We start from the raw sequence: 56,002 nt of genomic DNA on the forward strand, positions 1-56,002 counted from the left end.
CCGACAGGACGATCGACGCCTGCGTGACGGAGTTGCCGACCAGGTAGCTGCCGAGCGCGACCAGCGCCAGCTCGTACACCAGCCCGCACGCCGCGCACGTGAACACCGCCGCGAGGACGAGGGTGCGGGCCAGCCGTGCGGATACGCGCGACCGCCCCGGCCCGTCCGCCGGAGCGGGCGCCGGGGCGGCTTCCTCCAGGTCGGCTCGCTCCAGATCGGACTGGTCAGGGGCTGCCTGGCCCAGGTCGCGGGACGTCAGGAGACCGCCCCGGCCACGATCGCGGCGACGCCGAGGTCCGCGGCGGCGACGACCCAGCCCGCCGGGTGGATGGCGGTGCCGCCGCTGTCGGCGTTCACCAGGGTCGCGCCGAGCTTGCCCGGCGTGGTCACGTCCAGCAGGAAGTACGCGACGATCATCAGCACGATGCCGCACGCGCCGAACACGGCCGTGTCGATCAGGCCCTCGGACAGGTCGCTGTCGCTGGTGACGATCGCGGTGGTGACGATCGCGCCGATGCCGAGGAGCTTGGCCGCCAGCAGCAGCGCGGCGCCGCGGTTGCCCTCGGTCCAGATCTGCTTGCCGAGCCGGCCGGGCGTCGTCACCTCCACCACCAGGTAGCCGAGCGCCATCAGCGCGATGCCGACCGCGCCGTAGGCGAACGTGGCGCCGATCTCCTGAAGGATGTCGTCGTTCATCTGTCGCTCCTCATTTGCCCGACCCTGGGCCGCCGCCCCGGAACGACGCGGCGCCTCTGCTGTTCCATCCGTTGCTGCCGGGACTCGCCCAGTGCCCGCCGACATGGGAGTAGTAGCGGTTGTAGCCGCGGCGGGGCTTGTCGACCGTGATCCGGCTGCCCGCGCCGTTCGGCAGGACGCCGACGACGAGCTTCGGGTACCGCAGGAAGATCCCGCCCGCGGCGCCCTTGACCACCGTGTCGTCCACCCGGTCGATCGGCTTGAACTTCCGGCTGATCTCCCCGGCGACCGACTGCGGGGCCTTCGGGGACCGGTAGGTGTCGGCGCTGACGCGGGAGTACTTGTCGCCGATCCACGACGACTGCGACTGGCCGCAGCCGGTGAGCGCCGCGGCGGCCACGGCGGCGGCGGCCACCGCGCCCGCCGTCCGGTATCTGCTGTTCACGAGGGTCTCACCAACCGGCTGCGCGTCATCACGATCTCCCGGGTCTGGGGGTAGGCGTGCCAGGTCCGCCAGCCGAAGCCGGGTTCCTGCGTCTCTTCCATGGCCAGTGCGGTGACGGCGTGCGGGGAGCCGGGGAAGGCCCCGGTCAGCGCGTCACCGCGGTCCGCGAGCCGCGCGCACACGGCCTCGACGGCGCGGGCGAACGCCGTCCCGTCGCTGTGCGCGGCGGTCGTCGCGGCGAAGTCGTAGGCCCAGCCGGGCACGCTGGTGGCGGCGCGCCCCGGCAGCGGCTCGGTGCGGTCCGGCAGGCACGCCACCGTCTCGCTCAGCGGCCCCGCGATGACCTGGTGGGACGCGCCGAGCAGGCGCATCTCCACGGCGAGGCCCGCCCGTTCCAGCGGCAGCACGGCGAGCGCCGTGAGCGGGGGCAGCCCGAGCACGAACGAGAGCCCGTCCGCGCGCGCGTCCGCGTAGGGGGTGTCGAGGGTCGCGCGCAACTCAGCTACCGCCACCCGGGTAGATCGTCATCGATCCGGTCGGGACGCGCTCGCCGAGGCCCGCCTCCCACTGGCCGCCGCCGTACTGCTCGAACGACAGGTACTTGCCGCGCGGGCCCTCGTAGTCGACGTACTCCACCCGGCCCTGGACGCCGACGCCGGTCGTGCCCTCGCTGGTGTAGTCGGCGGTGCCGTGCTCGTCGCGGCGGTACTCGACGCCGTCCACGACGACGGTCTTCTCGCCGGGGGTCAGGTCGCCGGCGTCGTACTCCGTCCACCAGACGACCTCGAGGTCGGGGTCCTCCTCGACGGAGACCCACACCTTGGTGCCCTCGATGGTGTCGGCGTCCAGGAGGTGCTCGCTCCAGGTGAAGCCGCCCTCCTTCAGCCGCAGCGAGCCGCGCACGAAGTAGCGGGTGCCGAGGTACTCGACCATGTCGCCGGCCTTGAGGGTCCGCGGGTCGCCGGCCACCTGGTCCTCGGCGGCGAACGGGTCGCGCGGCGCGGCCGGGGCCGGGGCGGGGGCCGGGGAACCCGAACGACGTCGCAGCAGGACGACGATGAGCACGATCAAAGCGATCAGGATCAGCGCCAGAAGAACAACCATCGCCGTTCCGCCCACGGACACCTCCGTCATTTCGTCGACATGCCGGACGCAGACCAGCGGATCCTACCGACTGGGGCTCCGCTAGCCCATACCGCGATGAGACGTATCAAATGATCCGGCGGTTTCATACGGAAACGCCGGATCCGATGCAAGGCCGGAACCGCCCCGACACCGTCCGTGACGGGGCGTCCTCAAAGCGGGCGGTGTCGGACGGGCCGGCGTCAGAGGCGGTCGGCGGCCGCGGCGACGCGGTCGTCGGTCGCGGTGAAGGCGATCCGGATGTGCCGGGCGCCGCCCGCGCCGTAGAACTCGCCGGGGCCGACGAGGATGCCGAGGGAGGCCAGGTGGGCGACGGTGTCCCAGCACGGCTCGTCCCGCGTCGCCCACAGGTACAGCGACGCCTCGGAGTGGTCGATGCGGAACCCGTGCCGCTCGAACGCGGCCCGCAGGACGGCGCGGCGGCGCGCGTAGCGCTCGCGCTGCTCGTCCACGTGCGCGTCGTCGGCGAACGCGACCGCCATCGCGGCCTGCACCGGCGCCGGGACGATCATGCCGGCGTGCTTGCGGACCTCCAGCAGCCGCTTCACGATCGCCAGGTCGCCGGTGACGAACCCGGCCCGGTAGCCGGCCATGTTGGAGCGCTTGGAGAGGGAGTTGACGGCGAGCAGGCCCTCGTGGGAGCCGCCGCACACGTCCGGGTGCAGGATCGAGATCGGCGGGTTCGCCTCGTCCCAGCCGAACTCCAGGTAGCACTCGTCGCTGACCACGACCGCGCCGCGGTCGCGCGCCCACGCCACGACCTTGCGCAGGTGCTCGGCGGGCAGCACCTTGCCGGTCGGGTTGGACGGCGAGTTCACCCACACGATCTTCGGGTTCACCGGGCCGAGCGCGAGCAGCCCGTCCGCCGGGACGGGCGTCGCCCCGGCGAGCCGCGTCCCCACGTCGTAGGTCGGGTAGGCCAGCTCGGGGAAGACGACCTTGTCGCCGGGGCCGGCGCCGAGCAGCGTCGGCAGCCACGCGACGAGCTCCTTGGTGCCGATGACGGGCAGCACCGCGTCCGGGTCGGCGCCGGACACGCCGGCGCGGCGGCGCAGCCAGCCCGCGACCGACTCGCGCAGCGCGGGCGTCCCGTAGGTCTGCGGGTAGCCGGGCGCGTCGGCGGCCGCGGCGAGCGCCTCCCGGATCGGCGCGGGCGTCGGGTCGACGGGCGTCCCGACGGACAGGTCGACGATGCCGTCCGCGTGCGCCAGCGCCCGCTCCTTGTAGGGCGCGAGCCGATCCCACGGGAAGTCCGGCAACGTGAACACTGACCTGCTCCTTCACTCAAGATCCTGCCCGGCCGCACAGGGCCCGACACGGCCGACGGGCCGCGGCCCTCCCGCACCCGGGGAGGCCGCGGCCCGGAGAAATCGACGCGGGGAGACCTCGGGAACGCGCCCGCGCCGGGCGCGCCCTCCGGTCCCCCGGCTCAGTCGTCGTGGCTCTGCGGAGGCAGGGCGGCGACGATCGGGTGGTCCTTGTCGATCTTTCCGACCTTGGAGGCGCCGCCCGGCGACCCGAGGTCGTCGAAGAACTCCACGTTCACCTTGTAGAAGTCCTTCCACTGGTCGGGGACGTCGTCCTCGTAGTAGATGGCCTCAACCGGGCAAACCGGCTCGCACGCACCGCAGTCGACGCACTCGTCCGGGTGGATGTAGAGCTGACGCTTCCCTTCGTAGATGCAGTCGACCGGGCACTCCTCGATGCATGCCTTGTCGAGCAGGTCCACGCAGGGCTGCGCAATGACGTAGGTCACGTCAGTGACTCCTCTCGGATTTCCGGCCCCGCCGCACGTCACGGCTCACCGCAAGCTCGCTGTGAATAGTATGGCCACGACGGCTCAGTCGATTCGACATGGGGGTCCTCACATGTCCGCCCGCTTCGCCGCGCGGCTGGTGGTGTCCATCAGTGGCGCGGACGTGGGCCAGCGGATCTCGCTGCGCCGCCGTCTGCCTACGGGAGAGTACAGCGACGTCGTCGGCGTCCTCGAATCGTGGTCCGGCAAGACCCTCATGGTGCGCCGCCGCACCGGCGAGCTGGTCGAGGTCCCCGAGGAGATCATGGTCGCGGCGAAGGTCGTCCCGCCGCAGCCGCCGCCGCGCCGCCGCCCCCGCCGAGAGGAGCCGGAGGACGGCTGACGCGGCCGGCCGCGCCGTTGCCCGTACCTGTTGCCGGTGCTCGTGCCCGCGCCCGTCAGCCGGTGCTGGACGGCGCCGGAGACGCCGGGTTCCCCGGGCGTGTCGGCCCAGGGCTCGCAGGCCCGGCCGACGATCCGGCCGGCGGCGGGCTCGCCGTGACCGGCGCGGGCTTCAGCCGCTCGGTGTAGGTCACGCCCGGCGTGAGCTTCTGCCCCTGGAACAGCTCCGACACGGTGACGAACGTGAACCCGCGCTTCTTCAGGCCGTCCACCACCTTCGGGATGGACTCCACGCTCGCCTTGTGGATGTCGTGGTACAGGACGATGCCGCCGGGTTGCGGCTCCTTGATCCCGACCCGGGTGTCGCGGGCGACGTCGCGGTAGCGCCAGTCGAGCGTGTCGACGCTCCACAGGATCAGCGGCATCCCGATGTCGTGCCCGACGCGCTTGTTCGTCGCCCCGTACGGCGGGCGCATCAGCGTCGGCCGCACCCCGCCGGACGCCTGCGCGATGGCCTGCTGCGTCCGCTGGATCTGCGACCGCACCCCGGCGGGCGACAGCCCGGTGAGCTGCGGATGGGACCAGCTGTGGTTGGCCAGCTCGTGCCCTTCGAGCGCCATCCGGCGCACCACGGCGGCGTGCGCGCCGACGTTCTCGCCGAGCATGAAGAACGTGGCGCGCGCCCCGTTCTTCTTCAGCGTGTCGAGCAGGCCCGCGGTGTAGGGACCGGGGCCGTCGTCGAACGTGAGCGCGACGCACTTGACCTGGTCGCAGTCGATCTTCCGCGGCGGTGGCGGAGTCGGCTGCCTGGACGCCTGCGCCTTGCTCCCCAGCTCGGCGTGCTGCCCCGCCGTCCTGGCCTGCCGCTTGTCCGCGTGGCTGCATCCCGCGAGGAGCAGCAGTCCGGCGCCGATGGCGGCGTATTTACTGATCTGCACCACGCACCCCCGAACATGTCGCTTTCGGGCGGCTAATACCCTCCGTCACTCATACGACACACACCGCCAGCACCATAAGAACGTGAACTCTGTCCCGGGTTGCGGGTGATGACGGGTGATGACGGGTGACGACGCCGAGCGTGCGGCCTCCCGCACGGGCGATCGAGGACGGAGCCGTATGACCATCAGCTCACGGGACTCACCGGTGGCGCCCCCGGGCGACGACGCGGCCCTGATCGAGCGCTCCCTGCGCGAACCCGAGGTCTTCGCCGCGCTGTACGACCGGCACGCGCCGGCCGTCCACCGCTACGTCCGGCGGCGCCTCGGCGGCCAGGCCGCCGACGACGTGGTGGCCGAGACGTTCCTGGCGGCGTTCCGGCGGCGGGGCCGCTACGACCCGGACCGGCCGGACGCCCTGCCCTGGCTGTACGGGATCGCCGCCAACCTGATCGGCAAGCACCGCAGGTCCGAGACGCGGATGCTGCGCGCCCTGGCCCGCACCGGGGCCGACCCGGTCACCGACCCCATGGAGGGGGCGGACGCCCGGGTGAGCGCGTCCGCGTCGTCCCGGGCGCTGGCGGGCGCGCTGGCCGGGCTGTCCGCCCGGGACCGGGACGTGCTCCTGCTCGTCGCCTGGGCCGACCTCTCCTACCAGCAGGTCGCCGAGGCGCTGTCCATCCCGCTGGGGACGGTGCGCTCCCGGTTGAACCGCGCCCGGCGCAAGGTCCGCGAGGCGCTCGGCGGATCCGACCCGACGCTCGTCCACGAGGAGGCCTGATGAACGACATCGAGGAGCGGGTCCGCGCGTTCCGCGACGAGATCGCGGAGCCCGACGCGGAGCGGCTGGCGCCCGGCCGCGCCCGGCTGGTGGCGGCGGCGTCCGGGAGGCGGTCCGGGAGGCGGGCCGGGAGGCGGGCCGGGCCGCGCGTTCCGGCCTGGCGGCTCGCGGCGGCCGGGACCGCCGTCGCCGTGCTGGGCGTGCCGGCGGCGATCGCCGTCCTGGACGACGGACCGGCGCGAAACGGCGGCGGAAGGCCATCGGTCTCCGCGACCCCCGTGGGCGCCGCCGCGTTCCTGGAGGGCGCCGCGCGGGAGATCGAGCAGCGGTTCGACTACCGTCCGGGAAACCACCAGTGGGTCTACACGAAGGTCTTCCACGCCGGGGCCGATCCGAGGGTGCCCGAGTACGAGGTGCAGCGGGAGACCTGGGTTCGCTTCGACGGCCTGAAGAGCGCCGGCTACACCATGGGGGCGGACGGTAAGCGGAAGCTGGAGATCGAGGACGAGGGCTGGGTCAAGACCGAACCGGACGGGGAGGAGCGGACCCCCGCCCAGTGGTACGACTACCTCCGCACACTGTCGAAGACTCCGGAAGAGCAGCTGTCGGAGTTGCGGAAGCAGGCCGACGCGTACGCGGCCCAGAGGGGGATGGGCAAGGCGGGGTTCCGGCAGGGCCGCGACCAATGGGTCTTCGCGCGGCTCGGACATTACCTGAGTCTTGAGCAGTCCATGCCGGAGCCCGCGCGCGGCGCCATCTTCCGCACCAACGCGCTGATCCCCGGCGTCGAGATCCGGCAGGGCGTGCGGGACGCGCTCGGACGCCCCGGCGTGGGCCTCGCCAGGACCGGCGGGGACGGCGTCCGCACCGAGTTCGTCCTCGATCCCGGCTCCTACGCCTACCTGGGCATGCGCCTCGTGAACGTGAAGGCGCAGACGCTCCCGTACTCGCTGGGCAAGAGCACGCCGACGTCGAGGCCGCTTTTGAAGCCCAAGCACGTCCCGGCCGGAAAGGTTCTGGTGGACACGGCGCTGGAGGCGACGGGCATGGTCCAGCGCCCCGGGCAGCGGCCCTGACGGCCGCCCTCGCGGACGGCCGCCGGGCGGCGGTCAGCGGACGGGCCAGTCGGGCACTTCGGCCGGGAGGTCCTTGCTGACGCGCATCGGGAAGGCGGCGTCGCGCTTCTCCAGGAAGGACGAGACGCCCTCGACCGCGTCGGCGCCGCCGCCGAGCGCGGCCATCAGCCGGGAGTCGGCGGCGTGCGCGTCCCACGGGGACGGGGCGGACAGGCCCGACCACATCAGGCGGCGGATCGCGGCGACCGACACCGCCGAGGTGTTGTCGGCGATCTCGCGGGCGAGGGCGTAGGCGGCGGGGAGCAGCTCGTCCGGCGCGTAGACGCGGGAGACCAGGCGGCCCGCGAGGGCCTCCTGCGCGTCGAACACGCGGCCCGTCGCGGCCCACTCCATGGCCTGCGCGATCCCGACGAGGCGCGGCAGGAACCAACTGGACGCGGCCTCGGTGACGATGCCGCGCCGCGCGAACACGAAGCCGAACTTGGCCTTCTCGCTGGCGAGCCGGACGTCCATCGGGAGGGTCATGGTGACGCCGACGCCGACCGCGGCGCCGTTGAACGCGCCGATGACGGGCTTGAGGCAGCGGGCGATGCGCAGCGCCACCGTGCCGCCGCCGTCGCGCGGGGTGCCGTCCTCCAGGACGTCGTCCTCGCCGGCGAACATGTCCTTCGACTTCTCCTTGTCGAAGGTGTCGCCGCCGCCGCTCAGGTCGGCGCCCGCGCAGAACGCGCGGCCCGCGCCGGTCACCACGACGGCGCGCACGTCGTCGTCGGCGTCGATGCGGTCGAAGGCGTCGAGCATCTCGTTGCGCATGGTGAACGTGTAGGCGTTCATCTTCTGCGGGCGGTTCAGCGTGACGGTGGCGATCCCGTCGCGAACCTCGTACTCGATCTCCCGGTACGACACCTGCTCCTGGTACGGCACCTGCGAGCCCCTCTCACGCTGGACAGAACTCGATTCTAGAACGAGCCTTCAGCTTCGGGCCTCGGGGAACAGCCGGAGCAGCACGTCCCGGCGCCACTCGGCGGCGTCGCGCCCCGGCGGCGGGACGGCGACGAGCGCCCCGTCCCCGGCGGGCTCGAACCGGATCTCGACGCCGGGGGCGAGCTCGTCGGGCGGCTCGCCGGTCGCCGCGAGCCGCTGCGCCGCGAGACCGAGGACGCGCGCCCAGCCGTCCCCCAGATAGGGCGGCAGGCCCTCGGCGCGCAGCTCCGGCAGGCCCCGCGCGGCCAGGCCGGCGGTGCGCAGCGTCAGGCCGTCCGGACGCTCGGCTCCGGTGATCCGGACCTCGGACGTGACGTCCGCCATTCCCAACGCCGCCTCCTCGCAGGACTTTCTCCGATAAATTATGACAGTGAATTGGGCCGTGACGACGTACGACTCCGTCTTCGGGTACGTCTCCGCGCACGGCGCGCCCCTGGTCGATCTGCTCGATCCGCAGCCCGGCGAACGGATCATCGACCTCGGGTGCGGCACCGGGGCGTTCAGCGCGGAGATCGCCGAGCGGGGCGCCGAGGTGCTGGGCATCGACGGCAGCCCCGAGATGGTCGCGCAGGCGATCGCCATGCAACCCGGGCTGTCCTTCATCGTCGGCGACGCCCACGACTTCGCCGTCGGGGAGTCCTTCGACGCGGTCGCCTCCAACGCGGCGCTGCACTGGATGACCCGCGACCCCGACGCCGTGATCGCGCGGGTGCACGCGGCGCTGCGCCCCGGCGGCCGGTTCGTCGGCGAGATGGGCGGCGCCGGGAACTGCGCCGAGCTGATCGTCGCGATGCAGACGGCCTGGCGGGTGTTCGGCCTGGGCGAGCCGGAGCTGCCCTGGTACTTCCCCTCGCCGGCCGAGTACGCGGCGAAGCTGGAGGACGGCGGGTTCACGCTGCGGCTGCTGGAGCACGCCGAGCGCCCGACCCGGATGACCGAGGGCCCGAACGGCGCCGCCGACTGGGTCCGCGCCTACGCCGGGCGCGCGCTCGCGGACGTCCCGCCGGAGATGGTCGACCCGCTGCTCGACCGCGTCAACGACCTCGCCGCGCCCGCGCTGCGCCGCGAGTCCGGCTGGGTCGCCGACTACGTGCGGCTGCGGTTCGCCGCCGTCCGCCGCACGGACGGGGCCGCGCCGCTGCCGTTCGGCCCCCTGGCGTCCGACCGCCCGCTCTGAGCCTCGCGCAGAGGCCCGCCTAGGGTGGGGGTCATGCTGCGCTTGTACGACCACCGGACGGGACGCACGGAGCCGCTACCGGCCGGGCCGGGACTGCGCGTCCAGGCCCTGCCCGGTGCGGGGTACCGCACGCTGGTGGTCGCGGACCTGCTGCGCCGGGTGGCGCAGCGGGGCGGGCGCCGCGTCCGCCTGGTGAGCACCCTTGATGGCGGCGCCTCCGCTGACTACGGCGTCGCCCCGTTCGAGGTGCTCGACGCGCCCCTCCCCGACGCCGACGTGTACGTCTCCGCGGACACCGCTGTGGACGCCCTGTGCCTAACGGTGCCCACCGAGACGGGCCCGCGACCCACGGACGCGGTGGCGGCCCGCCTGGCGATGCTGGAAGTCCCCTACCGGGAGCCTGCCGACCTCACCGACGCACGTCTCTCCGCTGCGGCCGAACGACTGAACGGCTGGCGCGGCAAGGTCGCCGAATGGGCGACGGCTCCGGGCCGTCCCATGAACCGGGAGTACGCAACCCGGGCGGAGGCCGCGCTCGCCGACGACCTGGACACCCCGGGCGCGTTCGCCGTCCTCGACCGGCTCGCCGCCGACCCCGACGTGCCGCCGGGCGCGAAGCTGGAGACGTTCATCCACCTGGACCTGGTGCTCGCGCTGGGCCTGGTGTCCGCCATCGGCACCGCCTGAGGGGTACACCGGGGGTTCCCTTGATGGCACCTGACCGGCAGATGATCCGCACCACGGGGTGACCCGGGCTTTCGCGGCGCCCGGGAGAAGCTAACTTCGTATGTCGTGTCGACCGAAGCCCCAGAATCCCCGGCACCGGCGCCGCCCGAACCGCCGGTCCGCCCGCGGCGCCGCCGCCTCGTCCGCCCGCTGATGGCGACGTTCGTCGCGCTCGCCGTGCTGCTGTCCGCGGCGGTCGGCGGGGTGGGCTGGTACTTCGCGGGCGTCGCGATCGAGGTCGACCACACCGCCGAGTACCCGCTCACCATCGTGGACGCGGCGGACGGCACCGTCACCCTCCCCCGCGTCCCGGTGACCGAGCGCCCCGGGACGTGGTCGCTCGTCTGGAAGGACGGCCGCGCCGTGCTCGGGCCGGTCGTCGGGGGCGATGACGGGCATGTCGTCCGGAAGGTCTCGTCCGTCCTGTCGGGCTCCCTGGTGAAGGGCGTGCCCGCCGCCATCGACCACTGGATGTACGACGGCGACCCCAAGACGGCCGTGGGGCTGCCCTTCGAGGACGTCACGTATCCGTCCAAGGCGGGGCCCATGCCGGCGTGGCTGGTGCCTGGAGCGTCCTCTAAGGGGACATGGGTCATCGCCGTCCACGGACGGAACGCCGACAAGGCGGAGACCTTCCGCGTCATGAAGTCGGTGCACGAGATGGGCATGCCGCTGATGGCCATCGCGTACCGCAACGACGTGGGCGCGCCTTCATCCGGCGACCGCAAGAACCATCTCGGCGACACCGAGTGGCAGGACGTCATCTCCGCGATGGGCTATGCGCGCGCACACGGCGCGACCGGCGTCGTCCTGTACGGATGGTCGATGGGCGGCGCGATGGTGATGACGGCCCTGCGCAAGGACCCGTCGTTCGTGCGGGGCGTCGTCCTGGACTCTCCCGTGCTCGACTGGAGCGCCACCCTGGACAAGCAGGGCGCCGCCCGCAACCTGCCGGGCTTCATGACGGACGTGGCCAAGCAAGTCCTGGAATGGCGCATCGGCATCGACCTGGCCGACTACGACCAGCGCCGCTTCGCACCCCGCCTGCGCACCCCCGTACTCCTCTTCACCACCAGGGACGACGCCACAGTCGATAACGGCCCCGCCTACACCTTCGCCCGCACGGCACCGCCCGGAATTGTGACGCACATCCCCACACCGGGCGACCACACCGAATCGTGGAACGTCGACCCGTCGGCCTATGAAGCCAACCTCCAGACGTTCTTGAAGAAGGTCGCCTAGCCCGGCCGGACCTCCAGCAGCGTCTTACCGACGGTCGACCGCGACTCGATCGCCCGGTGCGCGTCGGCCGCCCCCTCAAGCGGGAACCGCCGACCGATGACCGGACGAAGCCGCCCCTGGGCCGCCTCCTCAAGCGCGCTCACGGTGAACTCCCGGAGCTGCTCAGGCGTGGCCTGCGGCCGGACGAGCGTCACCCCCCGTCCCGCGGCGTCCTCCTCCGGGATGCTCGCCCACTCACCGGACGCCAGCCCGAAACTGACCATGCGGCCACCGCTCCGCAGCAGCGTGAACGCCTCCCGCGCCACATCACCGCCGACACCGTCGAACACGACGTCCACCGGACCGACCTTCCCGGCCCAGCCGGGCTCGCGGTAGTCGACCGCCTCGTCCGCGCCGAGACCCATCGCGACCTCGGCCTTGCTCGCACCCCCGGCCGCCGCGACGACCGCCGCACCCCGCGCCTTCGCCAACTGGACGAGCAGCGTCCCGACCCCACCGGCCGCCGCCTCCACCAGCACCCGCTCCCCCGCACGCACACCGGCCGCGCCGACCATCATCGTCGCCGTCCGGCCGTCGGCGAGCAGCGCCACGGCGTCATCGAGCGCGAGACCGTCCGGCACCTCGAACAGGCCCTCGGCGTCGACGGCCACCTTCTCCGCGTAGGCGCCACTGCCCCCGGTACTGCTCACGACGCGCCGCCCGACGAGCCCCGCGTCCACACCCTCGCCGACCGCCGCGACCACACCCCCGACCCCGTTCCCGGGGATCACGGGCGGCTCCAGCTTCACCGGCGCCGGCCCCGTCCCGGACCGCATCTGCGTCTCCACGAACGTGATGTTGACGAACTCGACGTCGATGAGCGCCTGCCCCTCGTCGGGCGCCGGATCGGGCGCCTCCCCGGGGACGAGCACCTCAGGTCCGCCGAACTCCTTCAACCACACCGCACGCATCAGAACCCCTCCTGTCAGTGGTGGCACCGCCAGCGTGCTACCTCAACCAAGGTCGAGGTCAAACTGTTTCGCAACGAATCCCTTTTCCCGCCCCACGCTCCTCTGTAAGCTTTCCGCGTATTCCGCCCCGTTGTCGGCTGCCGCTCAAGGAAGACGATGCGCGCCCGGTTGGTACGTTCCTCCCCGCTCCGGTCAAGCCGCGCCGCCTCCCTGCTCGCCGTCGCGTCCCTCCTCGCCGTCGCCGGGTGCGGATCGTCCGGCCCGTCCTCCAACGGCCGGCTCGACCCGAACGGCTCCCTGGACAACGGCGCCGCCACCCCCTCGCAGGTCGCCGACGCCCCCTCGGCCGTCCCGACGGAGGAGCTGTTCAAGACCGTCCTCAAGCGCTACCGCGCCTACCAGGACGCCTACAAGAAGGCGTACGACACCAACGACCCGTCCGGCCTGGCCGACGTCGCCATGGACCCCCTCCTGACCGAGGTCACGAAGGAAGTGGAGACGGTCAAGGCCAAGGGCGAGATCTGGCGCTTCAGCAGCACCTTCAATCCGCGCGTCTACGCCAGGTCCAAGGACAGCACGAAGGTCTACGTCATCGACTGCATCCGCACCCTTCTCAGCTACCGGTACTCGGCCAGGACCGGTAAGCGCATCGACGGAGGGCCGGGCGACGCCCGGGTCTTCCGGACGACCCTCCAGTACGACTCCGGCGTCTGGAAGGCCGCCGCCTTCGTCCGGGACGACAAATGCTGACCGCCGGCAGGCAAGGACACACGATGCCTCGCACCCTCCGAGCCCACCGCGCCGTGAGCTCCGCCGCCATCCTCGTGGTCGCCCTCGCAACACCCCTGCTGAGCGCCACCGCCGCTCAGGCCGACGACTGCAAGAAGGGGAATCCGTTCGGCTGCCACTGGAGCGACGGAGGGACCGGGTCCGGCGGCTCCGGCGGGCAGGGCTCCCCCTCCGGGGGCGGAGCCTCCGGTCCCGTGGAACCGCCCGACCCCGAAGGTCTGACGGACGGCGAGGCCCCGGGATTCATTCCGGTCGAAGGGGGCGGGCCAACAGCGCCGGCGGCGCCCACCACCCTCGACTGGGTGAGAGCGGCGCAGAGCGCGGCGGAGCTGCCGACGCCCACGGTCCACACCGCGCCGTCCGACAAGACCTATGTCCGCGTCCGGACCGCCCTGTGGGTGGAGGGCTTCGACGTGGTGAAGACCCAGCCGATCGGCGGCGGCGGGCAGATGATCCAGGCCACGGCCACACCCGTTTCCGTCACCTGGAACCTCGGTGAGACGCAGAAGACCTGCAAGGACGCCGGCCGCAAGGACGGAAGTACCTGCAGCTACACCTACCGGCGGTCGTCCGCCGGGGAACCCGGCGGCACCTACAAGATCACCGCGACCGTCACCTGGGAACTCACCTGGACCTGTGCGGGGCCCGCGTGCGATCCGCAAGGGGGCACCCTGGGCAACGAGTCCATGCCCTCGCCCGCTACACCGCTGGTGGTCAGCGAGATCCAGACGAACACGGGCCAGTGACAGAGCAACGACGTCGACTGCCGGGGTTCGTCGAGATCGCGCAGCTGGGAACAGGCGCGCAGGGTGAGGTCGTCCTCGCCCGGCACGAGTCCGGCGGGCCGCCGGTCGCGATCAAGTACCTTGCCGCCGACCTGCTCGGCGACACGGCCGCCAGGAGCGTCTTCCGCGACGAGGCGCAGATGCTCAAGCGGGTGAACGACCCGCATGTGGCGCGATTACTCGACTACCTGGAATCCCCTTGGGGAGCGGCGCTCATTCTGGAGGCGGTGCCGGGCCGTCCGCTCCGGAAGGTATTGGACGAGCACAATGGGCCACTGGCGCCCGAAGCCGCATTAGCGACGTTGAAGGGCTCGCTGCTCGGCTTGGGGGCCGCGCACGGGGCCGGGGTCGTCCACCGCGACTACAAGCCCGGGAACGTCCTCGTCCAGGACGACGGTCAGAGTAAACTCATCGACTTCGGGATCGCCGTCCTCACCGGGCAGGGCGGCCGGTCGGGGACACCCGCCTACATGGCTCCCGAACAATGGGCGGGCGACCCCGCGACTCCCGCGACCGACATGTACGCGGCGACGTGCGTCTTCGTTGAGTGCGTCACCGGCACGAAGTCCTTCAGCGGCGCCACCCTCGCCGAACTGAGGGCCGCGCACGACGAAGGCTTCACATCGTTCGAGAGTGTGCCCGAGCCTCTGCACCCACTCGTGCAGCGAGGCTTGGCGAGAAGCCCCGGCGACCGAGTCTGGAACGCCTACGAATTCGTGAGCGAGCTGGAAACCGTCGCCGTCCGGACCTACGGGCCCGACTGGGAACGCCGCGGAATCCTCGCGCTGGGCGCGATCGCCGCGACGGTGGTGACGGCCGTCCCGCTGGCGATGCTCGGCGGTGCTCTCCTGGCCCCCGGCGCTACCGCGACCGGCGCGGCGGCGTCCACGGCGGCAGGACATCTGTCGGCGGGTCTCGCGCAAGGCGCCACGTCGATGGACGTGATGGCGAAGACGGGCACCTCCGTCTCGAAGGGCGTCCTGAGCAAGGTCGGCGGAGCGAAGGGCATCGCGGGCATCGGTGTCGGCGGGGTGGGCGCGGTGATCGCCGCCTACGTCCTCTGGCCTTCCGGCCCCGGCGTGGGCGGTGAGAGCCACGGCGGGATCCACGCCCACTGGACCCGGCCGGGGATTCTCGTGGGACAGCCGAACATGCCCGCGTCCGATACGCCCACCATGGACGTGACCATGACGGTCACCCCGGCAAGAGTGAAGCGCGGCTCGTCACTGCGGCTCGTCCAACTGTTCCGGGCCCGCTCACCACTGGGCGGAAAATACCTGCCCGGCGGACGTCGCCAGTGTTTCGGCGAACACCCGAACCGCGACGACGTCGCCGGCAACTACAAGTTCGGCTGGCTCGACAGCGACTCGCCCAACCAGTCCTCGTACGACCTGGCCTTCTACCGCGTACCTCCGGCGAAGCCGAAGCAGTTGCCCACCGGAACCGGCGCCGTATTCGTCCGGGCGACTCACAAGCTGACCGGCAAAACAGAGCCTTACGTCAAGGCCGACTGCGCCTACCACAGCAAGTGGACCCAAACGTACACGCTTCGAATTCCGGGTCCCAGGACTCTCGCCCCCGGCACCTACCTCGTGACATCGATCTCCCCCATGCGGATCACAGGCGAACGCGACGGGGTGTCACAGGAGGCGATGGGGACGGTCAACCAGGGTTCGGCCCCGCTGATCGAGGTTTTGGAAGACTGAGCCGTCCGTGCACGGCCGCCCATACGACCGCCCGGACTTCTGGGAGGTCACCGGCGGCCTGATCACATCCGTCATCGCCGCCGCGGTCGGCGCCGGACGCTGACCCTTTCCAGGTAGGGCCCGCTTTCACGAGCGGTGCCCTTTCGAGGTCCCAGCCAAACTGTCCATTGGCGGGACCGATGCCTGTGCGGGGCGCGCGGATGTGCGGCGGCGGTAGTAGGACAGTGTCGCTACTCCGAGGAGCGGCCCCCAGGCCAGCAAGGGCGCGTACGAGGCGACGCCGAGCGGGCCGATGTCTTCGGAGCTCGCCGGACGATCCGGGCCCTCCTTGCCGATGAGCACCGGTGCCGAATCCACGAACCCGAACACCGCGTTCAGCCCGCCGTAGGCGGACAGCAGGGTGATCAGCACCGCGGCCGTGGCGAACGGGACCACCACCATGCGCGTTGGGATCGTCCGTCCGGCTGCGAATGGGACCCAGCGGGGGACGGTCTCGCCCCAGGGCCGCACCAGCCCGAGCGCAAGCAGAGCGAAAGCGAAGGACACGGCACTGAGCGCCGGGATGTAAATCGCCTCACCGAGAGTCGCGTCGTCCGGCGTCAGCGTAAGCCGGAAGACCGAGGACGGCAGCACGCACAGGGGGACGGCGTAGGCGATCCAGCGGGCCCGGCGCGGAATCACAGGGTCAGTGTGCACATCGGCTGCTTCGTGACGTCGCATGCCTCTACGCTCGCCGCAACGCCCGCCGCCCAACTCCCCCGCACGACCGGAGCCGATCCCCCGCGCGAGGGAATCCTGAGAGAGGCCGCGCCTCACCAAAGCGCCGGTGCGCCCAATTCTCACCCTGCGCGCTGAGAGGTCGTCGGAGAACGGCGGTTCGCCGCGCATCGCCGCCTCCAGCAGGTCCGGCGACGACGCCGAGATGCGCCGCATTCCCGAGGCCCGCCACATGCCGCGCTCCACCGACACGGCCCAGCCGGGAAAGCGCGTCCGCAGCCGAGCCAGCGCGTCGGCCTCGTTCACGCCGTCCCGTCGGGCAGAAGCGCCCACACTGCCTTCCCGCCGCCTCCGAGCGGCTGCGCGCCCCACTCCTTGACGAGTGCGCCGAGCATGGCCAGTCCGCGTCCGTCCTCGCTCAGCAGATCCGCCGAGCCCGCGGCCGGCAGGACGTCGGAGGAGTCGCACACCTCCACGACGATGCCCCTGTCCGCCTGGATGAGCCGCACTGTCGCCGAGGCACAACCGGTGTGCTGCAGGACGTTGGTGAGGAGCTCCGACACCACGACCTGCGCCACGTAGGCGTCCAGCCCCCACCTTTCCAGGACGTCCCCCGTCCAGTCCCGAGCCGTTTTGACCGACTCCGCCCGAACCGGGACGACGATCTCCGCGCGCCCCTGCATAAACGATCACCTCCGGATTTCCATGACTCTGCGAACAGAGTCCACTCCGGGGCGTAACTTGACTATGCAAGCTCGGAGACGCACACCAAGGACTTACAACCACTCAAGGACACTTCAAAAGTGCTGGAGGCCCCCCGCCATGGCCAAGCGCAAGCCATCCCCCGCCCTTAAGGCCTTCGGCGTGGAAGTCCGACGCCTGCGTGAAGACGCGAGCATCACCCGCACGGAACTCGCCAAGCGAGTGGCAGTGACCCCCTCGTACATCTCACAGGTGGAGAGCGGCAATACGCGCTGCCGCAAGGAGTTCGCCCAGCGCATGGACCAGGCCCTGGACACGGGCGAGCAGCTCACCGCGGCCTGGACCAAGCACCTCCGCTCGGCGACCTACCCGAAGTTCTTCGCCGACTACTCGGAGGCTGAAGCTTCAGCCGAGCTCCTACGCGCCTACGAGGCGACCTTCGTCTACGGCTTGTTCCAGCTCGAGTCATACGCTCGGGCCTTGCTGCTAACCGATGCCTCGGTCGCGGCTCGGATGAGGCGGCAAGAAGCCGTCTTTCAGGTGAGAACCCCTCCCACTATCGGTGTGGTACTCAGCGAGAGCGTTCTGCGCCGCCGCGTCGGAGACTCGACGGTGATGCGGCAGCAACTCGAATACCTGCTCGAGGTTTCCCATCGCGAGAACATCAGTCTGCAGGTGGCGCCCACGGCCTACTATCGCGGGGTAAGCGGGTCGTTCAACATCGCGACGCAGGCGACCGGCGAGGAGTTGCTCTACATGGAGACGGCAACGGGCGGCGTCACGTCAGTCGAGCCGAAGGAGATCCTCTTCGTCGTAGGCTCGTTCACTATGTTGCAGGCTAAGGCGCTGTGCGTCGACGACTCACGGACGTACATCAAGAAGGTGATGGACGAGTGGACTCGAGCGTGACCCCGAGCTGGCACAAGTCTCGCCACAGTGACGACAAAGGTGGCGCCTGCGTCGAGTTGGCGGAACTTGGCGGCAGGGCGGCAATCCGGGATTCCCGAGACCCGGACGGACCAAAAATACTTCTCACCTCGGCCGCATTCCGCGCACTCCTGAGCGACCTCAAGCAGCGGTAGCTCCTCAACAGGTCAGGTGGCCAGCCCCGGTCGCACGACCGGGGCCATGGCACATCTGGACGGCTCCCGCGCCGCGCACCAACGCTAGAGCCAGGGCCGACTCCCAAACTCCTCCTCCGTCCAACCGCATTCCGCGCACTCCTGAGCGACCTCAAGCAGCGATAACCCCGACGAGCCACATCGCGCAGGTTGCTCGGTTAGGACCATCCCGCGTCAAGACGCGATGCACGCTTAGCTTCATGCACTCCCGCAGGAGGAGTGGTCGCTGTGAAGCAAGTGAAGTGGCGTAAAGTGCAGCAAAGCAACGATCACGGCGGCTCGGGCGTCGAGTTGGTCGTCCTAACCGAGGCTGTGGCCGTCTGGGACTCCAAGGATCTGGACGGGCCCAGGCTGCTCCTCGATCCGGTTGCGTTTCGGGTGCTTTTGGGTGAGTTGAAGCGGTGGTTGTAGCGGGTCGTCGGTTGGGCTTCGCGGGCTTCGTTGGTGCGGGTTCTGTGGTGCTGCGGTCGGTGCTGGTGCCCTGGGTGGGCACCAGCACCGGGGGGGTTACTTGGTGGGGCGGTAGCAGAGGCGGACTACGCCTGAGGGGAAGGTCGTGGTGTTGACGAGTTGCAGGCGGACGGGGCCGATCTCGTCGAAGATGCGGGGGCCCGTCGCCCACAGGTAGGGGCTGACGTTGAACCAGAACTCGTCGACGAGGTCGGTGGCGATGAGGGCGCGGGTGAGTTCGCCGGCGCTGGGGGCGATCAGGTTGCCGGCGTGCTCTTCCTTGAGGCGGTTCATGCTTTCGGCTAGGTCGCCTTCGAGCAGGGTGGCGTTCCAGTCCAGGGGTCCGGTCAGCGACCTGGACGCGACGTACTTGGGCATGCCGTTCATGCGGGCCGCGTACGCCTCGAAGCCGGGCACCTCGGCGAGCTGGGGCCAGACGACGGACAGTCCCTCGTAGGTCTTGCGGCCGAGCACCATGGCGTCGGCCGCCTCCCACATCTCGCGGCCGGACTGCATGCTGTCGGGGTCGGTGACGAGCCATCCCTGCGGCTCGGCCGCGGGGGCCTCGAAGGCGCCGTTGACGGTCATGGCAACGTTGATGATCAGTCGTCCCATGGGAAGCTCCTTGTGTTCTAGGCGGCCAGGAGGGCCGCGAGCTTGTCGAGGCTCTGGCCGAAGCCGATCTCGATGCCGGCGATGGAGTCGGCGGACTGGACGGTGCTGTCGGTGAGCCGCCAGTGGGCGTCCAGGTGCGTGCCGGTGTCGGTGGGCCGCAGTTCGAAGGCGATGTGGGCGGTGAAGGCGAGGCCGCCGTCGGGAAGCAGCGGGGACAGCCGGTAGGAGAGGCGTTCGCCGGGGAGGACGTCCTCGACGGCTCCTTCCGCACGGCCGACGACGTCGTCCGAGTCGGTGGTGTCCTCGGCGTCGCGGTAGGCGAGGACGATCCGGCCTCCGGGGATCGTCTGGAAGACGAGTTCGGAGATGCGCAAGCCTTCGGGCGCCCACCAGCGGCTCAGCAGGGTCTCCTCGGTCAGGTGCCGCCAGACCAGTTCGCTGCGGGCCGGCAGGGAGCGGGCGAACCGGAACGAGCGGCCGTCGGCCCACCTCTCGGTCTCGGCGGCGCGTCGCTCGGCGTCGAGGTTCGCGCCGTAGCGGTCGAAGGTCTCGTAGGGGCCGCCGGTCCGGTCCGCGGTGTCGGCGAGCCGGTTCAGCGCCGCCGCCAGGTCTCGCAGCGGGCCGGGCCGGAGCGCGTAGATGCGGCGCTGGCCGGAGCGCTGGGAGGTGACGAGGCCGGCGCGTTCGAGGGTCTGCAGGTGCTTGGTCGTCTGCGGCTGGCGCGCCTCGGCGAGTTGCGCCAGGACGCCGACCGAGCGGGGGCGCTCGGCCAACAGGCTCACGAGCCGCCAGCGGGCCGGGTCGGCCAGTGCGGTGAGGAGTGCTGCGTCCATGCCCCAAAGTATTCCTCGCAGAGAATATTCTTGTCAAGGAATACTTGTGGGACGTCTCAGGTGGCGCGGGCGAGTCTTTCGATGGTTCGGAGCTCCTTGTCGATCTTCGCGAGGGCGGGGTCGTGCGGTTGGGGCGCGGTGCGTCGGTGTTCCAGGTGGGCCAGCAGGGTCTCGTCGCCTTCTGGGCGGGCGGCGAAGGCGACTACGACCGTGGGTGACTGCATCAGGCACCAGCCCGGACGGAGTCTGGCTTCCATCGAGTCCTCGTGGCCGGTGGTGTGGTGCACCTGTAGGCGGAGGAATTCGCCGTGCCGTTCGGTGATGTGGACGTGGGCTAGGCCCGGTTCGTAGCGGGGAAGGTTTTCCTCCAGGGCTTCGATGACCTGCCATACGTCGTCGAAAGGGACGGCGAGGCGGCGTTGGCCGATGGCGGCGCCTGGTAGCGCGGCCGCGAGGATGGTGAGGCGGTCGATCGGGTCGATGGCGGTCACGATTCCCATACCTCCCGGAACGCGGCCCTGGCCCGATGCAGCCGGGACTTCACGGTGCCCTTCGCGATGCCCAGAGTGGCGGCGATCTCGTCCTCGCTGAGGCCCTCGCGCGTGCGCAGGACCAGTACGGCGCGCTGGGAGACGGGAAGGCGCGCCAGGGCGTCGTCGATGTCCACCAGTCCTTCGAGGGAGGACGCGCCGCGGTCGATGACCGTCTCCTCCGCGGCGATCTCCGTGTCGTGGCGGCGGGCCAGGCGGATGGCCGTGCGGACGGCGATCGACCGCGTCCAAGTCATGATCGCTTCGGGGGCGTCCAGGGAAGGGAGCCCCCGGAAGACGGCGAGGAGGGCCTCCTGCATCGCGTCGTCGGCCGCCGCCGGGGCGATCCGCGCGCACAGGCGGCGGACGTACGGGGCCAGCTCGTCGAGCAGCCGGTCCAGCGCGAGCGCGTCCCCTCGCTGAGCGGCCGCGACGATCTCCGGATCCACGTTGGGAAGGTACTTCGGAACCTTCCCAAGGTTCCCCGCCACCTTCGAGAGGAGGAAACACCGCAGAGAAGGGCTCCCTCGTGGCACCAGAACTGACGATCATCGGGGCGGGGCTGACAGGGCTGACCGCGGCGATCGAGGCGGCCGAGCTCGGCCGGCGGGTGACCGTCGCCGAGGCACATTCCGAGCCGGGCGGACGGGCGCGCACGCTGGACGGCCCCTACCGGGCCAACGCCGGTCCCCACGCGCTCTACGTGGACGGGCCATGGTGGACGTGGCTGGAGCACCGCGGCCTCACGCCGCCCGTCGTGGCGGCTCCGCGCGGTGCCGGTCTCGTCCGGGTGGGCGGCCGGCTCGGGCCCTGGCCGTCCGAACTCAGCGAGGCCATCGGCGGGCTGCCCGAGGAGGCACCGGTGGACGAGTCGTTCCGGGGGTGGCTGCTCCGCCATGTCGATGCGAGGACGGCCGAGGCGATCATCGGGGTCGCCTTCATCTTCACCTTCGATCATGATCCGGGACGGCTCTCGGCCGCCTTCGTCCGGCAGGGGCTTCGCCGGGCGCTCGCCGGTGGCGCGCGGTATGTGGTCGGCGGGTGGTCCGTCCTGGTTTCGTTGCTCGCCGAGCGGGCCGCCGGTCTCGGCGTGGAGATATGTACTCGGACGAGGGTGTCCGCGCTGCCCGCAGGCCCGACGATCCTGGCGACCAGCCTCGCCTCGGCGCGGCAGATCACCGGCGACGGATCGCTCGCCTGGCCCGGCGCCCGCGTGGCAACGTTCGACCTGGGCATGCGGGTTGGCGGTGGCCCCGACTGGTTCCGGATCATGGACCTGGACGAGCGGATCTACGTCGCCCGCTACAGCATGGCCGACCCGACGTTGGCGCCTCCTGGCCACGAGCTCGTCCAGATCTCGGCTGCGTGCACCCCCGACGAGCGCAAGACCGATGTCGAGCGGCGAGTGCAGCGTCTCCTCGACCAGGCTTGGCCAGGCTGGCGCGCTGCGGTGTCGTGGCGGCGCGGCGCGCTGCGCACGCAGTGCAGTGGAGCCCTGGATCTGCCGGGGACGACCTGGCGCGACCGTCCGGCCGTCGAGCGCGGCGGCGGGCTCGCCGTGGCCACCGATCAGTCCGCCGCGCCGGGGCTGCTGGGTGAGGTCGGGATCGCCGCCGCGCGGCTCGCCGTCCAGAAAGATCTGCGGGTGGGCAGCCATCACCGATGATCTTGGCGTCGTAGGGTGCGGTCGGCGGGTGTTCTGGCTGCGTGGAGAGGGGCTTGCGGCGGTGGAGGGGTTCGTTGTGGTCACCGGAGGGCCCGGGTCCGGGAAGAGCACCTTGATCGACCGCTTGGAGGAGACGGGTTTCGCTCGGTCCCAGGAGGCCGGGCGGGGTGTCATCCAGGATCAGGTGGCCATCGGGGGCCGTGCGCTGCCCTGGCAGGACGTCGAATTGTTCGCCGAGATGATGCTCTGCTGGGAGATGCGCTCCTACCGCAGCATGGAGGCGCAGGCGGGCCCGGTCTTCTTCGATCGCGGAATCCCCGACATCGTCGGCTATCTCCGCCTTGAGGGACGGCCCGTCCCGCCGCATGTCCACACCGCGGCGCGCACCTTCCGCTATCGGCGGCGCGTGTTCATCGCCCCGCCCTGGCCCGAGATCTATGAGCAGGACACCGAGCGCAAGCAGTCCTTGGCCGAGGCGGAACGAACCTACGAGTCGATGGTGACGACCTACGCCGAATACGGCTATGAGCTGGTGGAACTGCCCCGGGCGCCCGTCGAGGAGCGCGTCCGGTTCGTCACCGACCAACTGCACTGAGCGCGCGCTGAGCGCGCGAAAAAGGAGTAGGTCACGCACGGGACGGTTGATAGGTTGCCGTCGGCCGTGTTCTGACGCTTGGAGGTGAGACCCATGAACGCTGTATCGATGTGGGTGCTCCCCTCGTCGTCACGGTCGGGCGATTGACGTAGGGGTCGCCGGGAGCGCCTCGACAGTCAGGCACTCCCGAAAGGCATCACCTGTGCATTCCTTGCGTTTCACTGCGGAGACGTCGTCCGGCGGCGTCATCGAACGCGACTTCACCGTGGACGGCGTCCCCGGCGTGCTCTGGTCGGCCGGTACCGGCCGCGCGCCGCTCGTGCTGATGGGCCACGGCGGCGGCAACCACAAGAAGTCCCCGGCGATGTCGGGGCGCGCGCGTCTCCTCGTGGAGGGCTGCGGCTTCCACGTCGCCGTCCTCGACGCCCCCGGGCACGGCGACCGGCCGCGCACGGCGCACGACGAGGAGGAGATCGCCGCGCTGTACCGGGCGCGGGCGGCGGGCGAGCCGGAGGGTCCGATCGTCGTCCGCTACAACGCCCACCTGGCGGAACGCGCCGTGCCGGAGTACCGGGCGGCCCTGGACGCCCTCCAGCGGCTCCCCGAGATCGGCGCCGGCGGGCCGGTCGGCTACTTCGGGCTGAACATGGGCACCGCGGTGGGCGTGCCGCTGGCGGCGGCCGACTCCCGGATCACCGCCGCGGTGTTCGGTCTGCACTGGCCCGACCGGCTGGCCGAGGCGGCGAAGCAGATCACCGTCCCGGTGGAGTTCGTCCTCCAGTGGGACGACGAGCACATCCCGCGCCCGGCCGGTCTCGCGCTGTTCGACGCCTTCGCCTCGGCGGAGAAGACGCTGCACGCCAACACGGGCGGGCACAAGGACCTGCCCAGATTCGAGGCCGGCAGCGCGGTCCGGTTCTTCGCGCGGCACCTCGGCCGAGGGTGACGTGAGCCGTGTCGGCGCCCGGTCCGGCGGGGCCGGGCGCCGGTGCGGCCGATGTCCGGCACCGGGCGGTATTTACGCCTGCGGGCGCTCCGCCCACCGGGATAGTGTTTCGCGATGATCACGTCCGTGGGATTCGATAGCGCCGTCGAGGTGGGGATCGCCGCGTTCTGCGCGGGGGCGGAGCCGCCGAGCGACGACGAGGTGCGGGAGCGGCTGACCGGGGCCGGGGTCGAGCCGTGGCTGGCCGAGCGGCTGCTGGTCTTCCTGCCGATGGCGTTCACGCGGCGGCTGCTGCCGGACGTCTCCTACACGGACGCGGTGACCGCGCCGGGCGGCCAGATCCGGTTGGCGGACGAGCCGGTGTTCACCGCCGCGTTCGCCCGCGCCCAGCAGGCCGACCGCGGCGAGATCGAACGGGTGGCGCTGCGCAGCGCCGAGTTCAACGTGATCAACCAGGCGCTGAACGACGGGTCCCAGATGTCGGACCTGGCGCTCGGCGAAGTCAGGTTGATGGACGACCTGGCCCCGCCCGTGCCGGGCGACGGCGGCGTGCCCTCGCCGCGCGTCGTGTTCGAGGAGTTGCTGCGGGGCCACGGTGTGGTGCCCGGCGACGGGACGGCGGTCGACGCGCGGCTGTTCGTCCATCCCGCGCCGGCGGGGCTGGTGATGGGGCAGATCGACTTCGCGGTGTCGCATCCGGCGCTCGCCGGGCCGCGGCTGGTGGAGAGCTTCGCCGGGCCCGGCGCCACCTGGCGCGAGGCGATCAGCGAGGCGGTGCACAAGTTCGAGCGCGGCGCGCTGCATCCGATCGTCGAGGGGCTGCTGCGGCCCGGATCCGCGCCCGGCCAGGTCGAGCGGGAGCGGTACGAGCATCCGGGCGGCGCGTTCGAGCTGGTCCTGGGCGCTCAGCTCAACATGTTCGCCGACCGGCCGGTGCCGCCGGCCGCGCCGCTCCTCGACGGGCTGCTCGACGCCCTGCGCTCGCAGCCGCTCACCCGGCAGGTGCACTGGATCCGCTTCTTCGTCGCCCACCACAACGGCCAGTTGCAGTCCAACGAGGTGCTGCTGGACGGTGCGGCGTGGCCCGCGGGCGAGGCGGTCGCCGCGCGCAGCCCGGCGCCGCTGCCGGACGGGAGGGTCGCGGTGCGGCTGTTCGGCCTGCTCGTGCCCGCCGACGTGTAAGAACCCGGTAATGGTCCGCGGCCTATCGCCGGGCGCATGCGGTCAGCAAGATCGTTTACATGTCCATCAGCACACTCTTGCGCCGTTCCGCCACGGCCGCCGCCGCGACCGCCCTGGCCGCCGCCGCGGTCACCGTGCCCGCCCACGCCGCCGAGCAGGCGACCACCTACACCTACGTCGACCTCGGGTCCGTGCCCGGCTACGCCTCCAGCGTCGCCAACGACGTGAACACCGGCGGCGTGGTGGTCGGCTCGGCAGACAAAGCCGTGGTCTGGCAGGACGGTGAGATCGGCAGGCTGCCCATGAACACCGCACTGGGCGTCAACGACGCCGGGCGCATCGTGGGCAGCGCTTACACGGGGGCGTCGAACGAGCCCGCGCACGCCGTGGTGTACCGCGACGGCGAACTCGTCGACCTCGGCGCCCCCTACGGCGGCGCCAACGGCAGCACCGCGCTCGCCATCAACGAGTCCGACACCGTGGCCGGAACGTTCAGCGAGTCCGGGCAGCCGACCCGCGCCGCGGTCTGGGACGCCGACGGCACCATGCGCCGCCTGCCCGGCCTCGGCGGCGTCTCCTACGGCACCGAGAGCCAGGCGGCGGCGATCAACGAGGGCGGCCAGGTCGTCGGCACCGCGGTGACGAAGTCGGGGGCGAACCGCGCCGTCATCTGGGAGAACGGCACGGTGCGGGACCTCGGCACCCTCGGTGGCGGCGGGTACCCCGGCACCCGCGCCCTCGACGTCAACGACCAGGGCACGGTCGTCGGCGACTCGCAGAAGCTCACGGGCTACATGCACGCCGTCAGCTGGAGCGACGGGAAGATCACCGACCTCGGCACCCTCGGCGGGCCCGCCAGCTTCGCGGGCGGGATCAACAACCGGGGCCAGATCGTCGGCATCTCCGACACCGACTCCAGCGGGGGCGCCGGCCGCCGGGCCTTCATCTGGGAGAACGGGAAGATGACCGACCTGAACAAGGTCACCGTGAACCTGCCCAAGGGGACCGTCCTCTACAACGCCGCGGCGATCAACGACGACGGCGTCATCGTCGGCACGGCCTCGCCTCGCGCCTTCATGCTCGTCCCGAACGACTGACCCGCCGACGCAGGTCAGAGGGGCACGCCCGGTCTCCGGGCGCGCCCCGGCCGTCGTCTCCCAGGGGAACGGACGACCGGGAAGCGGCCGGGGGCGCTGGTAGGATCGCGGCCGATGCGTGGGCGGTTGCGGTGACGCAGCCTGGAGGCCCGCCCCGGCGTGAACACGGCCGATAATCGCTCGGCGCGGGATTCGTCCGCCCGCACGTCCACAGTAAAGGTTCCCCCTGTGCCGCTCTTCCCTCTTGCCGACCGTCGCGCGAAGGCTGGTGCCGTGGTCAGCGCGGTGAGGGGCCATTGGCTGTTCGCGGTGGTGCTCGTCGCCGGTGTGGCGCTGCGGGTGGTCACCATGCTGGGGTTCCGGGGCGTGCTGTGGTTCAACGACAGCTACGACTTCCTGCGGATCGCCGACGATCCGTTCCCGCATCCGCTGCGGCCGTCCGGTTACGGGCTGTTCCTGTGGGCCTTGAAGCCGTTCCACAGCCTGGCACTGATCACGGCGTTGCACCATGCGGCGATCGTCGGGCTCGCGGTGGTCGGCTACCGGATGCTCGTCCGAGACTTCGAGGTGCGGCGGACGTGGGCGGCGCTGGCCGTCGCACCGATTCTGCTGGACTCGTTCCAGATCACCCTTGAGCATCTGCTCCTGTCGGACACCCTGTTCACCGTTCTGGTGTTCGGCGCGATGCTGCTGCTGGCCAAGCCCGGGGCGACCGGGTGGCGGCGTGCGGCGGCGGTGGGCGCACTGCTGGGCGTGGCGGCCGTTACGCGGACCGTAGGGGTGCCGCTGTTCCTGATCGTCGTCCTGTACCTGGTGGTGCGGCGGACGCGGTGGCCCGTGTACGCGGCGCTCGCGGTGGCGTTCGTGCTGCCGGTCGGCGCGTACGGGATGTGGTTCCAGCAGGAGCACGGCCGCTTCGCGATGTCCGGGGTGGACGGCATCTTCCTGTGGGGGCGGACGGCCGCGTTCGCCGACTGCGACGCGCACACGCCGCCCGCGGACCTGGCCAGCCTGTGCCCGTACGGGCAGAAGGGCGACCGGCCCGCGTCGTCCCACCAGATCTGGGAGGCCAACTCGCCGACCGGGTGGTCCAACGGGAAGCCGTTCGACGAGGAGACGAACGCGCGGGCGCAGCGGTTCGCGCTCTGGGCGATCCAGAACCAGCCCCTGGACTACGCGCGGGTCGTCTCGTACGACTTCTTCGTCCGGACGTTCTCGTGGCACCGGTCCCAGTACCCGACGGTCGGCACGGAGGCCCGGTACCACTTCCCCACGAAGCCCACCGCGCGCAAGCCCGACCTCCCGGTGCTCGGCGGCGGGGACCGGCGGACGGTCGTCTACGAGTACTCGCACGGCACCGGCCGGACGCACATCGTCGAACCGTACGCGGGCTTCATGCGCGGCTACCAGGAGCGGGTGAGCGTGCCCGGGACGGTGCTCGGGGTCGTGCTGCTCGCGGGCGCGGCGGGCATCGTGTGGCGGCGGGCGCGCGCGCGGACGGCGCTGTTCTGGGTGACCGGGGTGGCTCTGCTGGCCGTCCCGCCGATCACGGTCGACTTCGACTACCGCTACATGCTGCCCGCGCTGCCGTTCGCGTGCTTCGCGGCGGCGATGGCGTGGGGGCGGAGGCCGGCGGAAACGGCGGAGGAGCCGCAGCCGGTCGAGGCCCCCGAGGCGCAGCCCGCCGACGCCTGAGCGCAGCCCGCCGACGCCTGAACACCCCACGCCTGAACACCCCACGCCTGAACACCCCACGCCTGAACACCCCACGCCTGAGCGCAGCCCGCCGACGCCTGGGCACTCTGCGCCTCTTGCGCTCCCGAACCCGGATACGTGAGACTTTCTCGCATTCTGAGCGGGAGGGCCTGTATGTCGCGGATCCGGTGGGACGTCCTGCTCGGCGTCGTCGTGCTGGCGGACGTGGTGCACGTCTTCCTGCCGTCGCTGATCACCCTGGTCGGCAGCGCGGGCTCGACCCCGGCCGAGGTCATGGGCGCGTACGCGGTGTCGTGGTTCGTGGCCGCGTTCCTCACCGTCCCGCTGGCGCGGCTGGTCCCGGCGGGCCGGCTGGCGGCCGGCGGCGGGGCGCTGATGGTGGCCGCGCGGGTCGTCCTCCAGGCCGCGGACGGCGGTGACCTCCAGCTCTACGCGGCCAGTGCGGGCCTGCTCGGCGGGCTGGTGTGGCTGACCGCGACCGCCATGACCGTCCGCGACACGGCGCCGGCGATGACCGGGTTCGCGGGCGGGCTCGCGGCGGCCACGGCGCTGCACGCGGCCGTCGAAGGCATCGACCTGGTGTGGCGGACGGGCGTCGTCCCCTGGCTACCGCTCGTCGCCTACCTGGGGCTGTTCGCGTTCGCGCTGACCCGGCAGCCCAGTGAGGGTGAAAGCGTCGCCGCGCCGCGGATCTGGCTGGCGGCCGGGCCCGCGTTCCTCCTGTGGGGCATGTGGACGGGCAACGCGGCGCACGCGCAGGCCAGCGCGGGATGGCCGGGCGGTGTCGCGGCGGCGGTCGTGGCGGCGGCCGCCGTGCTGTCCGTGGCGGTCGCGGCGCGGCCCCGGTTCTGGACGCGGCATCCGCTGGTCCCGGCGGCCGGGCTCGTGCTGTCGGTGCTCGGGTTCGCCGCCGGGCGCGCCACGGTCGACGGCGTCCACGGCGTCTCCCCCGCCTGGACGGTGGCCGCCCAGGTCCTCGGGCAGGTCGCGCTGGCCGGGTGCCTCGGCTGGGCCGCGTCCGTCCCCGGTCCCGACCGGGCGGGACGGCGCGGGACGGCGATGGCGGGCGGCTGGCTGCTGTTCGTCGTGCTGATGTTCGCCTACTACTCCGCCTACGACCTCGGCACCCCGAACCGGTGGGTGCCGGTGGTGACCGCGCTCGGCGTGGCGGCGCTCGTCGTCCGCGCCCCGAGCCCGGCACGGGAGCTCGGGCTCGAACGGTGGGCGGCGGGCGCGGCGATCGTCACCGTCCTCGCGGTGGCGGCCGTCCCGCTGTGGCGCGACACCGGGCCGCGCTGGCGGCCGGTCGACGACGGCGGGCTGCGGATCGCCGCGTACAACGTGCGCATGGGTTACGGCATGGACGGCACCATGACCGTCACCCGGCAGGCGGACGCGCTGCGCGCGCTGCGCCCGCACGTCGTCGTCCTCAGCGAGGTCGACCGGGCCTGGCTGCTGAACGGCGGACGCGACTCGCTGCGGCTGCTGTCCGAGCGGCTGGGGCTGCGAGCGGTCTGGGCGCCGGCGGCGGACGAGGTGTGGGGCGACGCGCTGCTCACCGATCTGCCGGTGACGTCCGTCCGGAACATGCCGCTGGCCGAGGGCGGTCCGACGGGCGCGCAGGCGCTCGCCGTCGGGCTGCGCTGGCAGGGCCGCGACATCACGGTGATCGCCACGCACACGCAGCCGCCCTCGGACTGGTCCGACCTGCGGCAGGCCGAACAGCTCGGCGGCCTGGTCCGGGACGTCGCGCGGGACGGCCGGCAGGTCGTCCTCGCCGGGGACCTCAACCTGGAGCCCGGCTCCCGCCCCTGGGACGTGCTGATGCGCGCCGGGCTGACCGACGCGCTCGCGCCGTCCCGCCCGTTCCCGACCACACCGGACTCGGCGGAGCAGATCGACCATGTGCTCGTCACGTCCGGCCTGGTCGGACGGAACGCCGCCAACCCGGACGTCCGCCACTCCGATCACCGGCCGATCGCCGTCACACTCACCACCGGATGAGTACATGTACGGATGCGGCACGGCGCCGCGCACCGCGAACATGAGCGGATGCGCCGACTCACGATCTTCCTGCCCGCCGTGCTGCTGAGCGCCGGCTGCGCCGCCGCCGGCGGGACGGCCGAGCAACGGGCCACCGAGGACGCGCGCAAGACCGCCGAACTGGTCGGCGACGAGCTCTACACGGCCCGCGTGTGGCCCGCGCGGGACCTGGCGCACCGCGCGGCGGACATGGACGACGTCGAGGTCATGCGGGTGTCGGGGACCTCGACGGCCGGGGCGGGCGTGACCCTCGTCATCCGGGTCCCCGGCACGGGCGCGGAGGCCGGGTTCGTGCCCGACGAGCCGATCACGGTGAAGCGGTGCTTCCGGATGCGGTTCTCGACGTCCGGGGACTTCCGCGACTACGGCACCCGGCACGTCGACTGCCCGGCCGGGGAGCCGGTGAGGTTCGGGCCGTGGCCGGCGACGCCGAAGATCCCCCACGAGCGGCTGTCCAAGGCGCTGCCGCGCGTCCCGGCCGGTGGGCGGGCGGACGAGGCGAAGGTCCGCGCGGCGGTCGCGTCGCTTCGCCTCGACCCGAAGATCAGCAGGGAGTTCCAGGCGGAGGGCGACTCGGTCGGCCTCGTCCTCAAGGTGAGGCCGTACCTGTCGGACGTGTTCGACTGCGTCCTCGCCCGGGTCGCGCCGGGCCGGACGAGCGTGTGGACGCCGCCCCGCATCCAGCGGACGCTGGGCGAGGCGGGCTGCACGACGGGCAACGCCCTCCACCCGATGCCGCCCCCGCACTGAGGCCGCCGACGGCGGAGCCCCGCCGCGCTACAGGTCGCCGAGGCGGGCGGCGGCGACCTTCTTCGGGACGACCATCCGCCACGCGTCGATGACGAGTTCGCGCATCTCGGGCTCGTCCAGGGCGGCCGTCCGGCACTCCACCCAGTTGAACCGCATCTCCGACTCGCGGGGCAGATGGAACTTCCCCGGTTCGGACGCCACCAGCGCGGCGCGCTCCTCCTTGGGGAACGCGAAGCCCATCCCGGTCTCGTCCCGCGAGAAGGCGACGTAGACGATGGAGCCGACGCGGAACTTCACCCGGTCGCGGATGAGGTGCTCCGTCGTGCGGGGCAGCGTCATCGCCAGCGCCCGCACCTGCTCGACCGTGATCATCATGTCCTCCTGTGGCCCCGTTTCCCCCAGCAAAGCACCCGGAACCGACGATCTTGTTAGATTTGCCTGCGTGAGGGGGCGGTCGTGAACGAACTGGTGCGGTGGCAGACCGAACACGGGACGATCATCGTCGAAAGCGACGACCGCGAGCCCGGATTCGCGTCGGTCTCCCGGAGCGGCGAGATCTTCCGCGACGCGGCGGGCCGGTTCGAGGAGGCGTTCCAGAACGTCCGGGAGGCGGCCCAGTCGGCGCTCGCGGCGCTGCGCGGCGGCGACCTGAACCCCGACGCGGTCGAGTTGGAGTTCGGCGTGAAGCTCAACGCGGCGGCCGGGGCCGTCATCGCGAAGACGTCCGTCGAGGGGCACCTCAAGGTCAAGATGACCTGGGGGCCGCAGCCGAGCCCGCCGGCGGGCGGCGGGACGGCCGAAGAGGGGGCGTAGCCGGAACCGTGGACGACTGGCAGTGGCGCGCCTGGGTCGGCCACCCGTCCGGCGGCAAGCTCGGCGCGGCGTTCCTCATCACCGAGACCCGGCTGCTGACCTGCGCCCACACCGTGCAGGGCCTGGACGAGGCGCGCGTCGGCTTCCCCGGCCTGCTGGAGGACCTGCCCGCCGACGTCGTCCGCCGCGGCGAGTGGCGGCACGAGGGCGACCCGGGAGACGTCGCCGTCCTGGAGTTGCGCCGGCCCGTGCCCTACGAGCCCGCCCGCCTGGCCGCCCCCGACGACCTGCACGAGCACGCCCTCGGCGGGCGGACGTTCGCCGCCTGCGGGTTCCCCCGCCGCAAGGACGGCAACGAGCGGCACGCGCACGTGACGACGTCCCCGCACCGGGACATGCGGCGCGAATGGTGGGAGCTGAAGACCGGGCCCGGCGACTGGCTGGAGGAGGGCTACAGCGGGTCGGCCGTGTACGACGCGGCGACCGGCGAGGTCATCGGCATGGTGACGAACGCCGAGCTGCGCGACGGCGACCGCGCCGACCTCGGCTGGATGCTGCCCCTCCCGCACATCCGAACCTACTGGGAGGAGCTGGACGACCTGCTGCCGCTCCGCTGGCTCACCCCGGACGCACGCCGCGAGCTGCGCGAACTCCTCGACGGCGTGCGCTGGACCGACCCGCTCGACGCCGCCCTGGAGCGCGTCACCGGGCGCCGGGCGTCCGGCGGGTTCCGGTCGGCGTGGGGGTCGGTGCGGTACGTCGCCGAGGGCTGGCCGGAGGACCGGCTCGTCCGCTACCTCGCGGCGCTCGGCCCGCACCTGCCCGACGCGGTGCGCGGGCGGCTCACCGCCTGGTCGGCGCGGCACCTGCCGGGCGCGGCGCCCGCCGCCGCGGCGGGGTCGGGGCCCGCGTCGGTGATCGTCCGGCTGGAGCGGGTCACGTTCGACAACGCCTTCGACGTCACCGTGCACACCTGGATCGACGGCGCCGAGGGCCCGCGCCGGCCGACCGAGCGGGTCCCGGAGAAGCGGGTGCGGGCGGTGGCCGAGGCGGGCGTGGCGGCGCTGGCGCCCGCGCTGTTCGGCCGCGACTGGATGATCGAGTTCGCGGTGCCGGAGAGCTGGCTCGGCAAGCCGTTCGAGCAGTGGCACCTCGACCCGCGCAACCGGATCCCGATGCGCCGCTACCCGGTCGTCGTGCGGGACGTCGAGCGGATGCGGCCCGACTCGTTCCGGCGCGACCAGGCGCACCACCGCTGGCGGCTGCTGCACGAGCGGGGCCGCAGCGACCCGCGCCCCATCGCCTGCGACGCGCCCCGCAAGGGCAGCGACTTCCAGGACTGGCTGGAGGCGAACATCGACTTCTGCGTGCTCGTCTACGGGTCGCGCCCGGTGAAGAGCTGGCTGACGGCCGCGCTCAACAACGGCATCCCCGTCATGCTGTGGACGCGCACGCCCTGCGACGCCCCGTCCCACGGCGACTGCCGGGGGCATCGCGTGATGGACGAGCTGACCGCCGCCGTCGGCGGCAGGCATCCGGGCGAGCTGCCGCAAGTGGCGCTCGCCCTGCGCAAGGCCGCCCTGGTGGCGCCGAAGGACGAGCCGCACTGCGGACGCGACCTCACCCTGCTGTGGGACGACCCGTCCCGCCTTCCCGACCCCCCGCTCGCCATGGAGGTATAGGTGTCCGACTGGCTGCTCTACACAGGGAGCCGTCGCACCCACGACGGCATCGACCGGCTCCCCGGCCCGCCGCCATGGCGCACGTTCGACGGCGAGCCCGTCCTGGACACCCCGTCCGGCGGCTCCGGAAACGAGCACCAGGCCACCACCTACCGGCCGTCGGACGACGCCGTACAGCAGGTCAACGCCGCGCTGTACCTGCGTAGGCCGCTGCTGGTGACGGGGCCGCCCGGTACCGGGAAGTCGACGCTCGCCTACGCCGTGGCCCACGAACTCGGTCTCGGGCCCGTCCTGCACTGGCCCATCACCAGCCGCACCACGCTCCGCGACGGCCTCTACCAGTACGACCCCCTGACCCGCCTGTACGCCGCTGGACGCGACGACATGCCCGCCGACGACGACATCGGCCGCTTCATCCGGCTCGGCCCGCTCGGCACCGCCCTGCTCCCCTACAGGCGCCCGCGCGTCCTGCTGGTCGACGAGATCGACAAGAGCGACATCGACCTGCCCAACGACCTCCTCACGATCTTCGAGAAGGGCGAGTACGAGCTGCCCGAGCTGACCCGGCGGGCCGACCCGTCCGCCGAGGTCATGACCGCCGACGGGCCCGGCGCCCGGGTCACCGTCACCGGCGGGACCGTCCGCTGCAACGCGTTCCCGTTCATCGTGCTGACCAGCAACGGCGAGCGCGAGTTCCCGCCCGCGTTCCTGCGCCGCTGCGTCACCGTCGAACTGCGGCAGCCGTCCGGGGAGGCGGAGCTCGCCGCGATCGTCCGGGAGCATCTCGGGCCGCTCGCCGAGCGGAGCGACGACCTCGTCCGCCGGTTCCTCGACCGGTCCTCGTCCGGGACGCTCGCCACCGACCAGCTGCTCAACGCCGTCTACCTGTGCCGCCACGCCGACGCCGGCGACCGGCACGCCCTCGCCGACCGGATCATGCCGTACCTGACCGGGCCGATCGACGACGACGCATGAGCGGGATCGACCGGCTCCGCGCGGCCCTGGCGGCGACCGGGCCGCCGCCGGACGCCCGCGAGCTGAGCGAGATGCTGTGGCTCGCCTGCCACCTCGCCCCCGCCGAGGAGGAGCCCTCCCCGGCCCCGCCGGCCGCCCCGCCCGTCGCGGCCGAACCGCCGGCGGAGCCCCCGGCGCCGCCGCCCCCGGCCGCCCCGTCGCCGCCGCCCGCGCCGGAGCCGCTGACCGGCCTCCACCCGCGGCCCGGCCCCGGCGCGGAACCGGCCGGCTCGGCGGCGGAGGTGCTCGTCCCGACGGCGCCGATGCTGGCGGACGCCCTCGGCGTGCAGCGCGCGCTGCGCCCGCTGAAGCGCCGCGTCCCGTCCCGGCACCGCCGCGAACTGGACGAGGAGGCGACCGCCGCGCGCATCGCCGACACCCGCCTGTGGGCGCCGGTGCTCGTCCCGTCGTCCGAGCGGTGGCTCACGCTCGGCCTCGTCGTCGACACCGGGCCGACGATGCGGCTCTGGCAGCCCCTCGCCCGCGAGCTGACCGAGGCGCTGATCCGCCAGGGCGCCTTCCAGAACGTCCACGTCTCCTACCTGGACAAGACCGGCCGCGTCGCCTCGTCCCCCGGCGCCCCGCCCCAGGACCCGGGCACCCTGCTGGACGCGTCGGGCCGCCACGCCGTGCTCGTGCTGAGCGACTGCTCCGGCCCGCACTGGTGGAGCGGGCACGCCGCGCGCGCCGTCCGCCGCTGGGCGCAGGCCGGGCCGACCGCGATCCTCCAGCCGCTCGCCGAACGCCTGTGGCGCCGCACCGCCGCACCGGCCGTCCCCGGCCTCGCGGTCCTCCCCCGGCCCGGCGCCCCGAACACCGACCTGCGCTTCACCCCGCACGACGGCGCGACGCCGCCGGGCGTGCCCGTCCCGGTGCTGGAGGCGGCGCCGCGCTGGTTCGCCGCCTGGGCCCGGCTCGTCGCCGGTACCGGTCCGCAGCCCGCCGCCGTCGCGGCGCTGCCCGCCCGCCCGTCCGGCGCGGCGCCCGTAGGCCGCGAGCGCGAACTGCCGATCGGCGAACGCGTCCGCCGCTTCCTGGCAACGGCCTCCCCGGACGCCGCCGAACTCGCCGCGCACGTCGCCGTGTCCGACCCGTCCCTGCCGGTGATGCGGCTCATCCAGCACCGCATCCTCGGCGGCTCCGGGCCGGGCCAGCTCGCGGAAGTCCTGCTCAGCGGCCTGCTGCGCCCGGCGGGCGACGTCCGCTACGAGTTCGTGCCGGGCGCCCGCGAGGCCCTCCTCGACACGCTCCCGCGCCCGGAGGCGCTGCACACGCGGCGCGTCCTCGAAGCCGTCTCCGCCGAGATCGAACGCCGCGCCGGCACCGCCGCCGAGACGTTCCGCGCGCTGCTCCCCGCCGACGGCGGCCCCGTCAGCCTCACCGCCGACACCGACCACTTCGCCCTCGTCACCCCCGAGACCCGCACCCACCTCGCCCCGGGGCCCGCCCCGGCCCCGACCCCTGCTCGCGCGCCCGACCTGCTGGAACTCTTCGGCGCCTCGCCCGACGAGCTGATCGCCCGGTTCTGGCACGGCCCGTCCCGCAAGACGCTCATCGGCGCGATCGGCGACGGCGGCTGGTTCTCGCTGGACCTCCTCAGCGGACGCCCCGACCTCCCGCACGGCCTGATCATCGGCCCGCGCCCCGCCCGCGACGCGCTGCTGCGGACGATTGTGTTCAGCCTCACCCTCACCCACGCGCCCGAACTCGTGAACCTGGCGTTCGGCAACGTCTCGCAGGCATCCGCGTTCGCCGAGCTGGTGGAACTCCCGCACACGGCCTCGGCCCTCCCCGATTCGGCGAACGCGTCGCTCCCGCAGATCCTCGGCACCGAGCGGAGGCGCCGCCAGGCACTCCTCAGGGCCGCCGGTGTCGCCACGTGGGACGAATACCAGACGGGCCTGGCCCGGGGACGCACGCTCGACCCGCTCCCCGCACTCGTCGTGGTCATCGACGACGCCGCCGACCTCGTCGACTCGGGCCCCGATCTCCTCGGCTCCCTCACCTCGCTCTGCAGGGAGGGCGCCGACCAGGGGATCCGCTTCATCTTCTGCCTGCCGGACGATGCCCGCCTCCCCGTCTGGGCGGCCGAGCTCACGACCTGGCAGGCCGACGCGCGCGACCACGAGATGTCGATGAGGCTCCCGACCGGAGGGCAGTTCCGCCAGGAGTTCCGGCCGGCGCGCGTCTCCCCGGACGCCGCCTTCTCCATCCTGGAGGCGATCCGCCGGCGCGCCCCGCAGGTGGACCCGCTCCCCGGGTCCCTGGACCCGGCGGACCCCCCGGCGCCCGAGGCCGCGCCCAGGTTCGACGTCCTCCGGCTGAACGGCGGCGGCCCCAGCGGCATGTTCCACGAGACGTGGGCGCTCCCCGCGTCCGAGCCGCGGAGCCCCGGCATCGGGTATGACGATGACGGCGAGGTCGTCACCCTCCACCCGCTCGACATCTCCGCCGGAATCCCCCACGGCCTGATCGTCGGCGACACCGAGGCGCGGCGCCGCGTCCTCCGCGCGATCGCCTTCGCGCTCGCCGCGGCCTACGCGCCGAGCGATCTCACCTTCGCCTTCGCGGGGCTCGGCGAGCATCCGCTCGGAGAGCCGCTCGACCTCCCGCACGTCCGGTACTCCGAGGAGGAACTGCTCGGATCGCCGGACCGCCTCCGGCGGTTCACCGGCTTCCTGGCGGCGGAGATCGAGGCCCGTGCGAGCGGGGTCGCGGCCGATCCCCCGGGCCTCGTCGTCTTCGCCGACGTGTCGCTGACCTTCCCGTCCAGCAGGCCCGAGGCGGCCGAGGCGCTGCTCACCGCGGCCCAGAAGGGCGCGGCGCTCGGCGTCCAGCTCCTGGTCGGCTCGTCGACCGTCGAGGACACGACGGTCTGGGACCGCTTCCTGCCCCTCCTCGGCTGGCGGGTCACCGCGAGCGAGCAACCGCCCGCCGTGCTCCGGCGCGTCCTCGGACGCCCGTCCCTGCCGTTCACCGGCGAGCGGACGGCCTACCTCCGCGCGGGCACCGCTGCTCCGCGCCGCTTCACCGTGGCCGACGAACCGCCCGCGCCCGCCGTCGAGGACTTCGTCCGCCGGACACGCGAACGCATGCCACCCCCCGCCGACGCGCGGACGTTCCGCAACCGTGCCGGCGAGGCGGAGCCCCCGGCCGCGCAGGAGCCCGGCGAATCGATCAAGGCACTGCTCGGCGGCGCTCTCGGGGGCGGCCATCTGGTGTTCTGCGGCCCCTACGGGCCGGAGAAGCTGGCGGCCGCGGAGTGGTGCGGCGAACAGCTCGCCGCCCGGCACGGTCTGCCGCACGGGCGCGTGACCACGACGTCCTGGCGCCTGCTGGTGGGGCAGGACTCGGGCGACCGTGACACGCCCGGCTCCTGGCTCGCCCATGAGCCCGTGGGCGGGGTGCTGCTCGTGCGGGACGCGGACGCCCTGGTGAGCGCGGAGAACGGCCCGACGAGCGAGGCGGTCCTCAAGGAGATCGTCAACCTGGCCGTGCGGGACGACGACCCGCTGATCATCCTGTGCGGGCGGGTTCCGGCCATGCGCGCCGTGCTCACCCTGCTGCCGCCCGCCACCGCCGACCGGTTCAGCATGATCGCCCCGGTGGAGTGGGGCGGGCACGTGTCCCCGCTGCCGGAGTACCTGCCGCGCGGCGAACTCGCGATGGCGTCGCACGGGCGCATCCCCATCGGCGTCGAGTACGGCACCGAGGCCCCGGCCGTGCTCGACTTCCGGGAGGTGCCGCACTTCACCGTGGTCGGCCCGCCCGGCTCCGGCAAGACCAACGTGCTGTACCTCGTCTTCGACGCCCTCAGCTCCGGCGGGGAGGAACCGTACGTCATCGATCCGAGCGGCGGGCTGAACGACATGGACTTCCGGCTGCCGGGCCGGCCCCGCATCTCCTCCGGTGAGTACGCCGCCACGTCGTCGCAGGTCCGGTCACTGATCGACAGGCTCCTCGGGCGCCTGGAGAGGTCGCCCGCCGAGGAGTTCTACCTGCTCGTGGACGACCAGGGCCTGCTGGACCGCGGGCTGTTCCAGCCGCTCGGGCCGCACCTCGGCGGGGGGCGCCTCCACCTCGTCGTCGCCCGCACGGAGCGGAGGCGGTCCGGCGGGCTCGATTCGCTGCTCGACGAGCTCCACCCGCAGGTGTGCGCGGCCCTGCTGATGGGCGGGCCCACGCCGGCCGAGCGCGTCCCCGGGCGCGGGGTGCTCAGCCAGGGGTACGAGAGCCGGTTCGTCCAGGTCGCGTCCGTCCTCTGAACGATATTGGACCGACCGATACATAAAGTGTTAGCCTACGGGCATGGGGCGGCCGAGGAAGTTCGAGGAAGAGCGGGCCGTCCAGGCGGCCATGCTGGCCTTCTGGGCGGACGGCTACGAGGCGACCTCCACGCAGGAGCTGTGCGAGGCGACCGGTCTCGGACGCAGCAGCATCTACAACACGTTCGCCAGCAAGCGCGACCTGTACGTCAAAGCGCTGGCGCACTACATGCACCACCGGACGGGCCGCCTCGCCGAACTGATGGAGGACGACGCCAAGCCCGTGCGGGAGAAGCTGCGGACGGTGCTGGAGTGGGCCGTCGAGCCGGACGCCGGCGACCCGGCCGGATGCCTGGTCGTGAACGCGACGGTCGAGCTCGGGCCGCATGACCCCGACATCGCCCAGCGGCTCGACCGGGACCGGCGGCGCCGCTTCGAGCTGCTGAAGTCCGGCATCGAGGACGGCATCCGCACCGGCGAGATCGACCGGGACCGGGACGCGGCGGCACTGACGCACTTCGTGATCGCGACGGTGAGCGGCATCCAGGTCGCCGCGCGCGGCGGCGCCGACCGGGCGACGCTGCGGAGCATCGCCGACACGGCCATGAACTCCATCTGAGACGAGGGCGGCTCCGGGCCGCCCTTTCTTCCGCCCCAATTTTGTACTGGTCTATCTAAAACTGTGGGAGGGGCAGCGATGCCACTGGCCGTGTACGTGCTGGGGATGGCGATCTTCGCCCAGGGGACCTCGGAGCTGATGCTCGCGGGCCTGCTGCCGGAGATGGCCGCCGACCTCGGGGTGTCGGTGCCCGACGCGGGGCTGCTGATCTCCGCGTTCGCGATCGGGATGCTGGCCGGCGCCCCGGTCCTGGCGGTGCTGACGCTGCGGTGGCCGCACCGGCGGACGATGCTGGCGTTCCTCGCGGTGTTCGTCCTGACGCACGCCGTCAGCGCCCTGGCCCCCGGCTACTGGCTCCTGTTCGCGATGCGGATCGTGGGCGCCTTCGTCTACGCAGGGTTCTGGGCGGTGGCGGCGGCGACGGCGGTCGCGCTCGTCCCGCAGAACGCGCGCGGAAGGGCGATGGGGGTCGTCGCGGGCGGCCTCACGGTGGCGGCGATCGTGGGGCTGCCCGCCGGGACGATGATCGGCCAGCACCTCGGCTGGCGGGCGGCGTTCTGGGCGGTGGCGGCGATGTCGGCGGTCGCGATGGCCGGGGTGGCCGCGACGATCCCCGCCGGCCGCACGGGCGGCGCGGCGCCCCGCGTCCGTGCCGAACTGCGCGCGGTGGCCGTCCCCCGGCTGTGGCTGCTGTACGGGACGACCGCGCTGGCGACGAGCGGGCTCCTCGTCACGTTCGGCTACCTCGGCGCGCTGCTGACGGAGACGACGGGGATCGCGGAGGCATGGGTGCCTGGCGTCCTCGCCCTCTACGGCATCGGCGCGCTCATCGGGATCACGGCCGGCGGGCGGACCGCCGACACGCGGGCCGTCCCGACCCTGTACGCGGGGTTCGCGGGGCTCACGGTCGTGTCCGTGCTACTGGCGCTGACGGCGGAGTCTCCCGTCCCGGTGGTGGCTCTGGTGTTCCTGCTGGGGTTCGTCGGGTTCGCCACGAATCCGACACTGAACACGCGGGCATTCGGGATGGTGGACGGCGCGGCGACACTGGTGGCCGCCGGGAACGTGGTGGCGTTCAACATCGGCATCACCGTCGGGCCCTGGCTCGGCGGCCTCGCGCTCGACGCAGGGATGGGCTACCCGGCCACGGCCTGGATCGGTGCGGCGCTGGGCATCGCCGCGCTGGGTGCGATCGCGCTGGGCCAGGCCCGGCGGCGCCCCGTCAAGGACGCCGCACGGGCCCGGACGTCGGTGAACGCGTGACCCGGTCAGGCGCAGGAGTCGGCGCCGAAGCTCCACAGCGCGCGCTTGGCGGCGTACTCCGCGACCGTCCAGATGCGGTGCGCGCCGCGCTGGCAGGACAGGTCCTCGGGGCCGCGGGAGGACGCGTAGCGCTGCACCCTGCCCCAGCCGGAGCCGGCGTAGCGGGCCGTGAGGAGCCGGCCGCGCTCGTGCCCCCGGCTCTGGGAGAACCACCAGCGGCCGTTCGTCCTGACGGCGCCCTGGATCCGGTCGGCGGGCAGCTCAGCTCCGCCGGTGGGGCGGACGTTCCCGCCGCCGGCGAGCGCCTCCAGCCGCCAGGTCACCACCCGTCCCCGCGCCCAGTTCGGGCGGCAGTACTCGCCCCCGGCCAGGACGTGCGGCAGGTCGGTGCGGTCGACGGAGATCCACGACATGCGCGGCGGGCCGGAGCCCCGGCACGTGCGGCCGACCTTGCCGCGGGCGAACCGCCAACTGCCCGTCTGCGGGAGGACGTAGCGGAACCCGTGCCCGTAGTACTTGCCGTTGTGCAGCCCGATCCGGCCCGCGTGGCCGGTGGAGCCCGCCCCGCTCTTGCTCAGGTCGTAGATCCGCCGCATGTCGAACATGCGCAGGCCGTGGCGGGTGTCGGCCACGTACAGGATGTCGCCGTACCAGGCGATCCCGCCGGCGTGGATGCCGACGTCGCTGAAGGTGGCGCGCCCGCCCCGCATCGCCGGTTCGACGAGCAGGACGTGCCGGTAGGTGCGCCGGTCGGGGTTGACGAAGGTGACCCTGACCTTGCCGCCGTTGTGCCACGACACCAGGATCGGCCTGCCGCCGCCCGGTGACCGCTCACCGGCGGACGCGTCCGACGCGGTCGTGACGCCCTGCGGAACCCACGCCTTCGTGGCGGTGTCGGCCCGGTTGAAGCAGTACACGAGCGAGCCCGCGGGCACCCCGGCCGGACCGCCGCAGCCGCGGCCCAGCTTCTGCTGCCCGGACGATCGGATCACTCCGTCCACGCCGGTGCTGCGCAGCCTGCGGTCGAGCGCCAGGATCGGCGCGACGAGGGAGGAGCCCCGGCGCAGCTCGAAGTCGCGGGGATCGAGAGCGGCCGGGGCCTTCGCGGTGGCCGCAGCCGCCGTCGTCGTCGGGGAAGCCGCCTCGGAGGCGGGTACGGCGGCTGCCAGTGCGACCGTCGGGACACCGGCCACCAGAGCGGCGACGGCCGCCAACCCCGTCCCGGTCGCCGTGCGTTGCATGATCATCACGTTCCGCAACGTTGCCGCGTCCGGGTCGGGGTAAAGGCGGCCGCACCTTTCGCAATGGGCAATTTCTATTTACGCCGCCGCGCGCGCAGGGGCGGGACGGCCCCGCCGCCGGGGCCGTCCCGCTCAGGGGATCAGCGCAGCGCGCAGGTCCCCGAGTCCGACTTCGACGGGTCGCTCTCCGAGGTCCCGGTCAGCCGCAGCCGCGCGTGCCGGGACGCGCCGGGGCCGGGCTTCGCCCACACCTCGACACCGGTCCGGCCGCCCGCCTGCGCGGTGGCCAGCTCGTTCGGCAGCCACGTCGTCCAGCCGTCGCCGGTCACGTCCGCCTTCAGCCGGAACACGTCCGAGCCGTGGCGGCCGGCGCCGCCGCGGCCGGTGTTGCGGAGCGTCAGCGTGCACTTCGTCCAGCCGGCGCCGGCCGGCCGGGCGCGGCCCGAGTCGACCTTCACGCCGCGCCGCTGCGGGCCGGCGCCGTCGAGCGAGCTGACCGCGACCGTGTAGGACAGGACGCCGCGCCGGTCGCGCTTCAGGTTCAGGACGTAGAAGTGCAGCCGGTTGGCCTCGTCCACGTACTCGTACTCGCTGCCGGAGCCGGTGCCCGCGTGGTACAGGGCGTCCGACAGCTGCCGGTAGTCGCCGATCGTCATCTTCACCGGGGTGCCGTCCGGGCGGACGAAGTCGACCTTGTCGATGTCCTGCGGGTTGGCGTCCTTGACCCAGATGAACGGGGCGTCGTCCTCGTCCTTCGTCTTCGCCAGCAGCACGCCGGAGTCGGGGGTGAAGGAGTCGGTGCCCATCCGGTCGACGACCTCGAGGGTGTAGTTGTCGTACCCGCCGTCGTCGCAGAGCGGGTCCGTGCCGGTGTCGCAGCCGGGGCTCTTGTCGCCGCCCGCGCCGAGCTTCACGTTGATGCCGGCGAGGCCGTTCTTCCCGGGGTCGACCGCCCGGGCCGTCACCTGCGCGACGACCATGCCGGACGAGGCGAGCGCCTCCCGGCTGAGCTGCAGCACGTTGTCGGGGTTCACCATGCCGAGCTTCATCTTGTTGCGGAGCATGTGCTGGGCGCCCATGGAGCCGCCGCCCGTCGCGGGGATCGTCCAGCGGCTGTGCGGGCCGCCCGGCCCGTTGAACGTGCCGCGGCTCAGCATGTCCCACGGGCCGCTGTAGGCGCGGCGCGGCGGGTCGCTGTACGGGTTGTTGTAGTTGTCGCCGATGCCCAGGATGTGGCTGAACTCGTGGGCGTAGACCGACATGCCGGAGCTCTCCGCCTGGGTGGAGGAGACGCCGAAGATGGCGTTCGGCCAGAGCGTGGAGCCCGCCTGCCAGGACGTCCACGGGACGTACCGGGTCTTCACCCAGTTCGTCAGGCCCGGGTCACCCGGACCCCATTCGGGCGGGACGTCCTCCTTGGCGGTGAACTTCATCTCGCCGAACTCCTGCCAGGTGGACGACTCGTCCTGCCCGGCGCTGAGGAAGAACACGAAGTCGTACTTCTTCGCGGTCTCCTCGCCGACGTCGGCGACCCACGCGGCGCGGGCGTCGGCCCGCAGGTCGCGGTTGCACGTGTCGCCGGCGGGACAGCCGGTGCCGCCCTGCATGCGGTCGACGCCGTACTCGTGGTCCTTGGCGGGCATCCGGTAGGCGCCGAACCCGGTGAGGTCGACCCCGTACCTGCCGCCGGAGTCCTCCATCCAGTACTCGTGGAGGGTGTGGCCGTGGTTCAGCTCCTGCGGCTTGTTGAGCAGGTCCTGGTAGAACTTCGCGACCCCCTCGCGCGGGACGTCGCCGACCTTCACCGGGTTGCCGAAGACGGAGGAGTTCTGCGGCTGCGTGACCTCGAACGGCTGGTTCGGGTAGTCGACGAGGACGATCGCGACGTTGAAGTTCTCCACCGACCCCTTGCGGGACGGGTCCGCCCACGACGTGCCGGGGATGCGCTTGTAGTCGTCCCAGGTCATCGTGTCGGGAAGCTCGTAGTTCTGCGGGTCGATGGGGCGCGGGGCGCCCGCCGCGAACGTGCGGGCGGACGGCTGCTCGCGCTGCCACGGCTGCGTCTGCGGCCAGTGCCGCATCTGCCAGGGGTTCGCGGTCTCGTTCGGGATCGGCGGCTTCGCCTGCGCGGCGGCCGGGACGGCGGCGAGCCCCGCGACCAGCAGCAGCGCCGAAGCGGGTACCAGCAGCATCTGTTTGACGCGCATGTCTCCCCTACCTCTGGTGGTTGCTGAGAGCAGGAAAGACCACACGCTTCCGACCGGCTAGGGCCGATTTAGCCGATCTTGTACCGAATAGCGTGTCATGTCGCGCGATGCGCGCAGGTCAGCGCGGAAGTTCGCGCTCCGCGACCACGATGCCGTCCTCGTCGCTGTAGAGCCAGTCGCCGGGGCGGAACTCCACGCCGCCGAACGACACCGGGACGTCCACCTCGCCGGCGCCGTCCTTGGCGCTCTTGCGCGGGTTCGAGCCGAGCGCCTTCGCGCCGAGGTCCAGCGCGCGCAGCGCCGCCACGTCCCGCACCGCGCCGTTGATCACCACGCCGGACCAGCCGTTCGCCACCGCCGCCGCCGCGATCATGTCGCCCATCAGCGCGGACGCCAGCGAGCCGGCGCCGTCCACGACCAGCACCCGGCCCCCGCCCGGCGTGTTGAGCAGCTTCTTCACCAGGCCGTTGTCGCGGTGGCAGCGCACGGTCGAGACCGGGCCGGCGAACGCCGTCCGGCCGCCGTACTGCCGGAACTGGGTCTCGCAGCTGCGCAGCTCGGCCCCGAAGTCGTCGATGAGGTCAGCGGTCGCGAAGTCCATGACGGCAGCCTACTGCTCGGTAACCGGACCGCCGGACGGCGCGTCGGTCGGCCGGCCGATCAGCCGGGACAGCACGATCGCCGTCTTGGTCGCGGTGATGTTGTCCTCCCGGCGCAGCCGTTCGAGGGCCTGCTCCAGATGCTGGATGTCGCGCGCCCGCACGTGCACGAGCGCGCTGGCGTCCCCGCTGATCGTGTACGCCGCGACGACCTCCGGGTGGCCGCGCACGCTGGAGTAGATCTGCTCCGGGGACGTCGCGCCGGTGCAGAAGATCTCGATGAACGCCTCGGTCGTCCAGCCGAGCGCGGCCGGGTCGACGACCGCCGCGAAACCGTTGATCACACCGTCCGCGCGCAGCCGGTCGACCCGCCGTTTCACCGCCGGGGCCGACAGCCCGACCTTGTCCCCGATCTGCGCGTACGAGGCGCGCCCGTCCTCCAGGAGTCGCGCAACGATTCGACGGTCCAGGTCGTCAAGACGCAACAAATAACACCCCCGAAGTCGGTTTTCGTCATTGGTCGGCGGTCATTTCCGAACATACGCTGGGAAGTGGACCGGCGGCCACCCGGACCCCGCCCGGCCCTCCCCTCGGCACCGGACCCTTCGTCCGGTGTCCAGCCATGCCCCGGCCCGACCGGCCGGGCCGAGCCGCGAAGGAGCGTCGTGACGCAAACCGACCAGCTGCGAGCGATGTCCGAGGACCACAGCGCGCACAACTACCATCCCCTTCCCATCGTGGTCGCCGAGGCGGACGGCGCCTGGCTGACCGATGCCGAGGGCCGCCGCTACCTCGACATGCTGGCCGCCTACTCCGCGGTCAACTTCGGGCACCGCAACCCCCGCCTCGCGGACGCCGCCCGCCGGCAGCTCGACCGCGTCACGCTGGTCAGCCGCGCCTTCGACCACGACCAGTTCGGCCCGTTCGTCAGCGAGCTGGCCGAGCTGTGCGGCAAGGACATGGTGCTGCCGATGAACAGCGGCGCCGAGGCCGTCGAGACCGCGCTGAAGACCGCCCGCAAGTGGGGCTACGAGGTCAAGGGCGTCCCGGCCGGCCAGGCGAACATCATCACGTTCGAGGGCAACTTCCACGGCCGCACCACCACGATCATCAGCTTCTCCACCGACCCCGACGCCCGCGACTCCTACGGCCCCTACACGCCGGGCTTCCGGACCGTCCCGTACGGGGACGTCGCGGCGCTCAAGGCCGCGATGGACGAGCACACCGTCGGCGTGCTGATCGAGCCGATCCAGGGCGAGGCCGGCGTGAACGTCCCGCCGAGCGGGTTCCTGCGCGCGGTGCGGGAGCTGTGCACCGCCAACGGCACGCTGATGATCGCGGACGAGATCCAGTCCGGCCTCGGCCGCACCGGCACCACGTTCGCCGTCGAGCACGAGGGCGTCGTGCCGGACGTCTACATCCTCGGCAAGGCCCTCGGCGGCGGCATCATGCCGGTGTCCGCCGTCGTCGCCGACCGCGACGTGCTCGGCGTGTTCAAGCCCGGCCAGCACGGCTCGACGTTCGGCGGCAACCCGCTCGCCTGCGCGATCGGCCGCGAGGTCATCGCGATCCTGAAGACCGGCGAGTACCAGGAGCGCTCCCGCACGCTCGGCGCGCACCTGCACGACCGGCTCGGCCGGCTGCCCGGCGACCTCGTCCGCGAGGTGCGCGGGCGCGGGCTGTGGGCGGGCGTCGAGCTGGCCGGCCCGGCCCGCCCGGTCAGCGAGCGGCTCATGGACCTCGGCGTCCTCGCCAAGGAGACCCACGAGACCACGCTGCGCCTCGCGCCGCCGCTGGTCATCGAGCGCGACGACCTCGACTGGGCCCTCGACCAGCTGGAGATCGCCCTCAAGGGCTAGCAGCACCGCGCGCGGGCGCGCGGTCCCCACGGCCCGAGACGCCGCCGGTCAACGGCGCCCGGCGGCGTCTCGCCCGGCTAACGCAAAACCCGCGAGTCGTCAAAGAGTTGGCCCCCGCCCGCCCGGCGGCGCGGCGCGCGGCGCCCGCGGCGGCAGGGTGGGCGGCATGCTGTTGCGGAACACGAGCCGGCGCCGGGTCGCCATCGGTTGCGGCGGGCTCGCGGTGGGCGTCCTGATACTGCTCGCGGGCGGCCTCTACCTGCTGCAACGGGCCTACAACGGGGAGGTCGGGCGGGTCGCCGGGGCGCTGCCCAGCGGGGCGGGCCGCCCGGCGTCCACCGGGCGCGGCGAGAACTGGCTGCTGATCGGCTCCGACCGGCGCGCGGACATCCCGTCAATGGGCGCCCGCGCCGACACGATCATGCTGGTGCACCTGTCCGGGCGCGGCGACCGGGTGTCGCTGATCTCCATCCCCCGGGACGGCTGGGTGCCGGTCCCCGGGCACGGCACCACGAAGATCAACGCGGCGTTCGCCTACGGCGGGCCCTCGCTGCTGATCCGCACCGTGGAGCGGCTCAGCGGCGTGCGCGTCGACCACTACGCCGCGCTCGACTTCGGCGGGTTCGTGAAGATGACCGACGCGCTCGGCGGCGTGGACGTCACCATCACCAAGGACACCTACGACCCGATGCACGAGCGCCGGTGGAAGGCGGGGAGCCAGCACCTGAACGGCGTCGAGGCGCTCGACTTCGTCCGGCAGCGGTGGAACCTGCCGGACGGCGACCTCGACCGCATCAAGCGGCAGCAGGCGTTCCTGCACGCGCTCGCGGCCAAGGCCCTCGACACCCGTAACCCGATCAAGATCGACCGGTTCGTCCGGGCCGTGACCGGCGCGGTGACCGTGGACGACTCGGTCACCGCCGGGACGCTGCGCGGGCTCGCGCACCGGCTCCTCAAGACCTCGCTGGTGGAGTACCTGACCGCCCCGGTCGACAGGCCCGCCGAACGGGACGGGCAGAGTGTCGTACTCCTGAACGATGATGGCGTGCGGGCCCTGTTCACCGCCGTCCGCGACGACACGGTCGGCGACTACGTCGCCCGCAACGGCGCGGCCAACTCGGTGGACGCCGTGCGCTGACCGCCCCTCCGAACGGTACGGACCTGCACGGACATGTCCGGCTTCGCGGTCAAGGTGACGAGTTCGGTCCGGTTGGATTAGTCTGTCTGGACTAATCGGAATCGACCATAGGGCCGGAACCATGTCCCGACCGCTGACACCGCTCGCGCTGACCGTGCTGCGGATGCTCTGCGACAGCCCGATGCACCCGTACGAGATGCAGCAGCGCATCCGCGACCACGCCTACGACCAGGCCGTCAAGATCACCCACGGGTCGCTGTACCACTCGGTGGAGCGGCTCGCCGCGGCCGGGCTGATCGAGCCGCTGGAGACGAGCCGGGAGGGCCGCCGGCCCGAGCGCACCATCTACGCGGTGACCGCCGCCGGGCGGGACGCCGCGCAGATGCGGCTCGCCGAGCTGCTGCGCCACCCCGCCGAGGAGTTCCCGCTGTTCGGCACCGGGCTGGCGTTCATCAACCTGCTGTCGGAGGGGGAGGCCGCCCGGCTGCTGCGCAGCCGCACGGTCGCGCTGGAGGCGGCGCTGGCCGCGCACCAGACGGCGCACGACGCGCTCCTCAAGCAGGGCCTGGAGCGTTACAAACTGCTCGACCAGGAGTGGCAGATCGCCCGGCTGCGCGGCGAACTCGACCACGTGCGGGGCCTGGTCGACGACCTGGATTCCGGCCGCCTCACCTGGAGGGACGACGAGGGGCAGATCCGCTGCCACCCGCGCCCCCGACCACCACGCCACGACGACAAGGGGGCCCCATGAGCAAATGGCGCGGAAATCCCTGGGCGATCCTGCTGACGCTCTCCCTCGGATTCTTCATGACCCTGCTCGACCTGACGATCGTGAACATCGCGATCCCGAGCATGACCGACAAGCTGCACGCCTCGCTGGACGAGGTGCTGTGGGTCGTCAACGCCTACATCCTGGTGCTGGCGGTGCTGCTCATCACCGCGGGCCGCCTCGGCGACCTGTGGGGCAAGAAGAACCTGTTCATCTCCGGGGTCGCGCTGTTCACGGTGGCCAGCCTCGCGTGCGGGATCGCGCAGGACCCCACGCAGCTGATCGCCGCCCGCGCCGTGCAGGGCCTCGGCGCCGCGCTGCTGATGCCGCAGACCATGTCGATCATCATCGGGGTGTTCCCGCCGGAGCGGCGCGGCGCCGCGCTCGGCGTGTGGGGCGCGGTCGCCGGGGTCTCCACGATCGCCGGCCCGACGATCGGCGGGCTGCTCGTCACCAGCCTCGACTGGCGCTGGATCTTCTTCGTGAACCTGCCCATCGGGATCCTGGTGCTGGCCATGGCGGTGCCGATCCTGCCCGGCCGCACCCCCGGCGTCCGGCACCGGTTCGACATCGTCGGCGTGCTGCTGGCGTCCGCCGCCCTGTTCTGCCTCACGTTCGCGCTCACCGAGGGCCAGAAGTACGAGTGGAACGCGGGCATCTGGGGCCTGATCGGCGCCGGGCTCGCCCTGTTCGTGATCTTCGTCGTGCAGCAGCGGTCCCGCCAGGACGGCGAGCCGCTCGTCCCGTTCTCCCTGTTCAAGGACCGCAACTTCACCGTGCTGAACCTCGTCGGCGCGGCCGTCTCGGTCGGCATGGTCGGCATGTTCCTGCCGATGACGATCTACCTGCAGTCGGTGCTGGGCTTCAGCGCCCTCAAGGCCGGGCTCGTCATGGCGCCGTCGTCGCTGGTGTCGATGTTCCTCGCCCCCGTCGCGGGCCGGCTCTCGGACCGGATCGGCGGCAAGTTCATCCTGATGGGCGGCCTCACCCTCTACGGCGCCGGGATGGTGTGGATCGTCCTCGCCGCCGAGGTCGGGACGGACTGGAAGGCGTTCATCCCCGCGCTCGTCGTGTCCGGCATCGGCATCGGCGGCGTGTTCGCGCCGATGGCCACCGAGGCGACCCGGAACGTCCCGCCGCGCCTCGCGGGCGCCGCGTCCGGCGTCAACAACACGATCCGGCAGGTCGGGTCGGTGCTCGGCAGCGCGGCGGTCGGCGCCGTCCTGCAGAACCAGCTCGCCTCCTCGCTGCGGGACGAGGCCGCGACCCGCTCGGCGGCGCTGCCCGCCGACGTGCGCCCCGGGTTCGTGCAGGGGTTCGCCAACGCGGCCAAGAGCGGCCTGGAGGTCGGCGCGGGCCAGAGCGGCGCGAAGCAGCAGCTCCCGCCGGGCATCCCGCCGAACGTCGCGCACCGCGTCCACGAGCTGGCCGGGCAGGTCTTCTCGCACGGCTTCGTGCACGCGATGAAGCCGACGATGTGGCTGCCGATCGTCGTGATCCTGCTCAGCGCGGCCGCGTGCCTCACCCTGAAGGGGCACAAGGACAACACGGCCATGCCGCGGCTCGACGCAGAGCCCGCCCCGATGGCGTCCTGACCGGGACCGCCGGCCCCGGCCGGAACCGCTAGTCGCGGACCCGGCCCGCCCTGCCGAGCAGCCAGTCGCCCGGCGGGCGGGCCGGCGGCACCGTCATGATGCCGGCGACCGCGGCGAGCATGCCGCCGACGATGAACAGGTATCCCGGGAGGGTGCCGGGGATGACGAGGTCGCCCTCGCCGCGGCGCATCGACAGGACGAACACGACCACGCCCCACACCACCGCCGGGACCGTCGCGCCGAGCCGGCCGCCCATCCCGTGCCCGGCCAGCCGGGCCATCGCGAAGACCAGCGCGACCAGGACGATCGCGGCGACCGGGACCGGGCCGAGCGTCCAGTCCTGGCTGAACGAGCCGACCACGCCGAAGACCGCGCCGAGCAGGGCGAGCGCGGCGTAGGCGGCGCCGGACACGAACGCGTCCAGCGGGCCCTCGGCGCGGGGCTCCCGCGCGAGGGACGCGCCCGCCGCACCGTCCGCCGGGGGGCCGTCCTTGGCGAGGCTCACCCGCGCCTCGTCGTCGTCCTTGTGCACGGATTCAGGCTACCGGCCGCGGGTCCCGCGGCGGTCAGGCGTCGTCGCCGGGGCCCTGCTCGGCGAGGCCCGCGAACAGGTCGCGCTCGCGGCGGCCGGGGCCGACCGGGCCCTGCTCGCCGGCCTGGAGGATGTAGTACTCGGTGCCGAACGCCTGCTGCCCCAGGTTGTTCGACAGCGCGAAGAACGGGCCGACCTGGTCGGGCGCCACGACGATCTGGGTGCGGTGGGCGCGCAGCGCGGCGAGCTTGGCGGGCAGGTGCGCGCGGGCGTCCACCACCGTGGTGACCTGCCCGTCGGGCACGCCGGAGCCGAGCTCGTCCAGCCCGGCGACGCGCGCGAACGGCAGCTTCGCCTCCCGCATCACCGCGATCGCCCGCGCGAGGACGGTGCGCGGGGTGGCGTAGGCGTAGAACTTGGCGGCCCGCCACGGCTCACCGCCCTCCGTGAACGACGGGTCGGCGGCCAGCTCGAAGGCCCGCCACGCGACGCGGTGCGCCTGGATGTGGTCGGGGTGCCCGTAGTTGCCGCGCTCGTCGTAGGTGACGATCACCTGCGGCCGGACCTCCCGGATCACCGGGACGAGGTCGGCGGCGGCGGTGTCGACGTCCGCCCGCCAGAAGCAGCGCGGGTCGTCGTTGGTGGGCGCGCCCATCATGCCGGAGTCGCGCCAGCGGCCCGCGCCGCCGAGGAAGCGGTGGTCGCGGACGCCGAGCGCCGCGCACGCCGCCGCCAGCTCCCCGATCCGGTACTCGCCGAGGCTGTCCTCCTTGTCGGAGGCCAGGTGGCGCAGCTCCTCCGGGATCACCTCGCCCTCCTCGCCCAGGGTGCAGGTGACGAGACAGACGTGGGCGCCCTCGGCGGCGTACTTGGCCATGGTCGCCCCGGTCCCGATGGACTCGTCGTCCGGATGGGCGTGGACGAACAGGATCCGCGGCTCCTTCATAGTCAACGAGCCTACTCAGAGCACGGGGCGGCGGCGATGACCGCCCTGCCCCGCACGGTCCGGCGGGTCCCCGCGGCGGGTCTTGAAGGCGGGTCAGCCGCCCGAGCCGGGCCCGCCGCCACCGCCGCCGCCCGCACCGGGGCCGGGACCGTCGCCGCCGTCACCGCCGTCGCCGCCGTCACCGGTCGGCGGGCCGGACGTGGGCGTCTCGCTGGTCGGCGCCTCGGACGTCGGCGTCTCGCTGGTGGGCGCCTCGGAGGTCGGCGCGGTCGACTGCTGCGGCGGCGGAGTGTTGCGGCGCGTCCGGGTACGGGTCGGCGTCGGCTCTTCCGGCTCCTCGGACGTCGGGGTCTCGGAGACCTCCGACGATTCGCTCACCGACGGCGTGACCGGCGCGTTCGGCGAGTCGCCACCGCCGCGGGTCGCCGCGTACACGCCGACGACGAGCGCCAGCACCGCGATCGCGGCGACGGCCGCGACGATCGGCCACTTGGACTTGCGCTCGGGCTCCCAGTCGTCGTACCGGGCCCGGCCGGCGCCGCCGCCCGGAGGCCCCGCGGGCGGCAGGCTCCCGGTGTACTCCGACGGTGAGACGCGGCGCGTCCCCCCGGCGGGGCCGCCCGGGTGGGTGGCGCCCGCGCCCGCGAGCCCGGCCGCGCCGAGCCCGCCCGCGGCGAGCGTGGAGCCCTCCGCGAGCATCGTGGTGGCCTGCGCGGGGTCGTCCATGCGGGTCTGCCCGGCGCCGCCCGGCCCGCTGCCGATCAGCGCCATCATGATCTGCTGCGCGGTCGGCCGCCGCTCCGGCTCCTTGACCAGGCACGCCGCGATCAGCCGGTGCAGGTCGGGCGGGACGCCGTCCAGCATCGGCGGCTCGTGCATCACCCGGTTGATCACCGCGACCACGGTGTCGTCGCCGAACGGCGGGTGGCCGGTCGCGGCGAACACGATCGTCGTCGCCCACGCCCACACGTCCACGGCCTCGGTGAGGGTGGCGCCCGCCACCTGCTCCGGCGCCATGTAGGACGGCGTGCCGATCGCCTTCGTCGCGTTCGTCTGCCCGGTGTCCAGGGCGCGCGCGATGCCGAAGTCGATCACTCGCGGGCCGTCCGGCGCCATGATGACGTTGTGCGGCTTGAAGTCGCGGTGCACGATGCCGGCCTGGTGGATCGCGACCAGCGCGGTCGCGGTGCCGATCGCGAGCCGGTCGAGGGCCGCGCCGCCGATCGGGCCGGTCTCGGTGACCTGCTTGTAGAGCGAGGGGCCCGGCACGTACTCGCTGGCGATGTAGGGCTGGTCGCCCGCGACGTCGGCCTCAAGGACCTGCGCGGTGCAGAACCGGGCGACCTGCTTGGCGGCCTGCGCCTCCCGGACGAACCGGGTGCGCGCCATCGTATCCCCGGCGAGGTCGGCGCGCAGCAGCTTGATCGCGGCGCGGTTCCCGGAGGCGTCGACCCCGGCGTAGACGACGCCCTGGCCGCCCTCGCCGAGCCGCTCGACGATCTCGTACGAGCCAAGCCGCCGGGGATCTCCCGGCTGCAGCTCCGGCATTGACCACTCCTCAGCCCGCGACGAAAAAAGTGCTTGGGGAAGCTTTGAGCTTACGCGAGCGCGGACCCGGGCACGGGACGTTCCCCGGCCACCACGCGACGACCCGTGATCATAGAGGGCAGGAGACCGCCGTGCGCCGTACTTCCCGGGCATCCTGGCAGACTCGGGTGCCATGAGCATCAGCTATCCGCGGCAGAGCGCCCGCACCCGCCGGTTCAGCCTCGGCGTTCCGCGCGCCTTCCAGATCGCGCCGGACGAGTCGCGCGTGACGTTCCTGCGCACCAGGGCGGGCGACGATCCGGTCACCTGCCTGTGGACGCTGGACACCGCGACCGGCGAGGAGGAGTGCGTCGCCGACCCGGCCGCGCTGGACGTCCCCGGCGAGGAGGACCTGCCCGCCGAGGAGCGGGCCCGGCGCGAGCGCGCCCGCGAGCAGGCGGGCGGCATCGTCGGCTACGCCACCGACCAGGGCATGCGGCAGGCGGTGTTCACGCTGGCCGGGCGGCTGTACGCGGTCGACCTCGGCACCGCGCTGGTCCGCGAGCTGCCCGCGCAGGCGCCCGTGTTCGACCCGCGCCCCGACCCGGCCGGGCGGCGGATCGCCTACGTGTCGGGCCGGACGCTGCGCGTCATCGAGATGGACGGCACCGACGACCGGGCGCTCGTCCAGCCGGAGTCCGACCAGGTGTCCTACGGCCTCGCCGAGTTCGTCGCGGCGGAGGAGATGGGCCGGATGCGCGGCCACTGGTGGTCCCCCGACGGCGGCACGCTGCTGGCGGCGCGGGTGGACGAGACGCCGGTGCAGCGCTGGCACATCGCCGACCCCGCCAACCCCGACCGGCCGCCGTCCGAGATCGCCTACCCGGCGGCCGGCACGCCGAACGCGCTGGTCTCGCTGGTGCTGCTGAAGGTGGACGGCCGGCGCACCGCCGTCGCCTGGGACCGCGGCATGTTCCCCTACTTCGTGGCGGCCTCCTGGGACCGGCACGGCCTGCTGATCGTCGTGCAGCCGCGCGACCAGCGCTCGCAGCGGGTGCTGAGCGTCGACCCGACCAACGGCGCGACGTCCCTCCTGCACACCGAGCACGACCCGGTGTGGACGGAGGTCGTCCCCGGCCTGCCCGTCCGGACGGCCTCCGGCGACCTCGTCTGGACCACCGAGGACCGCGACGCCGACACGCGCCGCATCACCGTCGGCGGCAAGCCGGTCACGCCCGCGGGGCTGCAGGTCCGGTCGGTGCTCGGGGTGGACGGCGAGTCGATCCTGTTCACCGGCTCGGAGGAGCCCACCGAGGTCCACCTGTACTCCTGTGCCGGCGGCGAGACCACCCGGCTGACCGAGGGGGCGGGCGTCTTCGGCGGCATCCGGTCCGGCGGGATCACCGTCGTGACGGGCGCGCGGCTCGACCGCCCCGGCTCGGAGACCGAGGTGCGCACCCCCGCCGGGACGCACCCGGTCGCCTCGTTCGCCGAGACCCCGGTGATCACCCCGAAGGTGGAGCTGCTGCGGGCCGGCGACCGGGAGATCCGCACCGCCGTGCTGCTGCCCACCGGCTGGGAGCCCGACCAGGGGCGGCTGCCCGTCCTCATGGACCCCTACGGCGGGCCGCACGCCCAGCGCGTCCTCGCCGTGCAGCGGATGTACTGCGAGCCGCAGTGGCTCGCCGACCAGGGCTTCGCCGTCGTGATCGCGGACGGCCGCGGCACGCCCGCGCGCGGCCCGGCGTGGGAGCGCTCGGTGCACGGCGACTTCGTCGGCCCCGTGCTCGACGACCAGATCACCGCGCTGATCGAGGCGGCGCGCAGGCACCCGGCCGCGCTCGACCTCGACCGGGTCGGCATCCGCGGCTGGTCGTTCGGCGGCTGGCTCGCGGGGCTCGCCGTCCTGGAGCGCCCGGACGTGTTCCACGTGGGCATCGCGGGCGCGCCCGTCACCGACTGGCGGCTGTACGACACCCACTACACCGAGCGGTACCTCGGCCACCCGGACGAGGAGCCGGAGGTCTACGCCGCGAACTCGCTCATCGAGCGGGCCGCTGACCTGAAGCGCCCCCTGATGGTGATCCACGGGCTCGCGGACGACAACGTGGTGGCCGCCCACACGCTGCGGTTCTCGTCGGCGCTGCTGGCCGCCGGGCGCCCGCACACCGTGCTGCCGCTGTCGGGCGTCACCCACATGACCCCACAGGAGGTCGTCGCGGAGAACCTCCTCCACATCCAGGTCGACTACCTGAAGTCGGTGCTGACCCGCTGAGCCGCGCGGTGCTGGCCCGCTGAGCCGCGCGGTGCTAGCCGGCTGAGCCGCGCGGTGCTAGCCGGAGCCGTGCCAGGACGCCCACAGGGCCGCGTAGGAGCCCTTCTGGGCCAGCAGGTCCTCGTGGGTGCCGAGCTCGGTGATGCGCCCGTCCTCCACCACCGCCACACGGTCGGCGTCGTGGGCGGTGTGGAGGCGGTGCGCGATCGCCACGACGGTCCGGCCGTCCAGGACGGCGGCGAGCGAGCGCTCCAGGCGGCGGGCGGCGCGCGGGTCGAGCAGCGACGTCGCCTCGTCCAGCACCAGGGTGTGCGGGTCGGCGAGGACGAGCCGGGCCAGCGCGAGCTGCTGCGCCTGCGCGGGCGTCAGCGAGGCGCCGCCGGAGCCGACGACGGTGCCGAGGTCCGGCCCGTCCCACTCGACCGCGGCGAGGACCCGGCGGATCTCCTCGTCGGTGGCGTCCTCGCGGGCCATCGCGAGGTTCTCGCGGAGCGTGCCGCGGAACACGTGGTGCTCCTGCGTGACCAGCGCGACCTCCCGGCGCAGGCCGTCCAGCGGCAGCTCCACCAGCGGGACGCCGCCGACGGTGACGGCGCCCGCGCGCGGGCCGTCCACCCCGGCGAGCAGCCGGCCGAGGGTGGACTTGCCGGCGCCGCTCGGCCCGACCATCGCGAGCCGCTCGCCGGGCCGCAGGTCGAGGTCCACGCCGTGCAGGACGTCCTTGCCCGGCCGGTAGTGGTAGCGGACGCGCCGCGCCGTGAGCCGGTCGCCGGCGGGCAGGGCGTCGCCCGGCGCCCGGTCGGGCGGGACGTTGCCGACGCCGAGCAGGCGGGCCAGCGACGCGCCGCCGAGCTGCAGCTCGTCCAGCCAGGAGAGCATGGTGTCCACCGGCTCGATGAGCAGCTGCGCGTACAGGGTCGCGGCGGTCACCTGCCCGAGCGTCGCCATGTCGTGCATGTAGAGGAGGCCGCCGACGAACAGGGTCGACACCACGGGCAGCACGAAGCTCAGCTCGGCCACCGGGAACAGGAACATGCGCAGCCGCAGCGTGTACCGCTCGGCCTTGTAGGAGACCGCGATGTCGTCGTCGCCGCGGCGGTGCCGGCGGTCGGCGAGGCCGAGC

Annotated in this window: 57 protein-coding genes (2 of these 57 cut by a window edge); 31 read left to right on the top strand and 26 right to left on the bottom strand. The window is 72.8% G+C overall.

Annotated features, from left to right (window positions below):
- The 7 genes from AB0K34_RS09405 to fdxA form a co-directional block, all read right to left on the bottom strand.
- Positions 1-106, bottom strand: partial view of a polyamine aminopropyltransferase gene (locus AB0K34_RS09405; protein WP_364546953.1) — the start only. The gene continues 1,394 nt to the left of window position 1, outside the view; 106 of the gene's 1,500 nt are visible here — the first part of the coding sequence; the start codon lies at positions 104-106; its stop codon lies beyond the left edge, outside the window.
- Between the two features lie 149 nt (positions 107-255).
- A complete protein-coding gene (locus tag AB0K34_RS09410; protein ID WP_364546955.1) occupies positions 256-696 on the bottom strand; it encodes a DUF350 domain-containing protein in 441 nt (146 codons plus the stop codon).
- 10 nt (positions 697-706) lie between these two features.
- Positions 707-1,141, bottom strand: a complete 435-nt coding sequence (locus tag AB0K34_RS09415) for a DUF4247 domain-containing protein (protein WP_171069233.1) — start codon at positions 1,139-1,141, stop codon at positions 707-709.
- Positions 1,138-1,653 (bottom strand): DUF2617 family protein, encoded by a 516-nt coding sequence (locus tag AB0K34_RS09420; protein ID WP_240808196.1) that lies wholly within the window; start codon positions 1,651-1,653, stop codon positions 1,138-1,140. The genes AB0K34_RS09415 and AB0K34_RS09420 overlap by 4 nt, the downstream gene beginning before the upstream one ends.
- A complete protein-coding gene (locus AB0K34_RS09425; protein ID WP_364546956.1) occupies positions 1,640-2,245 on the bottom strand; it encodes a DUF4178 domain-containing protein in 606 nt (201 codons plus the stop codon). Before AB0K34_RS09425 ends, AB0K34_RS09420 begins: the two co-directional genes overlap by 14 nt.
- A 221-nt stretch (positions 2,246-2,466) precedes the next feature.
- Positions 2,467-3,552 carry a succinyldiaminopimelate transaminase gene (gene dapC / locus AB0K34_RS09430; protein WP_364546959.1) on the bottom strand — a complete coding sequence of 362 codons (1,086 nt, stop codon included), beginning with the start codon at positions 3,550-3,552 and terminating at the stop codon, positions 2,467-2,469.
- Between the two features lie 161 nt (positions 3,553-3,713).
- Positions 3,714-4,040 carry a ferredoxin gene (fdxA, locus tag AB0K34_RS09435; RefSeq protein WP_067632891.1) on the bottom strand — a complete coding sequence of 109 codons (327 nt, stop codon included), beginning with the start codon at positions 4,038-4,040 and terminating at the stop codon, positions 3,714-3,716.
- A gap of 112 nt (positions 4,041-4,152) precedes the next feature.
- Here fdxA and AB0K34_RS09440 point away from each other — a divergent pair, with 112 nt between their 5' ends.
- Entirely contained in the window at positions 4,153-4,422 is a 270-nt protein-coding gene (locus tag AB0K34_RS09440; protein ID WP_138639076.1) for a hypothetical protein, read from the top strand.
- Between the two features lie 55 nt (positions 4,423-4,477).
- On the opposite strand, the gene AB0K34_RS09445 is transcribed toward AB0K34_RS09440, so the two are convergent.
- Positions 4,478-5,359, bottom strand: coding sequence for a polysaccharide deacetylase family protein (locus AB0K34_RS09445; RefSeq protein WP_364546963.1), 882 nt, complete (start codon positions 5,357-5,359; stop codon positions 4,478-4,480).
- A gap of 178 nt (positions 5,360-5,537) precedes the next feature.
- Between AB0K34_RS09445 and AB0K34_RS09450 the strand changes: the two genes are divergently transcribed.
- Positions 5,538-6,137 carry an RNA polymerase sigma factor gene (locus tag AB0K34_RS09450; protein WP_364546966.1) on the top strand — a complete coding sequence of 200 codons (600 nt, stop codon included), beginning with the start codon at positions 5,538-5,540 and terminating at the stop codon, positions 6,135-6,137.
- Positions 6,137-7,213: a CU044_5270 family protein gene (locus tag AB0K34_RS09455; protein ID WP_364546969.1), complete on the top strand. Its 1,077-nt coding sequence runs from the start codon at positions 6,137-6,139 to the stop codon at positions 7,211-7,213. Before AB0K34_RS09450 ends, AB0K34_RS09455 begins: the two co-directional genes overlap by 1 nt.
- 33 nt (positions 7,214-7,246) lie before the next feature.
- Here the strand turns inward: AB0K34_RS09455 and AB0K34_RS09460 are convergent, their stop codons facing one another.
- Complete coding sequence (locus tag AB0K34_RS09460; RefSeq protein ID WP_364547074.1) at positions 7,247-8,119, bottom strand: crotonase/enoyl-CoA hydratase family protein; 873 nt, start codon at positions 8,117-8,119, stop codon at positions 7,247-7,249.
- A gap of 66 nt (positions 8,120-8,185) precedes the next feature.
- Complete coding sequence (locus tag AB0K34_RS09465) at positions 8,186-8,521, bottom strand: hypothetical protein (RefSeq protein ID WP_364546971.1); 336 nt, start codon at positions 8,519-8,521, stop codon at positions 8,186-8,188.
- Positions 8,522-8,579: 58 nt separating this feature from the next.
- Between AB0K34_RS09465 and AB0K34_RS09470 the strand changes: the two genes are divergently transcribed.
- The 3 genes from AB0K34_RS09470 (at position 8,580) to AB0K34_RS09480 (ending at position 11,342) form a co-directional block, all read left to right on the top strand.
- The gene (locus tag AB0K34_RS09470) at positions 8,580-9,374 is read left to right on the top strand and encodes a methyltransferase domain-containing protein (RefSeq protein ID WP_364546974.1); all 795 of its coding nucleotides are present in this window, start codon (positions 8,580-8,582) and stop codon (positions 9,372-9,374) included.
- A 33-nt stretch (positions 9,375-9,407) separates the two neighbouring features.
- Complete coding sequence (locus AB0K34_RS09475; RefSeq protein ID WP_301175793.1) at positions 9,408-10,061, top strand: hypothetical protein; 654 nt, start codon at positions 9,408-9,410, stop codon at positions 10,059-10,061.
- 105 nt (positions 10,062-10,166) lie between these two features.
- Positions 10,167-11,342 (top strand): alpha/beta fold hydrolase, encoded by a 1,176-nt coding sequence (locus AB0K34_RS09480; protein ID WP_301175794.1) that lies wholly within the window; start codon positions 10,167-10,169, stop codon positions 11,340-11,342.
- On the opposite strand, the gene AB0K34_RS09485 is transcribed toward AB0K34_RS09480, so the two are convergent.
- Complete coding sequence (locus AB0K34_RS09485; protein ID WP_364546978.1) at positions 11,339-12,292, bottom strand: zinc-binding dehydrogenase; 954 nt, start codon at positions 12,290-12,292, stop codon at positions 11,339-11,341. The two genes, AB0K34_RS09480 and AB0K34_RS09485, sit on opposite strands and share 4 nt — an antisense overlap.
- Before the next feature lie 156 nt (positions 12,293-12,448).
- Here AB0K34_RS09485 and AB0K34_RS09490 point away from each other — a divergent pair, with 156 nt between their 5' ends.
- The 3 genes from AB0K34_RS09490 to AB0K34_RS09500 are packed head-to-tail and all read left to right on the top strand — an operon-like array spanning position 12,449 to position 15,572.
- Entirely contained in the window at positions 12,449-13,042 is a 594-nt protein-coding gene (locus tag AB0K34_RS09490; RefSeq protein WP_364546981.1) for a hypothetical protein, read from the top strand.
- A gap of 23 nt (positions 13,043-13,065) precedes the next feature.
- Positions 13,066-13,827, top strand: coding sequence for a hypothetical protein (locus AB0K34_RS09495; RefSeq protein ID WP_364546984.1), 762 nt, complete (start codon positions 13,066-13,068; stop codon positions 13,825-13,827).
- The gene (locus tag AB0K34_RS09500) at positions 13,824-15,572 is read left to right on the top strand and encodes a serine/threonine-protein kinase (protein ID WP_364547077.1); all 1,749 of its coding nucleotides are present in this window, start codon (positions 13,824-13,826) and stop codon (positions 15,570-15,572) included. Before AB0K34_RS09495 ends, AB0K34_RS09500 begins: the two co-directional genes overlap by 4 nt.
- A gap of 126 nt (positions 15,573-15,698) precedes the next feature.
- On the opposite strand, the gene AB0K34_RS09505 is transcribed toward AB0K34_RS09500, so the two are convergent.
- Positions 15,699-16,595 carry a hypothetical protein gene (locus tag AB0K34_RS09505; protein ID WP_364546987.1) on the bottom strand — a complete coding sequence of 299 codons (897 nt, stop codon included), beginning with the start codon at positions 16,593-16,595 and terminating at the stop codon, positions 15,699-15,701.
- Positions 16,592-16,972 (bottom strand): ATP-binding protein, encoded by a 381-nt coding sequence (locus AB0K34_RS09510; RefSeq protein ID WP_364546990.1) that lies wholly within the window; start codon positions 16,970-16,972, stop codon positions 16,592-16,594. Before AB0K34_RS09510 ends, AB0K34_RS09505 begins: the two co-directional genes overlap by 4 nt.
- Positions 16,973-17,111: 139 nt before the next feature.
- Here AB0K34_RS09510 and AB0K34_RS09515 point away from each other — a divergent pair, with 139 nt between their 5' ends.
- The 3 genes from AB0K34_RS09515 (at position 17,112) to AB0K34_RS09525 (ending at position 18,523) form a co-directional block, all read left to right on the top strand.
- Positions 17,112-17,900 (top strand): helix-turn-helix transcriptional regulator, encoded by a 789-nt coding sequence (locus AB0K34_RS09515; RefSeq protein WP_364546993.1) that lies wholly within the window; start codon positions 17,112-17,114, stop codon positions 17,898-17,900.
- Entirely contained in the window at positions 17,897-18,073 is a 177-nt protein-coding gene (locus AB0K34_RS09520) for a DUF397 domain-containing protein (protein ID WP_364547080.1), read from the top strand. Before AB0K34_RS09515 ends, AB0K34_RS09520 begins: the two co-directional genes overlap by 4 nt.
- Positions 18,074-18,340: 267 nt before the next feature.
- Positions 18,341-18,523 (top strand): DUF397 domain-containing protein, encoded by a 183-nt coding sequence (locus tag AB0K34_RS09525; RefSeq protein ID WP_364546996.1) that lies wholly within the window; start codon positions 18,341-18,343, stop codon positions 18,521-18,523.
- 96 nt (positions 18,524-18,619) lie between these two features.
- Here AB0K34_RS09525 and AB0K34_RS09530 read toward each other — a convergent pair whose 3' ends face one another.
- The 4 genes from AB0K34_RS09530 to AB0K34_RS09545 are packed head-to-tail and all read right to left on the bottom strand — an operon-like array spanning position 18,620 to position 20,989.
- Positions 18,620-19,177 carry a dihydrofolate reductase family protein gene (locus tag AB0K34_RS09530; RefSeq protein ID WP_364546999.1) on the bottom strand — a complete coding sequence of 186 codons (558 nt, stop codon included), beginning with the start codon at positions 19,175-19,177 and terminating at the stop codon, positions 18,620-18,622.
- Between the two features lie 17 nt (positions 19,178-19,194).
- Positions 19,195-20,010 (bottom strand): metalloregulator ArsR/SmtB family transcription factor, encoded by an 816-nt coding sequence (locus AB0K34_RS09535; RefSeq protein ID WP_364547002.1) that lies wholly within the window; start codon positions 20,008-20,010, stop codon positions 19,195-19,197.
- Between the two features lie 56 nt (positions 20,011-20,066).
- Positions 20,067-20,501 carry a hypothetical protein gene (locus AB0K34_RS09540; RefSeq protein ID WP_364547004.1) on the bottom strand — a complete coding sequence of 145 codons (435 nt, stop codon included), beginning with the start codon at positions 20,499-20,501 and terminating at the stop codon, positions 20,067-20,069.
- Positions 20,498-20,989: an RNA polymerase sigma factor gene (locus tag AB0K34_RS09545; RefSeq protein WP_364547007.1), complete on the bottom strand. Its 492-nt coding sequence runs from the start codon at positions 20,987-20,989 to the stop codon at positions 20,498-20,500. Before AB0K34_RS09545 ends, AB0K34_RS09540 begins: the two co-directional genes overlap by 4 nt.
- An 80-nt stretch (positions 20,990-21,069) precedes the next feature.
- Here AB0K34_RS09545 and AB0K34_RS09550 point away from each other — a divergent pair, with 80 nt between their 5' ends.
- The 8 genes from AB0K34_RS09550 to AB0K34_RS09585 all read left to right on the top strand — a co-directional run bounded on the left by AB0K34_RS09550 (position 21,070) and on the right by AB0K34_RS09585 (position 30,535).
- Complete coding sequence (locus AB0K34_RS09550) at positions 21,070-22,206, top strand: FAD-dependent oxidoreductase (protein WP_364547009.1); 1,137 nt, start codon at positions 21,070-21,072, stop codon at positions 22,204-22,206.
- A gap of 61 nt (positions 22,207-22,267) precedes the next feature.
- Positions 22,268-22,801, top strand: a complete 534-nt coding sequence (locus AB0K34_RS09555) for an AAA family ATPase (RefSeq protein ID WP_364547083.1) — start codon at positions 22,268-22,270, stop codon at positions 22,799-22,801.
- 211 nt (positions 22,802-23,012) lie between these two features.
- A complete protein-coding gene (locus AB0K34_RS09560; RefSeq protein ID WP_364547012.1) occupies positions 23,013-23,747 on the top strand; it encodes an alpha/beta hydrolase in 735 nt (244 codons plus the stop codon).
- 126 nt (positions 23,748-23,873) lie between these two features.
- Complete coding sequence (locus tag AB0K34_RS09565) at positions 23,874-24,929, top strand: DUF6348 family protein (RefSeq protein WP_364547014.1); 1,056 nt, start codon at positions 23,874-23,876, stop codon at positions 24,927-24,929.
- A gap of 59 nt (positions 24,930-24,988) precedes the next feature.
- Positions 24,989-26,026, top strand: a complete 1,038-nt coding sequence (locus tag AB0K34_RS09570; protein ID WP_364547017.1) for a DUF3466 family protein — start codon at positions 24,989-24,991, stop codon at positions 26,024-26,026.
- 273 nt (positions 26,027-26,299) lie between these two features.
- Positions 26,300-27,721 (top strand): hypothetical protein, encoded by a 1,422-nt coding sequence (locus tag AB0K34_RS09575; protein WP_364547020.1) that lies wholly within the window; start codon positions 26,300-26,302, stop codon positions 27,719-27,721.
- 174 nt (positions 27,722-27,895) lie between these two features.
- On the top strand, positions 27,896-29,746 hold the full coding sequence (locus AB0K34_RS09580; RefSeq protein ID WP_364547023.1) for an endonuclease/exonuclease/phosphatase family protein: 1,851 nt from the start codon (positions 27,896-27,898) through the stop codon (positions 29,744-29,746).
- 48 nt (positions 29,747-29,794) lie between these two features.
- Complete coding sequence (locus AB0K34_RS09585; protein ID WP_364547026.1) at positions 29,795-30,535, top strand: hypothetical protein; 741 nt, start codon at positions 29,795-29,797, stop codon at positions 30,533-30,535.
- A 27-nt stretch (positions 30,536-30,562) separates the two neighbouring features.
- Here AB0K34_RS09585 and AB0K34_RS09590 read toward each other — a convergent pair whose 3' ends face one another.
- Complete coding sequence (locus AB0K34_RS09590) at positions 30,563-30,910, bottom strand: MmcQ/YjbR family DNA-binding protein (RefSeq protein ID WP_364547028.1); 348 nt, start codon at positions 30,908-30,910, stop codon at positions 30,563-30,565.
- A gap of 81 nt (positions 30,911-30,991) precedes the next feature.
- On the opposite strand from AB0K34_RS09590, the gene AB0K34_RS09595 reads away from it, so the two are divergent.
- The 6 genes from AB0K34_RS09595 (at position 30,992) to AB0K34_RS09620 (ending at position 40,191) form a co-directional block, all read left to right on the top strand.
- On the top strand, positions 30,992-31,348 hold the full coding sequence (locus tag AB0K34_RS09595; protein WP_138637516.1) for a CU044_2847 family protein: 357 nt from the start codon (positions 30,992-30,994) through the stop codon (positions 31,346-31,348).
- Positions 31,349-31,356: 8 nt separating this feature from the next.
- Positions 31,357-33,030 carry a trypsin-like peptidase domain-containing protein gene (locus AB0K34_RS09600; RefSeq protein WP_364547032.1) on the top strand — a complete coding sequence of 558 codons (1,674 nt, stop codon included), beginning with the start codon at positions 31,357-31,359 and terminating at the stop codon, positions 33,028-33,030.
- On the top strand, positions 33,031-34,005 hold the full coding sequence (locus AB0K34_RS09605; protein WP_364547035.1) for a MoxR family ATPase: 975 nt from the start codon (positions 33,031-33,033) through the stop codon (positions 34,003-34,005).
- Positions 34,002-38,309 carry an SAV_2336 N-terminal domain-related protein gene (locus AB0K34_RS09610; protein ID WP_364547038.1) on the top strand — a complete coding sequence of 1,436 codons (4,308 nt, stop codon included), beginning with the start codon at positions 34,002-34,004 and terminating at the stop codon, positions 38,307-38,309. Before AB0K34_RS09605 ends, AB0K34_RS09610 begins: the two co-directional genes overlap by 4 nt.
- A 43-nt stretch (positions 38,310-38,352) precedes the next feature.
- Positions 38,353-38,928 carry a TetR/AcrR family transcriptional regulator gene (locus AB0K34_RS09615; protein WP_364547041.1) on the top strand — a complete coding sequence of 192 codons (576 nt, stop codon included), beginning with the start codon at positions 38,353-38,355 and terminating at the stop codon, positions 38,926-38,928.
- Positions 38,929-39,006: 78 nt separating this feature from the next.
- Entirely contained in the window at positions 39,007-40,191 is a 1,185-nt protein-coding gene (locus tag AB0K34_RS09620; protein WP_364547044.1) for a Cmx/CmrA family chloramphenicol efflux MFS transporter, read from the top strand.
- A 5-nt stretch (positions 40,192-40,196) separates the two neighbouring features.
- Here AB0K34_RS09620 and AB0K34_RS09625 read toward each other — a convergent pair whose 3' ends face one another.
- From AB0K34_RS09625 to AB0K34_RS09640, 4 genes are all read right to left on the bottom strand, one after another.
- On the bottom strand, positions 40,197-41,432 hold the full coding sequence (locus AB0K34_RS09625; protein ID WP_301175247.1) for a hypothetical protein: 1,236 nt from the start codon (positions 41,430-41,432) through the stop codon (positions 40,197-40,199).
- A gap of 140 nt (positions 41,433-41,572) precedes the next feature.
- On the bottom strand, positions 41,573-43,639 hold the full coding sequence (locus AB0K34_RS09630) for a M6 family metalloprotease domain-containing protein (protein ID WP_364547047.1): 2,067 nt from the start codon (positions 43,637-43,639) through the stop codon (positions 41,573-41,575).
- Positions 43,640-43,757: 118 nt separating this feature from the next.
- Positions 43,758-44,240 carry a ribonuclease E activity regulator RraA gene (gene rraA / locus AB0K34_RS09635; RefSeq protein ID WP_138641158.1) on the bottom strand — a complete coding sequence of 161 codons (483 nt, stop codon included), beginning with the start codon at positions 44,238-44,240 and terminating at the stop codon, positions 43,758-43,760.
- A gap of 9 nt (positions 44,241-44,249) precedes the next feature.
- Positions 44,250-44,723 (bottom strand): Lrp/AsnC family transcriptional regulator, encoded by a 474-nt coding sequence (locus AB0K34_RS09640; protein WP_138641159.1) that lies wholly within the window; start codon positions 44,721-44,723, stop codon positions 44,250-44,252.
- A 207-nt stretch (positions 44,724-44,930) separates the two neighbouring features.
- On the opposite strand from AB0K34_RS09640, the gene rocD reads away from it, so the two are divergent.
- From rocD to AB0K34_RS09660, 4 genes are all read left to right on the top strand, one after another.
- On the top strand, positions 44,931-46,097 hold the full coding sequence (rocD, locus tag AB0K34_RS09645) for an ornithine--oxo-acid transaminase (protein ID WP_301175254.1): 1,167 nt from the start codon (positions 44,931-44,933) through the stop codon (positions 46,095-46,097).
- A gap of 166 nt (positions 46,098-46,263) precedes the next feature.
- On the top strand, positions 46,264-47,235 hold the full coding sequence (locus AB0K34_RS09650; RefSeq protein ID WP_301175245.1) for an LCP family protein: 972 nt from the start codon (positions 46,264-46,266) through the stop codon (positions 47,233-47,235).
- 121 nt (positions 47,236-47,356) lie between these two features.
- Positions 47,357-47,986 (top strand): PadR family transcriptional regulator, encoded by a 630-nt coding sequence (locus tag AB0K34_RS09655; protein ID WP_301175244.1) that lies wholly within the window; start codon positions 47,357-47,359, stop codon positions 47,984-47,986.
- Entirely contained in the window at positions 47,983-49,599 is a 1,617-nt protein-coding gene (locus AB0K34_RS09660; RefSeq protein ID WP_301175243.1) for a DHA2 family efflux MFS transporter permease subunit, read from the top strand. The genes AB0K34_RS09655 and AB0K34_RS09660 overlap by 4 nt, the downstream gene beginning before the upstream one ends.
- 28 nt (positions 49,600-49,627) lie before the next feature.
- On the opposite strand, the gene AB0K34_RS09665 is transcribed toward AB0K34_RS09660, so the two are convergent.
- The 3 genes from AB0K34_RS09665 to AB0K34_RS09675 form a co-directional block, all read right to left on the bottom strand.
- The gene (locus AB0K34_RS09665; RefSeq protein WP_301175242.1) at positions 49,628-50,131 is read right to left on the bottom strand and encodes a DUF6113 family protein; all 504 of its coding nucleotides are present in this window, start codon (positions 50,129-50,131) and stop codon (positions 49,628-49,630) included.
- 34 nt (positions 50,132-50,165) lie between these two features.
- On the bottom strand, positions 50,166-51,077 hold the full coding sequence (gene mshB / locus AB0K34_RS09670) for an N-acetyl-1-D-myo-inositol-2-amino-2-deoxy-alpha-D-glucopyranoside deacetylase (protein ID WP_301175241.1): 912 nt from the start codon (positions 51,075-51,077) through the stop codon (positions 50,166-50,168).
- 93 nt (positions 51,078-51,170) lie between these two features.
- Entirely contained in the window at positions 51,171-52,625 is a 1,455-nt protein-coding gene (locus tag AB0K34_RS09675; RefSeq protein ID WP_138639861.1) for a serine/threonine-protein kinase, read from the bottom strand.
- A 172-nt stretch (positions 52,626-52,797) separates the two neighbouring features.
- Here AB0K34_RS09675 and AB0K34_RS09680 point away from each other — a divergent pair, with 172 nt between their 5' ends.
- Positions 52,798-54,879: a prolyl oligopeptidase family serine peptidase gene (locus tag AB0K34_RS09680; RefSeq protein WP_301175240.1), complete on the top strand. Its 2,082-nt coding sequence runs from the start codon at positions 52,798-52,800 to the stop codon at positions 54,877-54,879.
- Positions 54,880-54,936: 57 nt separating this feature from the next.
- Here the strand turns inward: AB0K34_RS09680 and AB0K34_RS09685 are convergent, their stop codons facing one another.
- A protein-coding gene (locus tag AB0K34_RS09685; protein WP_301175239.1) for an ABC transporter ATP-binding protein crosses the window boundary here: on the bottom strand, positions 54,937-56,002 show its 3' portion. The gene runs 656 nt beyond the window's last position; the window shows 1,066 of its 1,722 coding nt (coding positions 657-1,722); the start codon falls outside the window, past its right edge; the stop codon is at positions 54,937-54,939.

It is taken from the genome of Actinomadura sp. NPDC049382 (genome assembly GCF_040677125.1).
Taxonomy (GTDB): Bacteria; Actinomycetota; Actinomycetes; order Streptosporangiales; family Streptosporangiaceae; genus Spirillospora; species Spirillospora geliboluensis.

Coding starts and splice junctions, on each gene's coding strand:
- AB0K34_RS09510 (WP_364546990.1), bottom strand. CDS start 16,972: ATGCAGGGGCGCGCGGAGATCGTCGTCCCGGTTCGGGCGGAGTCGGTC.
- AB0K34_RS09620 (WP_364547044.1), top strand. CDS start 39,007: ATGCCACTGGCCGTGTACGTGCTGGGGATGGCGATCTTCGCCCAGGGG.
- AB0K34_RS09410 (WP_364546955.1), bottom strand. CDS start 696: ATGAACGACGACATCCTTCAGGAGATCGGCGCCACGTTCGCCTACGGC.
- AB0K34_RS09580 (WP_364547023.1), top strand. CDS start 27,896: ATGTCGCGGATCCGGTGGGACGTCCTGCTCGGCGTCGTCGTGCTGGCG.
- AB0K34_RS09495 (WP_364546984.1), top strand. CDS start 13,066: ATGCCTCGCACCCTCCGAGCCCACCGCGCCGTGAGCTCCGCCGCCATC.
- AB0K34_RS09425 (WP_364546956.1), bottom strand. CDS start 2,245: ATGGTTGTTCTTCTGGCGCTGATCCTGATCGCTTTGATCGTGCTCATC.
- AB0K34_RS09610 (WP_364547038.1), top strand. CDS start 34,002: ATGAGCGGGATCGACCGGCTCCGCGCGGCCCTGGCGGCGACCGGGCCG.
- AB0K34_RS09535 (WP_364547002.1), bottom strand. CDS start 20,010: ATGGACGCAGCACTCCTCACCGCACTGGCCGACCCGGCCCGCTGGCGG.
- AB0K34_RS09450 (WP_364546966.1), top strand. CDS start 5,538: ATGACCATCAGCTCACGGGACTCACCGGTGGCGCCCCCGGGCGACGAC.
- AB0K34_RS09515 (WP_364546993.1), top strand. CDS start 17,112: ATGGCCAAGCGCAAGCCATCCCCCGCCCTTAAGGCCTTCGGCGTGGAA.
- AB0K34_RS09455 (WP_364546969.1), top strand. CDS start 6,137: ATGAACGACATCGAGGAGCGGGTCCGCGCGTTCCGCGACGAGATCGCG.
- AB0K34_RS09490 (WP_364546981.1), top strand. CDS start 12,449: ATGCGCGCCCGGTTGGTACGTTCCTCCCCGCTCCGGTCAAGCCGCGCC.
- AB0K34_RS09630 (WP_364547047.1), bottom strand. CDS start 43,639: ATGCGCGTCAAACAGATGCTGCTGGTACCCGCTTCGGCGCTGCTGCTG.
- AB0K34_RS09485 (WP_364546978.1), bottom strand. CDS start 12,292: ATGCGTGCGGTGTGGTTGAAGGAGTTCGGCGGACCTGAGGTGCTCGTC.
- AB0K34_RS09440 (WP_138639076.1), top strand. CDS start 4,153: ATGTCCGCCCGCTTCGCCGCGCGGCTGGTGGTGTCCATCAGTGGCGCG.
- AB0K34_RS09655 (WP_301175244.1), top strand. CDS start 47,357: ATGTCCCGACCGCTGACACCGCTCGCGCTGACCGTGCTGCGGATGCTC.
- AB0K34_RS09615 (WP_364547041.1), top strand. CDS start 38,353: ATGGGGCGGCCGAGGAAGTTCGAGGAAGAGCGGGCCGTCCAGGCGGCC.
- AB0K34_RS09680 (WP_301175240.1), top strand. CDS start 52,798: ATGAGCATCAGCTATCCGCGGCAGAGCGCCCGCACCCGCCGGTTCAGC.
- AB0K34_RS09570 (WP_364547017.1), top strand. CDS start 24,989: ATGTCCATCAGCACACTCTTGCGCCGTTCCGCCACGGCCGCCGCCGCG.
- AB0K34_RS09650 (WP_301175245.1), top strand. CDS start 46,264: ATGCTGTTGCGGAACACGAGCCGGCGCCGGGTCGCCATCGGTTGCGGC.
- rraA (WP_138641158.1), bottom strand. CDS start 44,240: ATGGACTTCGCGACCGCTGACCTCATCGACGACTTCGGGGCCGAGCTG.
- AB0K34_RS09475 (WP_301175793.1), top strand. CDS start 9,408: ATGCTGCGCTTGTACGACCACCGGACGGGACGCACGGAGCCGCTACCG.
- AB0K34_RS09675 (WP_138639861.1), bottom strand. CDS start 52,625: ATGCCGGAGCTGCAGCCGGGAGATCCCCGGCGGCTTGGCTCGTACGAG.
- AB0K34_RS09590 (WP_364547028.1), bottom strand. CDS start 30,910: ATGATGATCACGGTCGAGCAGGTGCGGGCGCTGGCGATGACGCTGCCC.
- mshB (WP_301175241.1), bottom strand. CDS start 51,077: ATGAAGGAGCCGCGGATCCTGTTCGTCCACGCCCATCCGGACGACGAG.
- AB0K34_RS09530 (WP_364546999.1), bottom strand. CDS start 19,177: ATGGGACGACTGATCATCAACGTTGCCATGACCGTCAACGGCGCCTTC.
- AB0K34_RS09660 (WP_301175243.1), top strand. CDS start 47,983: ATGAGCAAATGGCGCGGAAATCCCTGGGCGATCCTGCTGACGCTCTCC.
- AB0K34_RS09465 (WP_364546971.1), bottom strand. CDS start 8,521: ATGGCGGACGTCACGTCCGAGGTCCGGATCACCGGAGCCGAGCGTCCG.
- AB0K34_RS09585 (WP_364547026.1), top strand. CDS start 29,795: ATGCGCCGACTCACGATCTTCCTGCCCGCCGTGCTGCTGAGCGCCGGC.
- rocD (WP_301175254.1), top strand. CDS start 44,931: ATGTCCGAGGACCACAGCGCGCACAACTACCATCCCCTTCCCATCGTG.
- AB0K34_RS09625 (WP_301175247.1), bottom strand. CDS start 41,432: ATGCAACGCACGGCGACCGGGACGGGGTTGGCGGCCGTCGCCGCTCTG.